This is a genomic window from Pseudomonas sp. FSL R10-1339 (assembly GCF_009600545.1).
In the GTDB taxonomy this organism is placed as follows: domain Bacteria; phylum Pseudomonadota; class Gammaproteobacteria; order Pseudomonadales; family Pseudomonadaceae; genus Aquipseudomonas; species Aquipseudomonas bubulae.
Genome location: NZ_WIVQ01000035.1, coordinates 1 through 43,652 on the forward strand (window position 1 = coordinate 1; position 43,652 = coordinate 43,652).

Sequence of the window (43,652 nt, forward strand, 5' to 3'; positions counted from 1 at the left end):
ACGCAGCAGGGCGCTGGCATCGAAACGCCGATTGGCAAAGCGGGTGGCAGACAACGCCACGGCCACGCCCGCCAGCAGCACCGCCACCAGGCTGGCCATGTTCAGGTAACGCTCGGCCTTGCCCAGCGCACCGCCGATCTGCTGGTTGCCGTCACGGCCGTCCAGGAGGCGCTGGTTGGCGTCCAGGCCAGGCTTGATCACCTGGCGATACGATTCCAGCGCCGGTGCTTCACCGCGCCACAGTTCGCGGTAGGTGACACGGCTGCCCGGTTGTACGATGCCGGTGGAGGCAAGGTCGTCCAGATTGATCAGTACTCGTGGGGTCAGGCTGTAAAGGTTGCCGGCCCGGTCGGGTTCGTAAGTCAGCACGCGGGTGATACGCACGGTTTTTGAACCGACATCGATTTCATCGCCGACCTTCAGGTCCAGCGCGGTCAGCAGTCGGGCTTCGGCCCAGGCCTCACCGGATTTGGGACCGCCCGCAGGCTGTTCTTCGGCATAGAGCTGCGGGGCGCTTTTCAGTTCGCCGCGCAACGGGTAGGCATCGTCTGCCGCCTTGATGCTGGAGAGCTGAATGCCATTGTCGGTGGCAATCACGCTGGCGAATTCGACCACCCGGGCGTGTTCGAGGCCCAGGTCGTTGCCGACCTTGATTTGTTCTTCACGGGCCGGGGCCGTGCCATCAAGCACCAGGTCGGCGCCGAGGAACTCGGTGGCACGCAACAACATCGCGCCATTGAGGCGGGCACCGAAGTAGCCGATGGCCGTGCTGGCCGCCACGGCGACCAGCAGGGCGAAGAACAGCACCCGCAGCTCGCCGGCGCGGGCATCGCGCAGTAATTGGCGTACGGCCAGACTCAGCATGCGCAACAGCGGCAGACGTGCCATCAGGGCTCCAGAGGGCCGACCAGATGGCCAGCTTCAAGACGGATCAGGCGCCGGCAACGATGGGCCAGGCGTTCGTCATGGGTCACCAGCACCAGGGTGGTGCCGTTTTCCTTGTTCAGTTCAAAGAGCAGGTCGGTGATGCGCTCGCCAGTGTGGCTGTCCAGGTTGCCGGTGGGTTCATCGGCAAACAGCACGTCGGGATTGGCGGCAAATGCCCGGGCAATGGCAACCCGTTGCTGCTCGCCGCCGGACAGCTGGCGTGGCGAGTGACTCAGGCGCTGGCCCAGGCCGACGCGTTCCAGCAGGTGGCGGGCATGCTCGCGGGCATCCTTGCGACCCTCCAGTTCCAGCGGCAGCATGACGTTTTCCAGGGCATTGAGGCTGTCGAGCAGCTGGAATGACTGGAACACAAAGCCCACGTGTTCGGCCCGCACCCGGGCGCGCTGGTCTTCGTCCAGGGTGCTCAGGGCTCGCCCGGCCAGGATTACTTCGCCCTGGCTGGGCAGGTCGAGGCCGGCGAGCAGGCCCAGCAGCGTCGATTTGCCTGAACCTGAGGCGCCGACAATCGCCAGGCTGTCGCCCTTGCTCAGTTCGAGGCTCAAGGAGTGCAGGATGGTTAACTCGCCTTCCGCGCTGGGAACCACTTTGCTAAGGTTCTGCGCGGTGAGAATACTTTCGCCCATGGAGAATCCAATGCGTGTGTGGTTTTTAAGTGTTGCTCTGGCCCTGATGTGCGTGGCACAGACGGCAACGGCGGGAACTGTCTTGATCGTCGGCGATAGTATCAGCGCGGCTTTCGGCCTGGATACCCGTCAGGGATGGGTGTCTTTGCTCGAACAGCGGCTCAGGGAGCAAGGCTACGACGACAAGGTGGTCAATGCTTCGATCAGTGGCGACACCAGCGCCGGAGGGCTGGCGCGGCTTCCTGCGCTGCTTGCAGAGCATAAACCGGATGTAGTGATTGTCGAGCTGGGTGGCAACGATGGCCTGCGCGGGCAGCTCCCTGCGCAATTGAAACAAAATCTTGCAGGAATGATCGATGCCTCGCAGCAGGCGGGTGCCAAGGTGTTGCTGTTGGGGATGCAATTGCCGCCCAATTATGGCGCGCGTTACACCCGGGCTTTTGCTGCGGTGTACAGCGAGCTGGGCAAGGAAAAAAACGTTGCCCTGGTGCCGTTTTTGCTTGAGGGCGTGGGCGGCAAGCCCGAACTGATGCAGGCCGATCGCATCCACCCGGCAGTCGGTGCGCAGGGGCTTTTGCTGGATAATGTGTGGCCGGCGTTAAAACCCCTGCTTTGATGCTTTTCTAGTGGCAGTGTTTCGGCTAAGGTGGCGCCCCCCCGATTTGGAGCCCTCGATGTCGCGTCCTGCCTGGTCTTTATATGCCTATCAACTGATCGAGCCCGATGAGCAGCTCGATCTGTTCGCCTGCCAGGAGGTACGGGTGCATCTGGTGACACGTCAACTGGAGCTGGGAGGCACCATTGACCGCACCTTGTGTGGCTCATTGCTGCCGGCGCAACCGCGTTGGTCGGATGTCACCCGCAAGGTGTTTCAGGACCACCGGTTATGCCCGCTGTGCCGGGCAATCATCGAGTCGCAGCGCCGGGGCACGGAGCCCATCTGGCCAGAGTTGCGCTTTGAACTATGATCTTACCTGTTTGATGCCCTGACCGGCTCACGCTCCCCGTGGGCGCGGTGTACACTCCCTTTTTTTGTCCCCCGTTGATTATGCGAAGGATGTTCCGGATGTTGTCGCGCCTACCTGCAGTTACCCGCTACCTGTCCGTTGCCGCACTTTGTGTTGCGGGTCCCGCGGTCGCGCTTGAATTCCCGCTGCCACCGCCTGGCGAAGATGTCGTTGGCGAAGTGCAGGTGATCAAAGGCAAGTACGAAGACTCCTTTGCCGACCTAGGTAACCAGTACGAGCTGGGCTATTCGGAAATGATCGCTGCCAACCCCGGGGTAGACGCCTGGCTGCCGGTCAAAAAGAACCCGGACGGCACCCTCGTCGATACCGATATCGTGTTGCCGACCCAGTTCATCCTGCCGCCGGGTAAGCGTGAGGGGATCGTGATCAACCTCGCCGAATACCGCCTGTATTATTATCCCAAGGACCAGAACAAGGTTTACACCTTCCCGCTGGGGATTGGCCGCGAAGGTTGGGGATCGCCCCTGGGGCAAACCAAAATCACCGCCAAGACGCCCAATCCGACCTGGACACCGCCGGCTTCGATCAAGGCCGAGCACGCCAAAAATGGTGACCCGCTGCCTAACGTGGTGCCCGCAGGCCCCGATAACCCGCTGGGTCCGTTCAAGTTCACCCTCGGCATGCCGGGCTACCTGATCCACGGCTCCAACGCCAAGTTCGGCATTGGCACGGGCACCAGCCACGGCTGCTTCCGCATGCTTAACCAGAACGTGCTGCAAATGGCGCAGATGGTGCCGGTGGGTACGCCGGTGCGGATCATCAACGAGCCGTACAAAATTGGCGTCAGTGGCGGCAAGGTGTTCCTTGAAGTTCACGAGCCGTTGAACGTGAAGGATGGTTCGTTGCTGGCCGTGAGCGACAAGTCGCACTTGACCCCTGAAGACTTGCAGAACAAGTACGCAGGCTTCATGAACTTCCTGCTCAAGCATCAGGACCTTGAAAACAGCATCCAGATAGACAAGGATCTGGCATTCCCGGTAGTGGGAGCAGAAACCGGCATACCTGCAGTAATAGGCACAACCAATACCGGTATGGCTACTGGCCAGTCGCTGGATTATGTGCAGTAAGCCGTACTGAACAAGCGCAATAAAAAGCCGCCCCGGTTAATACCCCTGGCGGCTTTTTTATTGCCTGTTTAGTGACCGGCAGGCAATAAAAAAGCCGACCTATAAATAGGTCGGCTTGATAACAGTCCCGAAGGACTATTACTTGCGGCTTGCTTTTTCAAGCATGCGCAGAGCGCGCTCGTTAGCTTCGTCAGCAGTCTGTTGTGCTTTTTGAGCAGCAGCCAGAGCTTCATCAGCTTTACGGTAGGCTTCGTCAGCACGAGCCTGGGAGCGAGCTGCTGCATCTTCAGTTGCAGTCAGACGGGCTTCAGTTTCTTTAGATACGCTGCTGCAACCGGTAGCCAGAACTGCGGCCAATGCCAGAGCAGAGAATTTCAGAACGTTGTTCATCGTGTTCCCCTTCAAGGATTTTCTAATTGAAGCTGTTCCTTCAAAGTGAGGAAACAGCCGGCGTACATAGTACCCATTACTTGTAGTAAGTAAAATGACCTAGCGCAAGAACCAAAAAAAATAATTGGCTGGCAATCTCGGTAGGCTAGCTTTAACAGATTGTGTTTGTAAAACAGTCAGTTTGGAGTGCCCTAAGTGGCATCAGAGTGATGGCGCAGCGTGACTTTAAGTGCGGTTGAACGTCATAGCCTCCACCTTCCGGAAAATGTTCAGGGCCGGGTCAAGGATGTCGGGCCGGCGAAACGTTGGTGCGGGCCTGATCTGCTGACAACTGGCTGCCCCGGGAAGTGAACATTTGCACTAGAGTGGCTACTCTCTAATCAGGCCTGCCGGCACATCCCGGGCTGGCAGCGCGTGCGTGATGGCGTAGTAGTTCCCTCGGCGGAAAAACATCAGTAAGGTAGGGGTCACACTACAAGACCCGCGAGGAGCAATGATGAGCGAGGCGTTGTCTATCCACCATGACCAGGCAGGTCACCAGTTTGAGACCACTGTCGACGGTCATCGTGCTTACCTGACCTACATGGATCTGGGTAAGCAGACTCTGGATATCTATCGCACGTTTGTGCCTAACGCCCTGCGTGGTCGGGGTATTGCGGCAGCCTTGACGGAGCAGGCGCTCGATTACGCAGACAAGATGGGCTATGAGGTGATTCCCTCATGTTCATACGTTGAGCGCTATATGGAACGCCACAAGCGCCCTCAGGCCAATACCTGAAGAACACGCACACAAAAACGCCGGGCATGCCCGGCGTTTTTGTGTGCGTCTGCAACCGTGCGGAACTGGCGCCAAACTATTGTGGGAGCGAGCAAGCCCGCTCCCACATGGGCTGTTAGCCGCGGGTGCGCTTTGGCAACACATCCTTGAGCTTGGCATGCATGCTGCGCAAGGTGGTCTCGGTAGCCGACCAGTCGATGCAGGCATCAGTGATCGACACGCCGTACTGCAAGTCTTCAAGGTTTTTAGGAATTGCCTGGCAGCCCCAGTTCAAGTGACTCTCAACCATCAGGCCGATAATCGACTGGTTGCCCTCGACGATCTGGTTGGCCACGTTTTCCATGACCAGCGGCTGCAGGGCCGGGTCCTTGTTGGAATTGGCGTGGCTGCAATCGACCATGATGTTCGGGGTGATCCTGGCCTTGGTCAGTGCCTGCTCGCAGAGCGCAACGCTGACGGAGTCATAGTTCGGTTTGCCGTTGCCGCCGCGCAATACCACATGACCGTAGGCATTGCCCTTGGTGGTGACGATCGACACGCCGCCTTCCTGGTTGATACCCAGGAAACGATGCGGGCTTGAAACCGACTGCAAGGCATTGATCGCAACCGTCAGGCCGCCATCGGTGCCGTTCTTGAAGCCTACGGCCGAAGACAGGCCGGACGCCATTTCACGGTGAGTCTGGGACTCAGTGGTGCGTGCGCCGATGGCCGACCAGCTGATGAGGTCCTGCAAGTACTGCGGGGAAATCGGGTCGAGGGCTTCAGTTGCGGTTGGCAGGCCCATTTCGGCCAGGTCCAGCAGCAGCTTGCGACCAATATGCAGACCGTCCTGGATCTTGAACGAGTCGTCCAGATACGGGTCGTTGATAAGGCCTTTCCAGCCCACGGTGGTACGGGGCTTTTCGAAATAAACCCGCATGACCAGATACAGCGTGTCGCTGACTTCAGCCGCAAGCACCTTCAGGCGCTCGGCGTATTCATGGGCAGCCTTGAGATCGTGAATCGAGCAAGGCCCGATGACAACGAACAGTCGATGGTCAGTGCCATCCAGGATGTTGCGAATCACCTCGCGCCCTTTGGTCACGGTCCGCAGCGCTGTTTCGCTGAGAGGAATCTCGCGTTTGAGCTGTTCAGGGGTGATCAGGGTTTCGTTGGAGGCAACGTTTAGGTCGTCGATCGGTAAATCAGCCATCGTGTTACTCGTCAGGTCACGGGTGCCGGCCGCCAGCGATCCCCGTGCGGCGGAGCACAGCTTGATTGAGCGCATCGGGGAGCCGAACCTTAACGCGTTATCCGGTAGGTCGACAATGGGCAGGTACAGCTTTAATCCAGCACGGCCTGCGCCATTGCGTGGTCCATGGTGGCTTGCGAGAACTCCACGGCGTGATGAGTGACCCATTCCAGAGCCAGGGCTTGCAGGTCCTGGGGGCAGGGGCTTTGTTGCTGCTGCAGGCGTGAGAAGTGTTCGATCTGACAGACCTGTTCGCCCATTCGCGCACCAAACAGGGTTTGTTCATCAATCAAGGCAACGCCGATGCGGTAACCCTCCTTGCGCTTTTCGCACCAGGCTATATAGCCCGGATAACGTGCGTTTTCCCCCAGGGTAGGCATGGACATATCAACGGCGGTGCCGCATCGCCAGCTTCTGTCGCTGTTGCATGCCACGCCGCCGAGGCTGATAGAGTGCAGCTTCTGGCGCGGCAGTGAAGGTTGGTTGCGTAGCGTTATCTCAACGGGAATATCATCTGGGTGAGGTAAAAAACGACCCATGAATTCGGACTCCAGGTGCCATTAAATTAGTATTGTCTTATGAGTATAGTGACTGCGATGGAACTGACTGACTTTGATGCCGACCAGCTACTGCTGGCACTTCCCGGCACCTCGCTGGTCATCTTTACCGGTGCGGGCTGTTCGGCGTGCCGAGTGGCCCGGCGCATGCTGCCCGACATGCAATTGCCCGTTGAACGGTTGTGCTGGATTGATGCCGGCAACAACGGCGGGTTGGTCGAGCGCTACGAAATTTTCCATCTGCCTAGCCTGTTTGTGGTGCACAACGGGGCCTTTTACGGTGAGTTGAAATCGCGCCTGAGCGAAGGTGAGCTGGCACATCATGTTCGGCTGGCCTTGATGCTTGAGCCTGACGAGCTACCGTGAAGCAACGTTTGAACCCGCTTTAGTGCTGTGGAGGCGATATGAGCAAAGGCTTAAAGGGCAAGCTGGTGCTGGCCATTTCTTCTCGGGCCCTGTTCGACTTGAGCGATAGCCATCAGGTGTACCTGGCCCAGGGGATCGAGGCGTACCGGCAATACCAGATCGAACATGAAGATGAAGTACTGGCCCCGGGGGATGCCTTTGCGCTGGTCAAGAAGCTCCTGAGCTTTAATGCCAGCCTTGGCCGGGAGCGGGTCGAGGTGGTGCTGGTCTCGCGTAACAGCGCCGATACCGGGCTGCGGGTGTTCAATTCGATCCAGCATTACGGCCTGAATATTTCCCGGGCAGCGTTCTCGGGCGGGCGCAACCCCCATCCCTATCTCAATGCTTTTGGTTGTGATCTGTTTTTGTCGACCCATGCCGAGGATGTGCGCAGTGCCCTGGATGCGGGTTTTGCAGCCGCAACCATTCTCTCGGGTGGCTCACTGCGTGCCGAAAGCAATGAACTGCGGATTGCCTTTGACGGTGATGCGGTGCTGTTTTCCGACGAGTCGGAGCGGGTTTTCCAGTCCGGAGGCCTGGAGGCATTTCAGTCCCTTGAGCGCGAATCTGCGCGCAATCCGCTGCGGGGCGGGCCCTTCAAGGGCTTTCTGGAGGCTTTAAACCTGTTGCAACGCGAGTTCCCCGATGACAACTGCCCGATTCGCACTGCGCTGGTCACTGCCCGTTCGGCTCCTGCCCATGAACGGGTGATCCGCACGTTGCGTGACTGGGACATTCGTCTGGATGAATCGCTTTTTCTGGGCGGGCTGGATAAATCGGCCTTTCTCGAAGCCTTTGCTGCGGATGTATTTTTTGATGACCAGGCCGGTCATTGCGAGAGGGCGCGCCAGGTGGTGGCGACCGGCCATGTGCCTCACGGCATCAGCAATGAATCCAGGGATTTCGCCCCCGAATAAGCATTGCCGGCGAGTTGCCGAGCGGAGCATCGCACTTGTCCCGACGCTGCTAAGCTCAACTTACTTCGTATATTGACGCTGTCGGGAAGGTCGCATGATTCGCTCAATCCTGTACGCCACTGACCTCGGCATTTACGCGCCCGTTGTGATGCAGCATGCGCTTGGAATGGCCCGCAGTTTCAGCGCCGATCTGTTTGTGTTGCATGTGGTTGAGCCCATGGGCCTGTTTGCCGAGTCGGTACTGCAGAGCTATCTCGATGAGCAGGCGTTGAGCGAGCTGCACCAGCAGGGCATGAGCACAATGCTTTCCAATATCGAGTTGCGGGTATTGGAGAGTCTTCGCGAAGAGTTGGCGGGGTGGGAACAGGAACTGGCCTTGATCCGATCGGTCAAGGTTATTCAAGGGGAGCCTTCACACGTCATTCTGGAGCAGTCGCAAAAGCTTTCAGTAGACCTGCTCATACTGGGCAGTCATGCCCAGCCCTCGGGGGGCGAATCGCATTTGGGGCGTACGGCCGCCCGAGTTATCGAGCTGGCCAAGATACCGGTGTATCTGGTGCCCCTGATGCAGCGCCGGCGCAGTGCTGATGTGTAAGGCTGATGAATCAATAAAAATGATAAAAAAGTTCTAGATTTCTTATTCCAACCTTCCATATAGTTATATATCGCCGCCGATGCCTTGGCGCCTATCAGCTTTGAGGGATGCATATGAAGCTTCAACAATTGCGCTACATCTGGGAAGTGGCGCACCACGACCTCAACGTTTCGGCCACCGCGCAGAGTCTTTACACCTCACAGCCGGGTATCAGCAAACAGATCCGCCTGCTTGAAGACGAACTGGGCGTCGAGGTATTTGCCCGCAGCGGCAAACATCTGACTCGCGTCACTCCGGCTGGCGAGCGCATCATCACGACCGCTGGCGAGATCCTGCGCAAGGTCGAAAGCATCAAGCAGATCGCCCAGGAATTCTCCAACGAGAAAAAGGGTACGCTGTCGATTGCCACCACCCACACCCAGGCGCGTTATGCATTGCCGCCGGTGATCAGCAACTTTATCAAGCAGTATCCGGACGTAGCCCTGCATATGCACCAGGGTTCGCCCATGCAGATCGCCGAGATGGCCGCCGATGGCACTGTCGATTTTGCCATTGCCACTGAAGCCCTTGAGCTGTTCGGCGACCTGGTGATGATGCCGTGCTACCGCTGGAATCGCTGCGTCGTGGTGCCTCAGGGTCACCCGCTGACCAAACTGCCAAAGCTGACCCTCGAAGCGCTGGCCGAATACCCGATCGTGACCTATGTGTTCGGCTTTACCGGTCGCTCCAAGCTCGACGAGGCGTTCAGCCATCGTGGCCTGACCCCTAAAGTGGTATTTACCGCTGCCGACGCCGACGTGATCAAAACCTATGTGCGTTTGGGCCTGGGTGTTGGCATCGTGGCCAAAATGGCCGTCGACACCAATCTGGATAAAGATCTGGTGGTCCTTGATGCCAGCGAGCTGTTCGAGTCCAGCATCACCAAAATCGGTTTCCGTCGTGGCACTTTCCTGCGCGGATTCATGTGCGACTTTATCGAGAAATTTGCCCCGCACCTCACCCGTGAAGTGATGGCCAAAGCGATTGCCTGCCACAACAAGCAAGAGCTGGAAGAGCTGTTTGAAGGCGTGGAATTGCCGGTTCACTGATTCGCCGGCCCTGTACTACCCCTGTGGGAGCGGGCTTGCCCGCGATGGCATCGACGCGATCTGATTCAAGGATCGCGCCGTCTGCATCGCGAGCAAGCCCGCTCCCACATTTGGTTCGCAGGGCTGTAATTGCTGCACACTGGCCAGGCGCTGGCTGAGCGCTTTATGGATATTTATTTAGTGCCCGCCAGAAACGCACTTATTTGAAACTAAGGGCTCCACTGACTTCCAGGAGCCCGGACATGAATCACCCCATCCATAGCACTTGCCCCGCCAGGCGCGCGTTGCGCACAGGGGGGATGAATGACGATACGCAAGGAAACGGTCCCGAAACACAGGCGTTGCTTAGACCAAGACCGGAGCTAAGCCCCAGATTTATCAGCGCCGATGACGCTGCGGTCTATGCCCATGACCTGATCGGCAACCGTCGTGACAAAGAGTACGGTGGTTTTATCCTGAGCAAGGACGGCCGGTTTTACGCGACATTGCCGGTGTGCAGCGACGGGAACCTGTTTCGTCCGTCCGATGTGCTTTCGCGAGCCTCTAATGGCGATATGGTGCCGCCGCAAGGCTACGTGCTTGAAGGCCTCTATCACTCACATGCAGCGTTCCAGCGAACAATTTTGGCAGGTGATCCCGAAAGCGAGTTGCAGGACAATTTTTTCTCGTTGATGGACTTGCGCATGGCCATAGCCTTTCGCCATAACTATCCGCGTTTGTACTTGTCCAGCGTGGATCAAAGCCTGATCTGCTATGCGGCCAGCGGCTCGGCCCAGGAGCTGGCGCTGGAACCGTTGCTGATGCTGGTACACCCGCAAACGCCTGATCACCTTGAGCAGTCGTATCCGCCTAGCATTTTTCTGCCCAGCCACCTGCTGTCGATGGTGCATGTCGCCGGGGAGCTGACTGTGGTGCTTGCGGGCTCGTTCTGGCGCAGGCGCGGCAGGATTTCCGCGGGGTGGCGGGAATGGCAGGCGCAAATCCTCTGGGAGGCCGACGTGCCGCCCATTTATGGGCCCGCTCTTGCCAGTGCCGATGCCGCTGCATTGTTTGCCCACAGCCAACTGAGCCAAGGTCGCCAGACCCAGCAGGCGGGCTTTATCCTCAAACATTCGCAAACTTCATCGTTTATTTGCACCCGGCCCCTGTCAACGGTCTACCGCACGTTCGACCGACCTGAGGTTTTTCCCAGGAACAGCGGCTGCATACCGCAATTGCCAGAGGGCTATCAGATGAACGCGGTGTATCACACGGCGGATGTCCATCGCTATACCGTGCCTGTGGCGCAGGCTCGCGTGTTGAGCGACTTTTTGAGCCCGGACAACCTGTGGGTCGATTTCTTATTGATGCAGGCGACCCCCGGCACACGTGCCTATTTTTCTGCACCGGAGGGGGCGTTATTGTCCTGTAGGCGCTTTTCGGAAGACGCCGAGCGCGAGTTGATCGCCAGCGTTACCCACCCGGATGACTTCACCAGCCCATTGGACAGGCAGTTGGCCCGGGGCCAAGTGGACGCAACGGCTTATGTGCGACGTGTCGCGGCTGCGTTTGTCCTCCAGGTGGTAAAGACAGACGCAGTCTGGACTCAGGCGGGCCAGGTCATGGACAACTGGGTGCCGTTTGCACCCGTTGTCGAATAAGCGGGTTATTGCTGCTCGACGTTGCGTGCGTGGCGATAGTCGCTGACCGCGTCATACACCGCCTTGCGCAGGCGGTTGATCCCGCCAATCGGCCGGTGTTCCTCAATGCCATGCCATGGGCTGAACGACAGGTTGTCACAAGCCAGATTCTGGCCTGGCGTGTCAAAGTCCTGAGCTGGCACCTTGACCCGTGCGACGGTTTCAAAGGGCGCGTCCGATTCTTTCCACTCGATGCTGGTGTCTTCGATCGGCATAAAACGATTGGCGTCCTGACGCTGGATCTGCAGCACAAAGCAGGCGGGCACCCGATCCGTTGACAGTTGCTGGTTCAAGGCGTTACGCAAAAAATTGGGCAGCGCCTCATTCTGCTTGGGCAGGCTGTAAGCCGGGCAACTGTCGGGGTCAGGGGCTACGCGGTACTTGGCATTGGCTGTGCCGAACTTGTAGGGCGACACAGAAAAATATGTCGTTTGTGTCGGGCTGGTCGGGGCAGGCGCCAGGGTAGCCAGGGCGATAAACAGATGGCGCACTTGCCAGCTGCGCGGGTCCCAGGACGGGAAAAACGCCAGGACCTTTTTGCCATCGGCTTGCGCGCCGATGTTCTGGCGGTATTCAGCGACATCGCTGACAAAGAAATTGGGATGGTTGAACATCACAAAGTCCTGCTCGGTGCGCCCTTGCTGGCCTGGCATCAGTTGAGTACCGGGCACGTCCTGCAACTTGATGGCCATGCCGCGGGCATCGCGAATGCTGTCGAACTGCGGGTAGGCGTTGCCATTGGACAGGCGCATCACCGCTTGCCAGGTTTTGCCCGGCGTGGCAAACACACCCTGGCGCAGCGCCGGGTCGAGGTCGGCGAGCACCTCGACTTCGGCCTTGACGCAGCCGTGGGCCTTGGCATGGGCATCGCGCAAGTAGCGGGTGTTTTCGCGGTGCTGGTCGACGATGCGGATTGCGGTCTGGATGGTGTCCCGGGTCATGGCGGCTTCACCGTCCGGGATCTGCTCGCGCGCCGAAACCGGCCCGCGATGTTGCCAGGCGTACCAGCCGGAGGCCAGCGCCCAACCGAGCAAGCCCAGGGCAACGAGCAGTAAAAGCAGCTTGCCCAGCCATTTGCCGAGTCGAAGCCAGAAAGTGGTCAGCATGCAAACATCCTTTTAGCGATTTTTTTCAGATGACGGAGATCTTTCATGGCTGTGGCAATTCCTGCTCAAGAGGACCGCCGAGCACTTTCAGGTACTCCAGCAATGCCCAGCGTTCTTCGGGTTGCAGCAGCCGCCCGATGACCCCGTTGCCGCGAGGGCCGGCGCGGAACTCGTGACCGCTGTTGTGGTTGCCGCTGATGCGGGTGTCGAGTACAAAACCGCCGTCAAAGGCCTCGGTGCGATAGCCCAGGTGGCGCGGGTCATATTCAAAACTGCCGCGATAAAAGGTCTGATCACGCTCGGCCTGAGGCGAGAGCAATTGGTACACCGTAGGCACCGAACCATTGTGCAGGAAGGGTGCTGTGGCCCAGATCCCGTCCAGCGGCCGCGCCTTGTAGGCACGCACCTCCAATACGCCGATCGGCAAGCCAAAGCCGTTGAGGCGATCCTGTTCTTCGGGGCCGATATTGGCATCGTGATAGGCACGCTTTTCAACAAAGGCGGTGACATAGGCCAGGCCCTTGGCCACAGACAGCTTGCTCATGTCCAGAGGTGCGTCGGTCCTGGGGTACAGGTCGACGTTCATCCTGGCCAGCTCCTCTGCGTCCCATTGCAGCGCACTGAGGTCGTAGCGGTTGTCGGCGATATTATTGGCGGTATTGGGGTCGGTACCGATCACTTCCACAGGCAGCAACTTGAGTTGCTTGACCATCCGCCCGTTTTCTTCAACTTCAGGCGGCACATGGCAACCGGCGCAGTTTTCGCTGAACAGGGTTCGACCCTTGGCCGCCAGTGGGCGGTCAATTTTACCGAACAGCGCTTCAGGCCAGACCGGTGGTTTGAGCTTTTGCAGGGTTTCTTCGATCAGGTGCAGATCGTTGACGCGAACACTGGACGGATAACGGGCATCGCCCTGCAGGGGTTGGCCATGTTTGTCGAAAAAGTTCAGGGTCGCGCCCACGCCAAGCGCCTCACCGATGTTGCGTGCCATCGGCTGCTTGGCTGACCCGTTCCACTGCACCCAGTCGAAGGTCCACATGTCCCACAGGTGCGGATAGTCTACCGGGGCATTGGCCACGCGATAGTTGTCGGGGGAAATCGCGTCGCCGAAACTGGCGTTGGCGATCCGGCCGAAGGCATCGGTACGGCCCGGGCCTTCGAGTGTCGGATAAAGGCCGCGATGGGTATCGTTCCAGGCCACGCCAAGGAAGGTGTCCAGCGATGCCTTGAAGTCCTTGCGCAGTTGCTGGTGCTGCGCATCATATTGATCGCCCAGTACGGTGCGGGCGAATCGTTCGAATTTCCACGGGTTGTAGTAGGTCGCTGCGAGGCTGGCGACCAGCGCCTGGCCGAAGCTGCCGCCGCGCAGGGTTGGCACGCTCGATGGCAGCACATGCTGTGCCGGAGCCCCGTCAATGCGCACCGCCTGGCCTTTGAAACGCAATTCGCCGGTGTGGCAGGCCGCGCAGGTGATATCCAGATACTCCACGTTGCTGCCGGGGTTCTGGTGGCGGGTAAAGCCTACTGGCAGGTTACCCGGGTTGGCAGCACTGGCCTGCTGCTTGGGGTCCACCAGAAAGCCGAAGCGCGCCAGGTACTCGGGGGCCGCGAAGGGTTGTTTGGAAAACGGCAGCTCCAGGGCGCTGAACCAGTCGTAATGCAGGCCTTTAACCTGAGTGCCCTGGGGGGTGTAGTAGTAGGTCTGGCGCTCAGCAGGACTCCACTGATCCAGGTAGTGCAGTTGCTGCACAGGCTGGTAGGCTGGCAGTTTTGGATTGGCAACAAAATAGATCACCAGGCCAAGGCCCATGGCTACAGCCACCAGCAGCCCCAGCAGAACACGGTAAAACAGACGCACAGTAACGCTCCTTGTAAAAATAATTACAGCCTTATGCCTCAGCTGCGGTCAGGCATCAAGAGAGCAGGGGGGTGCATTGCCGGGTTTACCGATGTGTTAACAAAAGTTGCGGCTAAAATGAATTGTTATTAATGCATGAACTTATCCACCAATTGCCTCTCTTATGCCGGTAGCCATTGGTCGCGGCCGCCTGATAAGCTCGCGGCTTTATTCGATTGCCCATTTGGCGCATGAACAAGGAAATAGCATGAAACAGCATCGGTTGGCGGCAGCTGTGGCCCTGGTAAGCCTGGTACTGGCGGGTTGTGATTCGCAGACCAGCGTAGAGCTGAAAACTCCGGCGCAAAAAGCCTCGTACGGCATTGGCCTGAACATGGGCAAGAGCCTGGCTCAAGAAGGCATGGATGATCTGGATTCCAAGGCCGTAGCCCAGGGCATCGAAGATGCCGTCGGCAAAAAAGAGCAAAAGCTTAAGGATGACGAACTGATCGAAGCGTTCGCAGCCCTGCAAAAACGTGCCGAAGAACGTCTGACCAAAATGAGTGAAGAAGCCTCTGCGGCAGGCAAAAAATTCCTCGAAGAAAATGGCAAGAAGGCCGGTGTTGTCACTACCGCTTCCGGCTTGCAGTACGAAGTTATCAAGAAAGCCGATGGCCCTCAGCCAAAAGCTACCGACGTAGTCACTGTTCACTATGAAGGCAAACTGATCGACGGCAAGGTGTTCGACAGCTCGGTTGAGCGCGGCAGCCCGATTGATTTGCCGGTTAGCGGCGTGATCCCGGGTTGGGTTGAAGGCCTGCAACTGATGCACGTTGGCGAGAAGTACAAGCTGTATATCCCTAGCGAACTGGCTTACGGCGCGCAAAGCCCGAGCCCGGCTATCCCGGCCAATTCGGTGCTGGTATTCGACCTGGAGCTGCTGGGCATCAAAGACCCTGCAAAACCGGCACAAGACGCTGCCCAGTAAGCAGCTTCTGGTACAGGCAACGCCCCGTCTCGACGGGGCGTTGTCGTTTATGTAGTCCACCTTTTGTTTCTGTAGGCTTTGTCCTGCAGTATTTTCAATACCCATAAGTTCTCTTGGCTAGTAGTTGCTGACTGCCAAGTCAATGAATTTATGGGTTTTTTTATGTGTGTAAAAAATGCCCGATCTGAGTACAGCCCTTATGGGACGGGCCTTTCAGGGTTGAAAAACAGCTCTGTTCACAAGGTTATCCACAATTTGTGTGGATAACATTTTCAGCAAATGACGGCTTTTTCGGTTGTTTTCACAAATTATTCACTTTTGAGTGAAAACCCCAGAGACCTTCGCGGCTGATAGGATTAAGCTCAAAGGGAAAGTTCTGACTCGATTTACGAAAAAAGTCTGACGGGGTTTAGTAATGGATCTTCAAATCATCAAGCGTAATGGTGAGCCTGAATACGCCGTTCTTTCATGGGAGAGTTATCAGGCACTGCTCAAGGCTGCTGGAGTCCAGGAGCCAGTTGCCGAGCCTGACAAGGATCTGCAGCCACCGGCACCCGAGCAGGTGCACCCCGGACTCGATCAGTTGCGTCACTTGCGCGAGAACAAGGGCCTGGCCCTTGAGGTGCTGGCACGCACGGTAGGCATTAGTCCGTCATATCTGGGAATGATCGAAACCGGCGAGCGTCTGCCAGACCTCGCTATCCGTCGCAGCTTGGCCTGGGAGCTTGGTATCGCAGGCTGGAGGGAAGCATCATGAACGTGCGCATCAGTCGTCAACACTGGGATGGGTTGTTGGCTGAACTCGATCAGGCGCGTCGACAGCGCCACTTGCTGACTTACCGTGCATTACTGGAACGGTTGCAATTGCCGAGCCCCGCCATGTTGACCCTCACCGCCGCACTTGAACATCTGGCGGCGATGGATGCCAAGGCCGATCAGCCATTGCGCAGTTCGTTGGTGATCAGCCAGGGTGCAAGCCGTCTGCCACGTACCGGTTTTTTCGAATGCGTGGAGCGCCTCGGGCGTTTCCCCGGCCCGCCGGACGGGATTGCCGCTGCGTCCTGGCATGCCTCTGAGGTGGTGCGGGTGTTCGAGTATGTTTACGAGCACGAGGAGGCTTGAGTGCTCTGGCGGCTCAAGGCGCGCCTGAGTTACTGGCTGGCGCGCAAGTTGTTTCACTGGCCATGGTGTGTCCGTCAGCCGCGTATCTGGCGCTGGATGGAGGGCCAGTTCGCACGCATGGCCAACCTCGGCAGCACCAGTGCCCAAAGTTTCTACGGCCATATCCTGGCCTTTCGCGGTCAAGGGATGGGCGCCAGGGAGGAGGGGGTGCGTTTGTTGCGTCTGGCGGCACTCAGTGGTGACGCCAAGGCAGCCTACCAGGTAGGCGTTTTCAGCCTGGCAGGGACGCTGAGCAAGACGCCTGACGCTGCCGAGGCTGCACGCTGGTGGACGATGGCGGCAAAAGCCGGGCACCCGCTGGCAGGGCACAAGCTGGCGGTGCTGTATCAACAGGGTGGCCCGGGGTTGATGGCTGACCCGCAGATGGCCAGGCTTTACCGTTAGCCAATAAAAAGGGCGGCCCGCATCATGCGGGCCGCCCTGTTTTTACCGATCTGACTTACTTCTTGGCCACCTGTGAGGTGAGCTTGAGGTAGTCCAGCAGAATCCGCCCGGTTTCACTCAGATAGGCGTCATCTTCCGGCTTGGTCTTTTCAGGCTCGACCGGCAGTGCATCTTCGTCTTCTTTCTTCATTTCCTTGAGCGGCGCTTCGCCCTTGGCCTGGCGGCGGGCGTTTTCCATCACCAACTGCTTGGCATCGATATCGGCGTGCTGGGCGCGACGCTCGGCTTCGTTGAGGCTGACGGTCTTTTCGGCCATCAGCTTCTCGGCCAGGGCCAGTTTGTCACGGATAAAGATGAACTCGGCATCCTTGGCCACCCGGGCTTCGTGCTCGGCCTTGAGCTTGTCGATATAAGGCTTGAACGGGTCGACGGCGGGCTTGATCGCAGGACGGATAGTGTCCCACGGCATGGCTTCGGGCAGTGCGCTTTCGCCGATTTCCTTGGTGTCGATAATCGACGGGAAGGCGACGTCAGGCAGAACGCCCTGATGCTGGGTGCTCTGGCCGGAAACCCGGTAGAACTTGGCCAGGGTCAGTTTCAGCTCACCGTGATTCAGCGGCTGGATGGTTTGCACCGTGCCCTTGCCGAACGTCTGGCCGCCGATAATCAGCGCGCGGTGGTAGTCCTGCATGGCACCGGCGAAGATCTCCGAAGCCGAAGCCGACAGGCGGTTGACCAGCAATGCCATCGGGCCTTTGTAGAACGCCCCCGGGTTTTCGTCTTCAAGCACGTCGACCTTGCCGTCTGCATTACGCACCAGCACGGTCGGGCCCTTGTCGATAAACAGACTGGTCAGTTCGGTGGCTTCCTGCAACGAGCCGCCACCGTTGTTGCGCAGGTCGATAATCACGCCATCGACTTTTTCTTTCTGCAACTCGGTCAGCAGTTTTTTAACGTCACGGGTGGTGCTCTTGTAGTTCGGGTCGCCAGCACGGAACGCCTTGAAGTCCAGGTAGAACGCCGGAATTTCAATCACGCCCAGCTTGTAGTTCTTGCCATCCTGCTTGAGGTTGAGGATCGACTTTTTCGCCGCCTGCTCTTCAAGCTTCACCGCTTCACGGGTGATGGACACGATCTTGCTGGTCTGGTCATTGGGTGCGTTGCTCGCCGGAATCACTTCCAGGCGCACCACGGAGCCTTTAGGGCCACGAATCAGCTTGACCACTTCATCCAGACGCCAGCCGATCACGTCGACCATCTCTTTGTCGCCCTGGGCAACGCCGATGATCTTGTCTGCCGGTGCGACCTGCTTGGTTTTATCGGCCGGGCCTGCCGGCACCAGACGGACAATTTTTACCTGGTCGTTATCGCTCTGCAACACGGCGCCTATGCCTTCCAGCGACAGGCTCATATTGATATCGAAGTTTTCCGCGTTATCTGGCGACAGATAGTTGGTGTGCGGATCGTAAGACATGGCGAAGGTGTTGATATACGCCTGGAAGATGTCTTCGCTGCGGGTCTGGTCAAGGCGCGACAATTGATTCTTGTAGCGCTTGGTCAACAGTTCCTGGATTTTCGCAGGCTCTTTGCCGGCGATTTTCAGACGCAGGACTTCATCCTTGATGCGTTTGCGCCACAGGTTGTTGAGTTCGGCTTCGGTCTTGAGCCATGGAGCGTCCTTGCGGTCGATCTCCAGGGTTTCCTTGGCATTGAAGTCCAGCGAGTCAACGCCCTTGTTCAACTCGGCAAGCGCAAAGTCCAGGCGCGATTTGACGCGATCCAGATAGCGTTTGTAGATAATGAAACCGGGGTTCAGATCGCCGCTTTTGAGGAAGTCGTCAAACTGGAATTTCCATTTGTCGAATTCGGCAATATCGCTCGCCAGAAAGTAACTGCGCGAAGGGTCGAGCAGCTTCAGATAGCTGTCATAGATGATTGCCGAGCGGGCATCATCCAGTGGCGGCTTGCTGTAATGATGGCGCTTGAGCAGCTCAACAACGTTAAGACTGGCAATTACCTCATCACGATCGGGCTGAAGGTTATCCCAACTGTTAGCGGCGAACGTATTGGCCGAAAACGGCAAAACGCCTAGGCCAATGAATAGGGCAAGTGCGGTGCTAGGGAATAAATGCTTCATGCTGATTCGACGCGGGGGCAATTGATAACGCATATTAGGCCGTCTTTGAAGTCGCCGGTTCCATCAAGGACCGGTCGCATAATGCAAAAAGCCCGGTGCAACAGCTCCGGGCTCAGTCCAGACTCACTATGGAGGCACTGTGAAAGCATTGCAAGGCGTTGAAGGTCAAGTGAAGTGGGTTGAAGAGCCAAGCCCCACCTGTGATGTAGGGCAAATCCGTATTCGTGTGGCGGCAGCCGGACTCAATCGGGCCGATCTGTTGCAAAGCGCCGGCTTGTATCCGCCGCCGCCGGGGGCCAGTGAGGTATTGGGCCTGGAGTGTTCAGGTGTGGTCAGCGAAGTAGGGCCAGGGTCGTTCTGGCAAGTGGGTGATCGCGTCTGTGCCTTGCTGGCCGGGGGTGGCATGGCCGAGGAAGTGGTGGTTGATGCCCGTCATGCACTGCCGGTGCCTGAAGGTTTGTCGCTGCTGGAGGCTGCGGCATTGCCCGAGGTGTACAGCACGGCATGGCTGAACCTGTTTCAACTGGCCGCGCTCAAGCCGGGCGAAAAAGTATTGCTGCACGCGGGGGCAAGTGGTGTTGGTTCAGCGGCCATTCAGCTGTGCAAAGCCTTTGGTAGCCCGTGCTGGGTGAGCGTGGGCTCGGCCGAGCGCCTGGCTTACTGCCAGGCGCTGGGTGCCCAGGGTGGCGTGGTGCGTACCGAGGGGCTGGACAGTCTCAAGGCGCTGGGGCCTTTCGACGTGGTGCTGGACCCTGTGGGGGCCAACTATGCCGAATCCAACCTCAAACTGCTGGCCCAGGACGGGCGCTGGGTGTTGATTGGCCTGATGGGCGGGCGCAAGGCCGAGCTGGATCTGGCGCTGGTCCTGGGCAAGCGTATTCAGTTGCTGGGCTCGACCCTGCGCAGCCGCAGCGATCAGTTCAAGGCGGATTTGCTCAGTGATCTGGGGCAGCAGGTATGGCCATTGTTTACCGAAGGCCGCCTGAGTCCGCAACTGGCCAAGACCTTCCCGATTGAGGACGACGCGCAGGCAGCGTTTGCCGAACTGGCCAGCAACCAGGTGTCGGGCAAGCTGGTGCTGGTGATCGACAGCAGCTTAACCTGATCCTCTGTGGGAGCTGGCTTGCCTGCGATACAGGCGATAGGGTCTGGCAGGCAAATCGCGGTGATGCCATCGCAAGCAAGCCCGCTCCCACAGTTTCAGGGGGTCATTTCCAGTGATGAATCGGCCACCCGGCCTTTTCAGCCTGTTCGCGCAGCACCGGGTCCGGGTTTACCACATGGGGGTGATCGACCTTGAGCAGCAGCGGCAAGTCGTTGCGCGAATCGGAGTAAAAGCTCGCGCCTTCCAGGTTTTCTTCCTGCTCATCCAGCCACTCCAGCAGGCGCGTAATCTTGCCTTCGCGGTAAGTCAAAGTGCCCACCGTGTGCCCGGTATAAAAGCCGTGAGCCACTTCCAGCTCAATGCCCAGCACTTCATCGATACCCAGGCGCTCGGCAATGGGTTTGACCAGGTGGGTGCCCGAGGCCGAAATGACCAGGATCCGGTCGCCCGCCTTGCGGTGCGCGGCAATGGTTCTGGTTGCGTCACTGAAGATGATCGGTTCGATATAGTCCTCAACCCAGGGCTCGACCAGGTGCGCGACTTCTTCGGGGCTGCGGCCGATCAGCGGCTCCAGGCTGAAAGCCATATAGTCTTCCATGGCCAGCTCGCCCCGGCTGTAGGCGGCCATCAGTTCGTTGTTGCGCTGCATGAACGACACCGGGTCGACCCAGCCCAGGCGGCCCATCTGCTCGCTCCAGAGGGTGGCGCAGTCGCCATGAATCAGGGTTTCGTCCAGATCAAAAATTGCCAGGGCCATCAGCGCAACTCTCTCTTCAGTGAATTCAGGAACATCAGGCTACCTCACAAAGGGTGCTCGAATCGATGGATAGCGCAACGGCTTGGCCGTCCGGGTACAAATCGCCGGGCGCACGGTTGAGTACGTCGACGATCAATTGCACGCCACGCACCTCGACGCGATAGCGGATCACGTTACCCAACAAGCTGTGGCTGAGAATCACCCCGTCCGGCTCACCCTGCACACTCAACCCCAGGGTTTCCGGGCGAATGGCGATGCGGCTGCTGACCGGGCGCTGCAACAGGCGGCTGGCAGTTTGCGCGTCCAGCAGGTTGTAGTTGCCGATAAAACCTGCGGCGAAGGCATCTGCCGGGGCCGCATAGAGGGTCTGAGCATTGCCGCTCTGCACGATATGACCCTTGTTCATCAGAAAAATGCGGTCGCTCATCACCAGTGCTTCTTCCTGATCGTGGGTCACGAAGATAGTGGTCAGGCCCAGCTCGCGCTGGATGGTGCGGATCTGCTCGCGCAAGTGCTTGCGAATTCGCGCATCCAGCGCCGACAGCGGCTCATCCAGCAGCAGCAGGCGCGGACGCGTCACCAGTGAGCGGGCCAGGGCCACACGCTGGCACTGACCACCTGACAACTGGTGCGGATAGCGCTTGGCGAAGTCATTCAGCTCCACCAGTTGCAAGGCTTCGGCCACGCGTTTGTGGCTGTCATCGGCCTTGACCTTCTGCATGCGCAGGCCGAAGGCCACGTTTTGTTCGACAGTCATGTTGGGGAACAGCGCATAACTCTGAAACACCATGCCGATGCCACGTTTTTGCGGGCTCACTGGCACGATGTCCTGGCCATCGAGCAGGATCTTACCGCCATCTACCGGCGTCAACCCGGCGATACAGCGCAGCAGCGTGGACTTGCCGCAACCGGACGGACCGAGCAGGGTGACGAATTCACCCTTGGCGATGCTGCAGTTGATATCACTGAATACCGGGGTGCCGGAATAGGATTTTTGCAGGTGTTCAACGCTGACGAAGCTCATTGGCTTTTGTCCTTGTTCAGGAAGGTGGCAACCCAGGTCAGCACCAGTACAAAGAGGAAATAGGATATGACCAGCGCGCTGGTGAAGTGGCCGCTGCTGTTGCGCATATTGTTCAGGAATACCTGCAAGGTCTCGTAGCGGGTGCCGACCAGGATATTGGCGAACACAAACTCGCCAAACAGGAACGAGAATGACAGCAGCAGGGCTACCATCAGGCCTTTACGCAAATTGGGCAGCACCACCAAAAATGCCGCCTGCCAGGTGCTGGCACCCAGCAGTTGGGCCGCGTCCATCAAGTCGCGCAGGTTGATCGCCTGCAAGTTGTTGGTGATCGCGCGGTACATGAACGGCAGTGCGACGGTGAAATAACAGCCGATCAGGATCCACGGCGTACCGACCATTTGCAGCGGGCCGGAACCATAGAGTTGCAGCAAGCCTACCGATGACACCACCGGCGGCACGGCGAAGGGCAGCAGGATCAGGATGTTCATCAGCGCATCCAGCTTGGGGAAGTGGTAATGCACCACAAACAGCAGCGGCAGGATCAGCACTACGGACAGCACCAGCGCCGCGACGCAGACCAGCAGCGACTGGCCGAAGGCCTTGAGGAAGCGCGGGTCGCTCCACAGCTGGTCATACCACTTGAAGGTAAAGCCGCTGGGCAACACCGTGGCTGACCAACTGCTGGCGATGGAGTAGATAAACGTGCCCAGCAGCGGTAGCAACAAAATCAGAAACAGCAGCCAGACCACACTGCGGTGGTACAGGCTGGCGGAAGTGGTTTCAGCGCGCGACATGGTAGCTCCTCTTTAACAGCCACTGATGCACCAGGGTTACCAGGGTCATCAGCCCCACTAGGATCACCGCCAAGGCGCTGGCCATGTTCGGATCCAGGCTGATATCGCCTGACACCATCGCGGCAATGCGGATGGGCAGTACGTTGAAGTTGCCGGTGGTCAAGGCATACACCGTGGCATAGGCCCCCAGGGCGTTGGCCAGCAGGATAACGAAGGTGCCGAGCAGTGCCGGGGTCAGTACCGGCAGGCCGATAAACCGCCAGAACTGCCAGCTGTTGGCGCCCAGCAGGGAGGCCGATTCGCGCCAGTCCTCGCGCAGGGCATCGAAGGCAGGGTAAAGCAGCAGCACGCCGAGGGGGATCTGGAAGTAGGTGTACAGGATGATCAGGCCGGTTTTCGAGTAGAGGTTAAAATCCTCGATGATCCCTGCCTGTTTGAGCATGATCGTGATACTGCCGTTAAACCCCAGCAAAATGATGAAGGCGAAGGCCAGCGGTACGCCGGAGAAGTTGCTGGTCATGTTGGCGAATGCGTTGACGAAATTGCGCAGCCGCGAATCCACCTTGCGCAGCGAATAGCTGCCCAGTATGGCAATGATGATGCCGAACAGGCTGGACCAGAAACTGATCTCCAGGCTGTGTTGGATGGCCTGCAGATAGAATTTGGAGTTGAAGATCTTGATGAAGTTGGCCAGGCCCCAGCCACTTTCTTCCGATTGCACACTGTGGATCAGCACCCACACCAGCGGGGCGATCTGAAACACGATAAAAAATACCGCGAAGGGCACCAGGCACAGGACTGCAAGCCATTTGCCCCGGGTCATGGCGCGGGCCTCAGCAGCTCGCGGCACAGCGGTTTGTCGTGAGCTACGCCAAGCAACTCGCAGATCGTGCCGCACAACTCGAGCTGTTTTGGCATGACATCCGGGTTCAGGCTGAACGCATCGCCCAGCACAAACAGTGGCACTTCACGCTCTTCGGGCAGCAAGCCGTTATGGGAGCGATCGTTGTTCATGCCGTGGTCAGCAGTGACCAGTACTTGGTAGCCGGCCTGCAGCCAGCCTTGCAGATAGTCGGCCAGGATAATGTCGGCCGAACGCGCACTGTTGCGGTATTGCGCGGTATCGAGGCCGTGTTTGTGTCCGGCATCGTCGATATTCATGGGGTGGGCCAGTAAAAAATTCGGCTTGTGCGCCAACCGCAGGCTTTCTGCGTCGGCGAACAGGTGGGAGTCAGGGTAATGATCACTCCAGTAGAAATGCCCGTATTGGATTGGCAAGTCCCCAGCCAGGGTATGGCGATCCCGGGCAATCACGAATGGCGAGCGGTTATAGAGCTCACTGACCCAGTGATAGGCCGCTGCCGCTGTGATCAATCCGGCATCACGAGCGTAATGGAACACGCTGCGCTGGTTGGACAGGCGCGAGACATTATTGTGGACAATGCCGCTTTCAATCGGCGGCACGCCGGTGAGGATGCACTCGTAGAGCGGGCGCGACAGGGCTGGCAACTCGCAGGTGAGCTTGTACAGTGCGGCCCGTTCTGCACTGACATAGGCCTGCAAATGGCCCATGGCAAGGCGGGCGACCTCAAAGTTCAAGCCGTCGAGCACTACCAGAATGACGTTGTGTTTCATGTAAGACTCCGCTGGCGCAGCGCAAAAGCTGTTGTCGGAGCGGGCTTGCTCGCGATGGGTACAACCCGGCACATCAGATGGATCGAGTCGATGGCATCGCGAGCAAGCCCGCTCCCACGCAGATCAAGGCGCAGGGTTACTGCATATTGATGATGACTTCTTCCTGCCACAGCTGCGGCAAGGCCTTGGAGGTCTTTTCCCAGGCGTCGGCGTCTTTGATCGGGGTGACATTTTTGTACTGGTCGTTGGACAGCAGCTTGGCCTGCACGTCAGCCGGCAGCTTCAGGTGCTCGGCACGAATCGGCCGTGCATTGCCCCGCGCCAGGTTGGTTTGCCCGGCATCGCTGAAGATGAATTCACGGGTCAGCTTGGCGGCGTTCGGGTGTTTGGCGTATTTGTTGATGATGGTGGTGTAGCCCGAGATCACCGAACCGTCGGACGGGATCAGCACCACATAGTCATCCGGGTTGGCCATTTTGGCTTTGTAGCTCAAGCCGTTGAAATCCCAGACCACGCCGACTTCCACTTCACCTTTCTCCATCGTGGCGATGGTCGGGTTGGCCAGTGACAGGCGGCCTTGCTTGGCGATGTCGGCAAACATCAACAGGGCCGGTTGCACGTTCTTTTCATCGCCGCCATTGGCAATGGCTGCAGCCAGCACGCCATTGGTGGCCTGTGCCGCGGTGCTGACATCACCGATCGAGACCTTGTATTTACCCGACTTCAGGTCAGCCCATTTGGTCGGCACTTCAGAGCCGTGCAGCAGCTTCTTGTTGACGATAAACGCAATGGTGCCGGTGTAGGCCAGGGCCCAGTTGCCGTCTTTATCCTTGGCCCAGTCCGGGATCTGTTCCCAGGTGGTTGGCTTGTACGGCTGGGTTACGCCTTTGGCCACGGCAATCGGGCCAAAGGCGGCGCCCACGTCACCGATGTCGGCACTGGCGTTGTCTTTTTCCGCGGCAAACTTGGCCACTTCCTGGGCCGAACTCATATCAGTGTCGATGTGCTTGAGGCCGTAGAGCTTGTTCAGATCGGCCCAAGTGCCTTTCCAGTTGGCCCAGTCATCGGGCATGCCGACGCTGTTGACCGTGCCTTCAGCCTTTGCTGCGGCTTCCAGGGCTTTTAAATCGACATCGGCGGCCATGGCCGATGTGCACAGGGCAATGCTTGAACCTAACAGTGATGCGAGGAAAAACTGTTTCATCCGAAGCTCCTTGGGCGTTTTCAACGCTGGGTTTTATTGCTCTTTTGCGGTGGGTTGGTCTAGGTCAGCAATACCTGAGCCAATTTAAGCCCGGCAGATGACACTTTAATGTCGGCATTGGTTGTGCAAGGCATATCGCCAGCCAGCGTGTGTGTTCCGGCTAAGCGTAGACCATCGGGAAGGCCCCGGCTGGCAAGGGGTTTGGCGCATTTTGACGGGTATATGAGCGCCCTCTTGTCATCGAACAGTCATATGTTCTGCCTAGGCTGACAGGTTCAGGGAGTGACCGTTTGACGGCCATGTTTGCCCACTTTTGGTGCTGGACTAGTCCAGCCAGGTAACGTTGATGCGAGAAGGTGCACCCAAGGCGGTAACAGCGATAAGTCGCACGCTGCAAGAGCAGATTGAGCACGGTCTACTGGCGGGAGGCAGTCAGCTGCCGGCCGAGCGCAAACTCAGCGAGTTATTCGCCACCACCCGCGTCACCGTGCGCGAAGCGTTGTTACAGCTTGAATCCCTGGGGCTGGTGTATCGGGAGGAGCGGCGCGGCTGGTTTATTTCGCCGCCGCGTCTGGCGTACAACCTGATGCAGCGCAGCCACTTTCATGCCATGGTCACGGCCCAGGGGCGAGTGCCAACCACCGAGGTGATATCGGCGCGCCTGCTGCCGGCCACGGCTGCGGTGTGTGAGCGCTTGCAGCTACCAGCGTTATCCAGCGTGATCCAGATCTGCCGGGGCCGGCGGATTGACGGGCGGCTGGTGCTGTATGTGGAGCACTACCTGAATCCGCAGTACTTCCCGCAGATCCTTGACCTTGATCTGACGCAGTCGATTACTGAGCTGTATGCCCGGCATTACGATTTGCATTACGGCCGGGTGCGTTTTGAGATTGTGCCTACGGCGCTGCCGGTAGAGGCTGCAGCGACGCTCAAGGTATCAACCGGCAGCCCGGGTTTGCGCATTGCGCGGGTCAATTACGACCAGCACGAACGGCTGATCGACTGTGATCTGGAGTATTGGCGACATGATGCGATTCATGTCGGGGTGGATGTGCAGGAGCGTTGAACAAACCTGCTTTTGTGGGAGCGAGCCTGCTCGCGATGCATACTGCGCGGTCTGTCAGGAGAACCTGGCCGATATCATCGCGAGCAGGCTCGCTCCCACAAGTTATTGGCTCAATCCTTTTGCAGGATACCGCTGCCCGCCGTCACCACCTGCACACTCAAGCGCGGGGTGGCCAGGTCCAGCCCGGCCTCATCCAGGTGACGCTTGAGCGACAGGTTGAACGCCCGCGACACTTCCCATTGCTTGATCGGTGCCGTCTTGAAACGGGCACGCAAAATGGCGCTGCCGGACTCGAAACTCTCGACCCCCTGAATCTCCAGCGGCGACCAGATATTGCGCCGCTGCAGCGGGTCGGTACGCATCTTTTGCCCGACTTCACGCATCAGCTTGATGGCGTCGTCGATTTCCATGTTGTAGGGGATGGCGACGCGGAAGATGGCGTAGCCAAATTCCCGGGAGTAGTTTTTGATGCTTTTGATTTCACTGAACGGGATGGTATGCACGATGCCGTCGATATCGCGCAGGCGCACGGTACGAATGGTCAGCCCTTCAACCGTGCCCAGATGCCCGCCGACATCGACGTAGTCGTCGATGGCCAGGGAATCTTCGATAATGATAAACAGGCCCGTGATCAGGTCGGCAACCAGTGACTGAGCACCAAAACCGATGGCCAGACCGATTACGCCGGCACCCGCAAGCAGGGGGGTGACGTTCATGCCCATATTGGCCAGGGCGACGATCAGCGCAATGATGAAGATCGCGGCAAACAGGATGTTGCGAATCAGCGGCATCATGGTTTGCGCGCGGGCATTGGCCAGGCCCTTGCGCGATCGGGTCAGGGCATGGTGGATGGCGGTGTCGGCGAGAATCCAGATCAGCCAGGCAAACAGCAGCGTACCGCCAAGGCCGAACAGTTTGACGCTGATCTCGTGGCCTTCGCCCTCGGTAAAACCGATCAGCGACATACCCCACACCCGTAGCCCCAGCTCGATGAATACCAGCCACACAATCAGGTGGGCCAGGGTGTAGACGAAACTTTTCAGACGCTCGGAATACAGCGCATGGCGCTTGTGGCCACGTTGCGGCTTTTGCGCATGACGGCGCACCAGCCCGTTGATCACCATGCACAGCACCACCAGCACGGTACAGATCAGCGACTGGCGCAGCGCGGTGCTGGTGTCGCCTGCCGAGATAAACGTGGCGGCCAGCGAGATGCCCACCAGAATCAGCGCCGCGACATACCAGTAAGTGCCGAGGATCTCGATGCTGTCGCTCAGGGCGCGACGGGTCAGGCGGCGCGACAGGGGTTGATTGCGGATCAAGTGGGCGATAGGGCGGCGGAAACGGATGATAAACAGGCCGGTGGACAGCGCCGCCATCACATTGGCAAAGGTCGCCGCGGTATGCGCCAAGTGCACGCCCAGGGTGGCCACCAGTCGCGGATCGCTCAGTGCTTCGCCAAAGGCTGCGAAGCTGCCGATCCACCACAGCGGGCGAAATGCCTGGTGCCGCAGGATATGCAAGGCGCGGTGCCGGTGGGGGCCATCGAGCAGCGAGAAAAGGATCACGCAGATGGCCGAGAAACAGGTGCCAATAACCAGCGCGTACGCCAGCACCATTGCCAGGTCCTTGCCCAGCGAAGACGGCAGGGAGTAACTCATGTACACCGTGATCATCAGCGCGACCATCCACGGCCCCAGCTTGCGCAAGGCAAAGCGCAGCATGTCGACGGCCTTGGGGTGTTGCGGCAATTCCTCGCTCAGGCCAAATCGCAATCGCACCCGGTGGCTGACCCAGATCAGCAGGGCGGCCAGCAGGCTCCAGATCATGATGACCAGGGCAAAGCCAAAAATGATCGGCAGCCATTCATTGGCTGGCAGCATCAATGCAGAAAGTTCTTCCTTGGCCTGGGAGATTTCCTTGGTCCAGCGATAGGTTGGACTGTCATCGCCGGAAAACTGCTTTTCGAGATCGGCCAGGGTGCTGCCGATCAACCCCAGAACGCCTATCTCGGCTTCGGGCTGGGCTTTTTTGGTGGCATCGCGAAGTTTTTTCAGGTCGGCCAACAGCTTGCTGCGCTGCTGATCGTTTTCGAGGTTCTTGATCACCTCGTCCAGCGATTGGCCCAGTGGCTCGGTAGGTTGTGCCTGGGTTTTGTCCGAACTGCCCAGCATGCCCGGCAAACCGACGGCCTGCGCAGAGGTCATGGGCAAGAGCGTCAGCAGGCAAACCAGCAGGAAACAAGGCAGGGCGACAAGACGGGAAAACACTGGGCGATCAACCTCGAGGGGGAGCGAATTGGCCGAGTGTACGCTAGGCCCCGTGATCATTCATTTCTTGTCACATAAATAAATGATCGCGGGCCCGGGGCGGGAAAATGTCGGGGCTACTCATTCAGTTTGGCGAGGATTTTGAAGATGATGGTGCCGAATATCAGCAGCATGCCAGCCCAGATCATCAGCACGCCGATGCCACTACTGCGTTCGCGAAAGTTGAAGCCAATGGTCAGCAGCAGCATGCCGCAGATAATTGGAATCATCATGGAGTGGAAGGCAGTGGTTTCAAACATGGTGAGAGGGACCTGTGCAAGTGAGTGCCCCAAGTCTAGGTCGGTTTGCGCAGATGTGTGGTGATGTGTATCAAAAATGAATCAGCCAGACGCAGAACCTTGAAGCCGCTGCCGCAGTCTGCGACGGGTTGCGCAGCGACCCTGCTTTATCGAAGGTCCTGCGGCCCTTATCGCAGCCTGCGGCAGCGGCTTCAAGGAATATGCCTTACGGCAACTGGTTGCTGGCGTAGAACGCGCTCAGCACTTTGACCAGATGAGCCAGGTCATGGCTGCCGGCCAGTTCGCGGATCGAGTGCATGGCGAAGGTCGGCAGGCCGATATCCACGGTGCGCACGCCCAGGTGGCTGGCAGTGATCGGGCCAATGGTCGAACCGCAACCCATGTCGCTGCGCACCACAAAACTTTGCACGGGTACTTCCACGGCCATGCACAGGTGGCGGAAGAATCCGGCGGTTTCGCTGTTGGTGGCGTAGCGCTGGTTGCTGTTGACCTTGATCACCGGCCCGGCATTGAGCTTGGGCCCGTGATTGGCATCGTGCTTGTCAGCATAGTTGGGGTGAACGCCGTGGGCGTTGTCTGCCGAGACCAGCAGAGATTTCTGGATCGTGCGTACGTACTCGTCGCCCTCAGGCAACAGGCGTTGCAGGATTTGCTCCAGCATCGGGCCATCGGCGCCGCAGGCCGAGCACGAGCCGACTTCTTCGTGGTCGTTGGCCACGAACAGACAGGTTTCTTCGGTCTCGGTGGTGAGCAGGGCTTGCAGGCCTGCGTAGCAGGACAGCAGGTTATCCAGGCGCGCACCGGCGATAAAGTCGCCGTTGAGGCCGATCACCGCAGCGCTTTGGGTGTCGTAGAAACTCAGCTCGTAGTCCAGCACCACGTCGGCATTGAGGCCGTGCTCGCGGGCCAACTGGTCGGTGAGCAGCGCGCGGAAGTCAACGCGCTCATCACCGGCCACCTGGGCCAGGATCGGCGGCAGTTCGGTCTGCGGGTTGATCGCCCAACCTTCGTTGGCAGTGCGGTTGAGGTGGATCGCCAGGTTGGGGATAGTCGCAATCGGCGCCTTGAAATCGATCAGCTGGCTTTCGACCTGGCCATCGCGGCGGAAAGTGACGCGCCCGGCCAGGGACAGGTCACGGTCGAACCAGGGCGCGAGCAATGCACCGCCGTAGACCTCGACGCCCAATTGCCAGAAGCCCTGGCGTTGCAGTTCGGGTTGTGGCTTAACCCGCAGGCAGGGGCTGTCTGTGTGGGCGCCAACCATGCGGATACCGCCGTGCAGGGGCGAATGGCGACCCAGCTTGAAGGCGACGATGGAAGAGTCATTACGGGTGACGTAATAGCGGCCATTGGCTTCGGTGAACCAGGTTTCGCGCTCGTCGAGGCGCTGGTAGCCGGCGGCCTCAAGGCGCTGAACAAGACTGGCAGTGGCATGAAAGGGGGTAGGGGAGGCCTTGAGGAAGTCGATCAGGCCTTGGTTCAACTCTTCGCGCATAAGTTACTCCAGACAGCAAGGCCGCGAGTTTAGCGCATTGATCGCAAGATTTGGCTCTCTAATGCAGCTCTTGTGGGAGCGGGCTTGCTCGCGATGGCATCAGTGCGATGTTCCTGCAAAACCGCGTCGCCTGTATCGCGAGCAAGCCCGCTCCCACAAGGGGTGGTAGGTATTTAGAACGGTGCCGGGCACTCAAAGCGCAGGCGTTCACCGGTTTGCGGGTGGGTGAAGCTCAGCATGCTCGCGTGCAGGCACAAACGCGGCCATGCGGCCAGGGCTTGCGGGTGCGCATACAGGCCATCACCGAGCAGCGGGTGGCCGATTGACAGCATGTGCACGCGCAACTGGTGCGAACGGCCGGTAATCGGTGTCAGCTCAACGCGGCAGTAATCGCCACACCGCTCCAGGATCTTCCAGAAGGTCAGTGCGTTTTTACCGAATTCATGGTCAACCACGTGCCGGGGTTTGGTCGGCGGGTCGTAGCGCAGGGGCAGATCGATGCTGCCGCTGTCCAGCTCGGGCTGGCCCCAGGCTAGTGCGGTGTAGGCCTTTTCGGTTTCGCGGTCGTGAAACTGGCGGGAAAGCTCACGGTGAGTGTCAGCGTCCCGCGCCAGCAAAATAATACCGGACGTTTCCCAATCCAGACGGTGGACAATGCGCGCCTCGGGGTAGCCGTTTTCTTGCAGGCGGGTAATCAAACAGTCCTTGTTGTCATCGGCCCGACCCGGCACCGAAAGCAGCAAGGTCGGCTTGTTGACCACCAGAACGCCAGCGTCCTCATGGATAATGTGAATATTGGACAACGGCATTAAAACAGCCTCTTGAAAAACGCCAACGGCGACAAAGGAGCCTCCCCTGCAGGGAAGGCACCGAGGTCGCCGTGGTGCCCGCCGGATCGATTAACGATCTGGCAGTGTGATGTTGAGTTCCAGAATCGAGCAGCTACCTTCGTTTTCAAGGGCGATCTGTACAGAATCGTCGCCGATGTTGACGTATTTGCGGATCACCTCGACCAGCTCTTTTTGCAGGGCAGGCAGGTAGTCCGGGGTGCTGCGTTGGCCACGCTCGTGCGCCACGATGATCTGTAGACGCTCTTTCGCCACCGACGCGGTTGTTGGCGTTTTGCGGGTACGAAAGAAGTCAAAAATGTTCATTGTTTAGTTGCCTCCAAACAGGCGCTCGAAGAATCCCTTCTTCTGTACATCAAGGAACCGGTGCTCCACGGTTTTGCCCAGCAGGCGATCAACGGCATCGCTGTAGGCCTGACCGGCGTCGCTTTGATCGTCAAGGATCACTGGCACGCCCTGGTTGGATGCCTTGAGAACAGCCTGGGACTCCGGGATCACGCCCAGCAGGGCCACGGCCAGAATCTCTTTGACGTCTTCAACGCCGAGCATTTCGCCTTTGGAAACGCGATCAGGGTTGTAGCGGGTCAGCAGCAGGTGTTCCTTGATCGGATCCTGGCCCAGTTCGGCGCGGCGCGACTTGCTGGCCAGCAGGCCCAGCATGCGGTCCGAGTCACGTACCGAGGACACTTCCGGGTTGGTCACGACTACCGCTTCGTCAGCGAAGTACATGGCCAGGTGGGCACCGGTTTCGATACCGGCCGGGGAGTCGCAGACCACGTATTCGAAGGTTTCCTTAAGCTCCATAAGAACTTTTTCGACGCCTTCCTTGGTCAGCGCGTCCTTGTCACGGGTCTGGCTGGCGGCCAGCACGTAGAGGTTTTCCAGGCGCTTGTCTTTGATCAGCGCCTGCTGCAGGTTGGCTTCACCGTTGACCACGTTGACGAAGTCATACACCACGCGGCGCTCGCAACCCATGATCAGGTCGAGGTTACGCAAGCCGACGTCAAAGTCGACGATCACTGTTTTGTGGCCGCGCAGAGCGAGGCCGGTACCGATAGCGGCGCTGGTGGTGGTCTTACCCACACCACCCTTGCCGGATGTAACCACTAGAATCTTGGCCAAGGTGTTTCACCCCTAAGGAAAAAGGACTTTTTAGCCCCTGAATAACATCTCTATGAACGACTGCAGGTGAACAGCCTTGGCGGGTCATTGTTCAAGTCGCGTTTACGCTGTGTAAACGCTGCCTGATTGCTTGTCCCTACAAGGAAAAGTCTGTTTTCACTACGATTTTGAGATGCTTGGAAAATGGCGAGAGTATCCGTTAAAGCCGGGTGATGTTCAACATGTCACTTGACAGACTGATCTGAACACCTGTTCCCCACAGAGGATCCCGACGCAGGTCTTCGGATACCTTGTACTTGCCCGCAATTGACACTAGCTCGGCGCTCAGCTGCTGGCAAAAAATCCGTGCCTTGGTGTTGCCCTTGTGCCCGGCCAGTGCGCGGCCCCGCATAGGCCCGTACACATGGATGTTGCCATCGGCCATAAGTTCCGCACCGGGGCTGACTGAAGCGATCACCACCAGATCACAGCCTTCGGCATACACCGTCTGGCCGCCGCGTACCGGGCTGGTGATGATCCTGGTCGGCTTGATCGCCGGCTCTGGCGGTTTTTCCGGTTTTTTTGCCTCGACCACCACTTCAACCGGATCAATCGGCCGCTCACGGGCGCCGGAGGGTGGCAGTACAGGCAGGTCGATGGCAATGGCGGCAGCGATGTCCTCGATGCGGTTGGCGCGAATGGCCAGGGTGCGCAGGCCATGTTGGCGGCAGACGCGCATCAGCCCCGGCAAATCGATGGCGCCTTCACTGGCGGGCAGCTTGTCCAGCGCCAGTACCAGCGGGGTATTGCTGAAAAAATTCGGGGCCTGGGCCACTTTGGCGGCCAGTTGGCGGTCCAGGGCTTCAAGGTTGTTGTGCGCAAGTTCCAGCACCGTGATGGCGAGCATACTGCCCTTAAGCTGGAACACGGGGGCTTGGTCTAGCGATTCGGTTTGGCTCATGGTTGCTTAACGCGACTTGTCACTTAAAGTGCTGAGACTTATAACGAGAACGCCGGCAGGCCGCAAGCCGGGTCTAACGATGTAGAATGGCCGACCCTTGTGTCTGTCCGGAATCATTAATGGATCGCCCGCGTTTTCGTGCCGCTTTTTTTCATCCGCGTTTCTGGCTGCTATGGCTGGGTCTCGGCGTGCTGTGGCTGGTCGTGCAACTGCCTTATAAAGTACAACTGTGTATCGGCCGTGGTCTCGGCGCCCTGATGTATCGGGTGGCCGGTGATCGCCGACGTATTGCCACGCGCAACCTTGAATTGTGTTTCCCTGAAAAGACCCGCGCCGAGCGCAAGCAGTTGCTCAAGGACAACTTCGCCTCGACCGGTATCGCCTTCTTTGAAATGGCCATGAGCTGGTGGTGGTCAAAACCGCGTCTGGCCAAGCTGGCCCATGTCGAGGGGCTGGAGCACCTGAAGCAGGCTCAGCTTGAAGGCAAGGGGGTAATCCTGATGGCACTTCACTTTACCACCCTGGAAATCGGCGCTGCCTTGCTGGGTCAGCAACACACCATCGACGGCATGTACCGCGAACATAAAAACCCGCTGTTCGACTTTATCCAGCGTCGTGGCCGTGAGCGGCACAATGTAGATTCGCTGGCTGTCGAACGTGATGACGTGCGCGGAATGCTCAAGCTGCTGCGCTCAGGGCGGGCGATCTGGTATGCGCCCGACCAGGACTACGGCGCCAAGCAGAGCATCTTTGTGCCTTTGTTCGGTATCCAGGCGGCCACTGTTACCGCCACCAGCAAGTTCGCCAAACTGGGCAAAGCGCAGGTTGTGCCCTTTACTCAACAAAGACTGGCCGACGGCAGTGGTTACAAGCTGGTCATTCATCCGCCACTGAGGGATTTCCCCGGAGAAAGCGATGAGGCTGATTGCCTGCGAATCAATCAATGGGTTGAGCGGGCGGTGCGTGAATGCCCCGAGCAGTATCTGTGGGCCCATCGCCGCTTCAAGACCCGCCCGCCCGGCGAGCCGAAACAGTACGACAAACGCGGCTGAGGCGGCCGCACTGGCGTGACTGCGGTTGCGCCGGTGACGGGCCTGATACTGTCTGGTGGTGGTGCGCGGGCGGCCTATCAAGTCGGCGTGCTGGCGGCGATTGCCGAGTTGCTGCCTGCCGGTGCCATCAACCCGTTCCCGGTGATTGTCGGGACGTCAGCGGGCGCGATCAATGCGGTCAGCCTGGCTAGCGGGGCGATGGATTTCACCCGCGCGGTCGAGCACCTGACCCTGTTCTGGCAGGGCTTTGAAAGCAGGCGCGTGCTACGCAGCGACTGGTCGGGGGTTTTGCACCAGGCCACGCGTTTTTTTGCTCACAGTCTGCTCGGGCTAGGCTCGCATGTGCCGGTGGCGCTGCTCGACAGTTCGCCCTTGCGCGATCTGCTCCAGGACCGGATCAACTTCCCCGGTGTTGAACAGGCGATTGCCGGGCATCACCTACGGGCTGTCGCGGTTACTGCATTTGGCTATTCTTCCAGTCAGGCGGTGACCTTTTATCAAGGCAAGGGCACCATCAATGGCTGGTTGCGCCATCGGCGCATCGGCATGCCCACCGCTTTGACGGTTGAACATCTGCTGGCCAGTTCGGCCATCCCTCTTCTGTTTGCTCCGGTCAAAATCGGCGAAGAGTATTTTGGCGATGGCGCAGTGCGGCAGTCGGCGCCAATCAGTCCGGCGCTGCATCTGGGAGCCAACCGGGTGCTGGTGGTGGGGGTGAGCGGCAACCCGCGCGGGCCGGACCTTCAGGCCGGCCAGTCGCACTACTACAACGCTCAACAACCGACGCTGGCGCAAATTGGCGGGCATATGCTCAACAGTACGTTTATCGACAGCCTGGAAAGCGATATCGAGCTGCTTGAGCGGCTCAATCACTTCAGTCGCCTGCTGCCCAGGCAATCCGACAACCTCGGTTTGTCCCCCGTGGAGGTGCTGGTGATTGCGCCGAGCCAGCCTATAGACGAAATCGCGGCCCGCCATCGGCATGAGCTGCCGGCCGCGCTGCGCATGTTCCTGCGTGGCCCCGGTGCGACCAAAACCAGTGGTGCAGGGGTGCTCAGCTACCTGCTGTTCGAGGCGGGTTATTGTCGGGAGTTGATCGAGTTGGGGCGACGCGATGCGATGGCCAAGCGCGATGCGCTGTGCCAGTTTTTGCGGGTTTGAACTACTCGCTTTTGTAGCCGCTGCCGCAGGCTGCGATAAGGGCCGCCGGCCCTTCCTCGGGGTCGCTGCGCAACCCATCGCAATCTGTTGCAGCGGCTACAGGTTTACTCGGCAATCTGCAATTTGCGCGCTTCAGTGTAGATGTAACGCAGCTTGTCGTATTCGAATGGCGAGTCGAACTGACCATAACGGAAGCTGGTGGTATAGCGTTTGTCGACAGCGCCCAGCACCCAGATCTCGGGATGGCGAGTGCTCTCGTGCGGCACGTTCAGGAAGTTGATCTCCTGGTTGACGCCATAGTCGACCACCAGGCCCGTGGTGTCGCGCAGGTTCGACGGGCCAAGGATCGGCAGCATCAGGTATGCACCGCCGGGTACGCCATAAAAGCCCAGGGTCTGGCCGAAGTCTTCACTTTGACGGGGCAGGCCCATGGCTGTGGCCGGATCCCACAGCCCGCCGATGCCGATGGTCGTATTCAGCAACAAGCGCCCTGTGGTTTCCATCGAGCGATGGCCCTTGAGCTGCAGCAGGCTGTTGAACAGGTTGGGGACATCCCCCAGGTTGTTGAAGAAGTTGCTCACACCCGTGCGCAAAAAACTGGGCGTGACATAGCGATAGCCATTGACCACCGGGAGGAACACCCACTGGTCGAAGCGGTAGTTGAAATGGTAGATCCTGCGGTTGATCGGCTCCAGCGGGTCATAGATGCTCAGAGCGTTCATGGTGGCGCGCTCGAACTCACGCTGATCCAGGCCCGGATTGAACTTCAACAGTTTCAACGGCTGGGTAAACCCGTCGACATCGGGGGTCAGTTCCGTGTGAGCTTTGCTGTTGTCGGCTTGGGCGAAGCCGGCGCCGAGCAGGGCGGCGAGAAGCAATAATTGTTTAGCCACGGAAGAACTCCAGCATATCGTCAGCGTTGACTCGGTAATTGATGTTGCCGCAATGGCCGCCATAGGGGTAAACCGTCAGGCGATTACCGAAGGTTTTACGCAGGAATCCGAGGTCGCCAGGGCCCAGGATGATGTCGTCGGCGTTATGCATGACGGCAATCTTCGGGCTGTTTTTCAGGTAGTCCTGCAGGGCGTACAGGCTGACCTGATCGATCAACTGCAGCAGGCTGCCGCCATCGGTCTTGGCGCGCCACATGGGGATCACCTGCTCGGTCAGGTAGCAGTCAAAGTCACACTGCAGCGAACGCTTGAGGAAAGGTGTCAGGCTGGTGCCCTCGGTGATCGGGTAGTTCGGCGGGGTGATCAGGCCACGGCGGTTGATCAGGTCCGAGGTGAACACGATATCGGCTGACGAGAAACGAAACACCGTGCCGATCAGCATGGCCATTTGCTCGTTGGTCAGGCGCTCCTTGGAGTTTTGCAGGTCATACACCAGTGCCGCATTGAGGTCGACCCGGCCTTTATCCTGGAAGTAGCGGGTCAGCTTGCCCAGCACCAGTTCATAGAACGTGGTGGAGTTGTTGATGCCTTTGACCTCGGTCTGCACCAGCTTGTCGAGGTTGCTGATGGAGGTAAAGAGATTGACCGGCGGGTTGAGCATCAACACTTTTTTGAAGTTGAAGCTTTTGCGTGTTTCATCCAGGTGGCTGACAAAGGCAGCATCCAGCGCACCCAGGCTATAACCCGCGAGGTAGTAGTCGGTAACGGGCAATTTGGCCTGTTGGGCGCGTACAGCCTGCATCACATGATACAAATCCTCGGCGTCGTACTGGCTGATGCCGGGTGTGGCCAGGCGCGAGGCCGAACTCATGAAGTCATAGCTGGTGGGCGATGACAGCTGAACGACGTGATAGCCTTCCTGATAGAAGAGCTTTTTAAGGTATTCGTTGAGGCTGCTGTCGTAGGCAGCACCGGTGCCGGCAATCAGGAACATCAAGGGCGCCGGGTGATCCTGTTTGGCCATGCGGTAAGTGAGCTTTTTCACCGCCCAGAAATTGGCCGGCAGTATGTGCTCACGTTCAGGGCGCAGGTTGAGGGTGTAGTCCGACTGGTTGATATCATCTTCGTCGGGCAGCAGCGGGCGCATTTGCGGCGGAGTGGTGGCAATCGTAGCTTCAAACGGATTGGTTATCGGGTAGCCATACGTTGCGGGGTCGACATCGACCGCCTGCGCGGACGCACTCAAGATAAGGCCGCCCAGTAAGGCAGCGAAGGGCAGAGAACGGAGCATGGAGGCTATCCCTAAATAAGATGCGCAAAAGTTTCGCAGGCTATGACCACAGGGCTCGTACTGAAGTGCCATTCAATGGCACTAAATAATTCCCCAAACAGTCCCGAACAGGCAAAAAGTCACTCAAGATACACGCTGAATGACTTTAGTTAACAGATATCTGATTGCAAGGCTTGTATAGCTGTAGATGGGGATTAAGCTGGGCGCCGTTTTTGCCTATCGGAGTTTGTTATGCGACCTCGTTTGCCGTGGATCTTGCTGCTTATCGCTCTGCCTGTATGGTTGCTCGCCAGTTATGGGCTGCGATACGGCTTGATGGAGGACTCGCAGTGGGTGGGGACCTGTGTGGCAGAGGCTGCGCGCTGGGAATGCCAGTTGCGGGCAAACCTGGGCTTGTTGATTCATTTCCGGGTATTGGGCTGGGTCGCGCTGGTGCTGTCGATTATTGCTTTTTGCGTGCGTGGTCGTGTCGGCTGCGCACTGGCGGTGCTGGCCCTGCTGTTCGGCCTGCCCGCACTGGCGTTGTATAACGCCAGCCTCGCAGTGTTTGCCGTGGTGATCGCCGGGTTGCGCCTGGTGCGGGCCGCGAAGTAAGAGTTTGAAACATTTGTGGGAGCGAGCCTGCTCGCGAAAGGTCTTTGAGGCCTTCGCGAGCAGGCTCGCTCCCACAGGGGGATTGCACTAGAAAGGTGTCATGCGCGCTTGCGCACACTGCGCCACAGCGCCATCACCATCAGTACGCTGACCAGCGCCCACATCCAGGCCTGTTCATTGTGCAAGCCTTCGCGGTACAGCTGCACCGGTATGCCTGCCCCGATGATCAAGGCCAGCAGGCCGAACTCACGGCGCGGGCCGCCCACCGGGCGTAGCAGATAAACCAGTGCAGGCAGGAGCAGGGCGGCACTCGGGAAACTTCGATAGCGCGGTTCAAACACCAGCCCAAGCATCATCACCGCTGCGGCAAACCCGGCGGCTGCCAGCCACCAGCCCGCACGGCGCTCCAGTGCGTTGAACAGGCGTTCTCGCCAGCCGTCTTTCTGGCCCAGGGCCAATGCACCATGGGTCAGTACGATCAGGTTCAGGCCAACCAGCAAGCCAGCCCATAGCCACTCGCCAGCAAAGCGGCTGGTGACTGACGCCAGCTCGGCCCATGCCACGATGCTGCATCCCGCCACCGCACCCAGTGCTGGCAGTGTCAGAGCGGCGCGTTTTGTACGGACCCGGCCGCCAATCAGCAGTGTGCCCACAAACAGGACGGCGCCAAAGCCCAGCCAGACCGGCCAGTGCGGCAGGTTGGATACCGGGCCGGCGAGGATACCCTTGTCCTGGCGATCGGCATCAAACAAACCCCAGTAGCCGCCTACCGCCCCCTCGCTGCCACGCTTCCAGGGTTGGTCGAAGGCTTCGATCAGGTTGTACTTCCAGCCGTTTTGTTCGGCCAGGGTGACAAATCCACGAATGAATTTTGCTTCGTTTACCCGGTTTGGCTGGGCAGTTTCCCGCTGGCGACCTTCGCTCGGCCAGCCGGTCTCGCCGATCAGGATATCTTTGGGGGCGAACTTGTTGCCGAATACCTGACGAACCTGCGCTACATGTTGTACCGCCTGGTCAATGCCGGCAGGGTCATCTTCCCAGTAAGGCAGCAGGTGGATGGTCAGAAAGTCCACGGCCGGGGCAATTTCCGGGTGTTGCAGCCAGAACTCCCAAACGTCTGCATACGTCACCGGTTGCTTGACCTGGCTTTTCACCTTGTCGATCAGCCGGACCAGCTGCGGGGCAGTGACCTCCTTGCGCAGCAAGGCTTCGTTACCGACTATCACTGCGCTGACCACATCCGGGTTGGCATTGGCTGAAGCGATCAGGGCTTGCACTTCCTGCTCCGTGGCCACGGGGTCGCGGCTGACCCAGGCGCCTGCCATCAGCTTGAGCCCGTGTTTGCGTGCCAGCTCGGGCAGAGCTTCAAGGCCCGCCTGGGAATAGGTGCGGATGCATTGAAAGCGCGTGGCCAGCAACGCCAGATCGGCATCCAGACGCTCTGCCCGTGGCACAAAAGGCTGGTCGAACGGCGACTGGTCCTTATCGAACGGCGTATAGGATGCACATTGCAGTTTATGGGTCGGTGTTGCTGCATCGGGCAATATCACCGGTTGGCCCAGGCCGTACCAGAAGCCGGCAATGGCAAATGCGCCCAGCAGGCAGGCAAGGAGATAAGGCAGCACGGGGAAGCGGACAGTCGCAGACATGGTCGGGCCGTATGGGAGCAAAGCCGCGCATCTTACCTGCAATTGAGCAGGCGCAGCGCCTGTGTATGATTTTGACATCTAATGTTTGTCAGTCTGGCCGTCCAGCGTCCGCACGCATCAATTTGGCTGTGATCGCCATGTCGCTGCTGGTTGTATGGGGGTCGTCGTCAGAGCAGGACGCTAAACAGGCGCGGTTGATTATCCGGAGCAAGTGATACGAGGCTGTAAAGCCTTGCAGGAATCTTGAAGTGGCCCGGCACTCGTCGGGCCCGGCACTGTGGGGAATCAAAGATGAAGATGCGACGAATTTTGAGCGCAGGAGCAGTCTTGGTGCTGGCGATGAGTGCGGGTTTGGCGAGCGCGCAGAACAAACCGACCCTGAATATAGGTTATGTGGATGGCTGGTCCGACAGCGTGGCCACCACCCATGTCGCGGCAGAGGTGATTAAACAGAAGCTGGGTTATGACGTGAAATTGATGCCGGTAGCCACCGGCATCATGTGGCAGGGGGTGGCCACGGGCAAACTCGATGCCATGTTGTCCGCCTGGTTGCCGGTGACCCACGGCGAATATTGGACCAAGAACAAGGACAAGGTGGTCGATTACGGGCCCAACTTCAAAGATGCAAAAATTGGCCTGATCGTGCCTGAATACGTAAAGGCACAGTCGATTGCTGACTTGAAGGGCAGCGATGAGTTTAAAAACAAAATTGTCGGTATCGATGCCGGGTCGGGTGTCATGCTTAAAACCGATGAGGCCATCAAGGATTACGACCTCAAGGGTTACAAGTTGCAGGCAAGTTCCGGGGCGGCCATGACCTCGGAGCTTGGGCGTGCCTATGCCAAGAACGAACCGATTGCCGTCACCGGCTGGGTGCCGCACTGGATGTTTGCCAAGTGGAAACTGCGTTTTCTTGAAGATCCCAAAGGCGTTTATGGTGCCGCAGAAACCGTTAACAGCATCGGCAGCAAGGAGCTGAATAAAAAAGCGCCGGAAGTTGCGGCATTTCTGGAGAAGTTTTCCTGGAATTCAAAAGACGAAATTGGTGAGGTGATGCTGGCCATTCAAGAAGGTGCCAAGCCTGAAGTGGCGGCCAAAGAGTGGGTTGCCAAACACCCGGAGCGTGTTGCCCAGTGGACCGATAAATAATCGCGAAGCGTCTAGCTCGCAGTACACAAGACCGCCTGGTGTTTTCGCCAGGCGGTTTTTGCATTTTCGGGCGGGGCAATGGTTGTCATCGTCCTTGCAGGCTAGGTAAACCGGGGGCTGCAGCAAATCAGAGGCTCTACTACTAAAGTCGTCTGGAATAGAATTTGCGCCGCCCTAATAGTGAAAACGTTCCATCTCATCTGTGCTGCGAGGACAAAAATAATGAACGACAGCATTTATATCTCGATTCAAAACAGCCCGCGCTTCAAGGAGCTGGTAAAAAAGAGAGAGCGTTTTGCCTGGCTTCTTTCGGCAATCATGCTCGGGTTATATGCCGCTTTTATCCTGTTAATTGCTTATGGGTCGCACATCATGGGGACCAAACTGAGTCCCGGTTCGTCCATTACCTGGGGTATTCCGATTGGTGTGGGGCTGATTGTTTCGGCCTTTATCCTGACCGGTATCTATGTACGCAGGGCCAATGGCGAGTTTGATGAGCTGAACAATGCAATTCTCAAGGAGGCTGGGCAATGATCGGGCGCTTATTGGCAACGCTGGGCGCTACAGCCCTTGCACCGGCAGTTTGGGCGGGGGAGGCCCTGACTGGGGAAGTGCAAAAACAACCGCTCAATATTTCGGCGATCATCATGTTCGTCGTCTTTGTGGGTGCGACCCTGTGCATTACTTACTGGGCATCGAAACGCAACAAGTCGGCAGCCGATTACTATGCAGCTGGCGGCAAGATTACCGGTTTCCAGAACGGTCTGGCGATTGCCGGCGACTATATGTCGGCAGCCTCCTTTCTGGGTATTTCCGCGCTGGTGTACACGTCCGGCTATGACGGCCTGATCTATTCGATCGGCTTTCTGGTGGGCTGGCCCATCATTCTGTTCCTGATTGCAGAGCGTCTGCGCAACCTGGGCAAATACACCTTTGCCGATGTGGCCTCGTACCGCTTGGGGCAAACCCAGATTCGCTCGTTGTCAGCCTGTGGTTCGCTGGTGGTGGTAGCGTTCTACCTGATTGCGCAAATGGTCGGTGCCGGCAAGCTGATCCAGTTGTTGTTTGGTCTGGATTACCACGTTGCGGTGATCCTGGTAGGTATCCTGATGTGCATGTATGTGTTGTTCGGCGGCATGCTGGCAACTACCTGGGTGCAAATCATCAAGGCGGTCATGTTGCTGTCGGGTGCCACGTTCATGGCCGTGATGGTCATGAAGCATGTGAACTTTGACTTCAACGCACTGTTCGCCGAAGCAGTGAAGATTCACCCTAAAGGTGAAGCAATCATGAGCCCGGGCGGGTTGGTCAAAGATCCTATCTCTGCATTCTCCCTCGGTTTGGCCCTGATGTTCGGTACTGCTGGCCTGCCACATATCCTGATGCGCTTCTTTACCGTGAGCGATGCCAAGGAAGCGCGCAAGAGCGTGTTCTACGCAACGGGCTTTATTGGCTACTTCTATATCCTGACCTTTATCATCGGTTTTGGCGCAATCATCCTGGTCAGTACCAACCCGGACTTCAAGGACGCGGCTGGCGCCTTGCTGGGTGGTAACAACATGGCGGCTGTGCACCTTGCGGACGCGGTTGGCGGCAGCATGTTCCTGGGCTTTATTTCGGCAGTGGCTTTCGCCACCATTCTGGCGGTTGTTGCGGGGCTGACCCTGGCGGGCGCTTCTGCGGTGTCCCATGACCTGTATGCCAGCGTGATCAAAAAGGGCAAGGCCAACGACAAGGAAGAGATTCGGGTCTCGAAGATCACCACTATTGCATTGGCGGTACTGGCAATTGGCTTGGGTATCTTGTTTGAAAGCCAGAACATCGCGTTTATGGTGGGCCTGGCGTTCTCCATTGCTGCGAGCTGCAACTTCCCGGTCTTGCTGCTATCCATGTACTGGAAAAACCTGACCACCCGTGGCGCCATGATAGGCGGCTGGATGGGGCTGGTAAGCGCGGTTGGCCTGATGATCCTGGGCCCGACCATCTGGGTGCAGATCCTGCATCATGAAAAGGCCATCTTCCCTTACGAGTACCCGGCGCTGTTCTCCATGATCATCGCGTTTGCGGGTATCTGGTTCTTCTCCATTACGGACAAGTCCAAATCGGCAGAGAAGGAGCGTGCGTTGTTCTTCCCGCAGTTTGTGCGTTCGCAGACGGGGTTGGGGGCGAGCGGTGCGGTGGATCATTAATCCGTAATAGACAGTATGTTTAATCGAATCCCCCTGTCGCAAGGCAGGGGGATTTTTTTGTGCCTATTCTCGCTGTGCAAGTGCGAAGTTCCGTAGCAGCTTGTGTCTAAAGAAAGGAATAAAGTCTGGGGTGAGAGCGGTGAATGGCAGGTTGTTCGGCAGCAGTGTTAGT

General features: G+C 58.4%; 45 protein-coding genes. 21 read left to right on the forward strand and 24 right to left on the reverse strand.

Features of this window, described 5'->3' with window-relative positions:
• Together GHO03_RS12580 and GHO03_RS12585 are read right to left on the reverse strand one after the other, a co-directional pair.
• The coding region (locus GHO03_RS12580; RefSeq protein ID WP_372241735.1) for an ABC transporter permease at positions 1-888 on the reverse strand (888 nt) is incomplete at its 3' end.
• Positions 888-1,571, reverse strand: coding sequence for an ABC transporter ATP-binding protein (locus GHO03_RS12585; protein WP_095002151.1), 684 nt, complete (start codon positions 1,569-1,571; stop codon positions 888-890). The genes GHO03_RS12580 and GHO03_RS12585, both read right to left, overlap by 1 nt.
• A 10-nt stretch (positions 1,572-1,581) precedes the next feature.
• Between GHO03_RS12585 and GHO03_RS12590 the strand changes: the two genes are divergently transcribed.
• The 3 genes from GHO03_RS12590 (at position 1,582) to GHO03_RS12600 (ending at position 3,666) form a co-directional block, all read left to right on the forward strand.
• A complete protein-coding gene (locus tag GHO03_RS12590; RefSeq protein ID WP_095002150.1) occupies positions 1,582-2,187 on the forward strand; it encodes an arylesterase in 606 nt (201 codons plus the stop codon).
• A 58-nt stretch (positions 2,188-2,245) separates the two neighbouring features.
• Complete coding sequence (locus GHO03_RS12595) at positions 2,246-2,539, forward strand: hypothetical protein (protein WP_003446817.1); 294 nt, start codon at positions 2,246-2,248, stop codon at positions 2,537-2,539.
• A 98-nt stretch (positions 2,540-2,637) separates the two neighbouring features.
• A complete protein-coding gene (locus tag GHO03_RS12600; RefSeq protein ID WP_095002149.1) occupies positions 2,638-3,666 on the forward strand; it encodes a L,D-transpeptidase family protein in 1,029 nt (342 codons plus the stop codon).
• 138 nt (positions 3,667-3,804) lie between these two features.
• Here GHO03_RS12600 and oprI read toward each other — a convergent pair whose 3' ends face one another.
• Positions 3,805-4,056 carry an outer membrane lipoprotei OprI gene (gene oprI, locus GHO03_RS12605; protein WP_003172710.1) on the reverse strand — a complete coding sequence of 84 codons (252 nt, stop codon included), beginning with the start codon at positions 4,054-4,056 and terminating at the stop codon, positions 3,805-3,807.
• A 496-nt stretch (positions 4,057-4,552) separates the two neighbouring features.
• Between oprI and GHO03_RS12610 the strand changes: the two genes are divergently transcribed.
• Positions 4,553-4,834: a GNAT family N-acetyltransferase gene (locus GHO03_RS12610; protein ID WP_019827604.1), complete on the forward strand. Its 282-nt coding sequence runs from the start codon at positions 4,553-4,555 to the stop codon at positions 4,832-4,834.
• A gap of 115 nt (positions 4,835-4,949) precedes the next feature.
• On the opposite strand, the gene GHO03_RS12615 is transcribed toward GHO03_RS12610, so the two are convergent.
• On the reverse strand, positions 4,950-6,026 hold the full coding sequence (locus GHO03_RS12615) for a 3-deoxy-7-phosphoheptulonate synthase (protein WP_095002271.1): 1,077 nt from the start codon (positions 6,024-6,026) through the stop codon (positions 4,950-4,952).
• Between the two features lie 131 nt (positions 6,027-6,157).
• Positions 6,158-6,604 (reverse strand): PilZ domain-containing protein, encoded by a 447-nt coding sequence (locus GHO03_RS12620; RefSeq protein WP_095002147.1) that lies wholly within the window; start codon positions 6,602-6,604, stop codon positions 6,158-6,160.
• Positions 6,605-6,661: 57 nt separating this feature from the next.
• Here GHO03_RS12620 and GHO03_RS12625 point away from each other — a divergent pair, with 57 nt between their 5' ends.
• From GHO03_RS12625 to GHO03_RS12645, 5 genes are all read left to right on the forward strand, one after another.
• Positions 6,662-6,988 (forward strand): thioredoxin family protein, encoded by a 327-nt coding sequence (locus GHO03_RS12625; RefSeq protein ID WP_095020265.1) that lies wholly within the window; start codon positions 6,662-6,664, stop codon positions 6,986-6,988.
• A gap of 38 nt (positions 6,989-7,026) precedes the next feature.
• Positions 7,027-7,944 carry a 5'-nucleotidase gene (locus GHO03_RS12630; RefSeq protein ID WP_095002145.1) on the forward strand — a complete coding sequence of 306 codons (918 nt, stop codon included), beginning with the start codon at positions 7,027-7,029 and terminating at the stop codon, positions 7,942-7,944.
• A 94-nt stretch (positions 7,945-8,038) separates the two neighbouring features.
• Positions 8,039-8,539 carry a universal stress protein gene (locus GHO03_RS12635; protein ID WP_095002144.1) on the forward strand — a complete coding sequence of 167 codons (501 nt, stop codon included), beginning with the start codon at positions 8,039-8,041 and terminating at the stop codon, positions 8,537-8,539.
• A gap of 113 nt (positions 8,540-8,652) precedes the next feature.
• Positions 8,653-9,627: an HTH-type transcriptional regulator CysB gene (gene cysB / locus GHO03_RS12640; protein ID WP_016780131.1), complete on the forward strand. Its 975-nt coding sequence runs from the start codon at positions 8,653-8,655 to the stop codon at positions 9,625-9,627.
• Positions 9,628-9,869: 242 nt separating this feature from the next.
• Complete coding sequence (locus GHO03_RS12645) at positions 9,870-11,267, forward strand: DUF4329 domain-containing protein (RefSeq protein WP_153399916.1); 1,398 nt, start codon at positions 9,870-9,872, stop codon at positions 11,265-11,267.
• 5 nt (positions 11,268-11,272) lie between these two features.
• Here the strand turns inward: GHO03_RS12645 and GHO03_RS12650 are convergent, their stop codons facing one another.
• Together GHO03_RS12650 and GHO03_RS12655 are read right to left on the reverse strand one after the other, a co-directional pair.
• Positions 11,273-12,412, reverse strand: coding sequence for a catalase family protein (locus GHO03_RS12650; protein ID WP_133144920.1), 1,140 nt, complete (start codon positions 12,410-12,412; stop codon positions 11,273-11,275).
• A gap of 43 nt (positions 12,413-12,455) precedes the next feature.
• On the reverse strand, positions 12,456-14,270 hold the full coding sequence (locus GHO03_RS12655; RefSeq protein ID WP_095002142.1) for a di-heme-cytochrome C peroxidase: 1,815 nt from the start codon (positions 14,268-14,270) through the stop codon (positions 12,456-12,458).
• 247 nt (positions 14,271-14,517) lie between these two features.
• Between GHO03_RS12655 and GHO03_RS12660 the strand changes: the two genes are divergently transcribed.
• From GHO03_RS12660 to GHO03_RS12675, 4 genes are all read left to right on the forward strand, one after another.
• On the forward strand, positions 14,518-15,237 hold the full coding sequence (locus GHO03_RS12660) for an FKBP-type peptidyl-prolyl cis-trans isomerase (RefSeq protein WP_095002141.1): 720 nt from the start codon (positions 14,518-14,520) through the stop codon (positions 15,235-15,237).
• Between the two features lie 415 nt (positions 15,238-15,652).
• A complete protein-coding gene (locus GHO03_RS12665) occupies positions 15,653-15,994 on the forward strand; it encodes a helix-turn-helix transcriptional regulator (protein WP_095019103.1) in 342 nt (113 codons plus the stop codon).
• Positions 15,991-16,359 carry a hypothetical protein gene (locus GHO03_RS12670; RefSeq protein WP_095002139.1) on the forward strand — a complete coding sequence of 123 codons (369 nt, stop codon included), beginning with the start codon at positions 15,991-15,993 and terminating at the stop codon, positions 16,357-16,359. Before GHO03_RS12665 ends, GHO03_RS12670 begins: the two co-directional genes overlap by 4 nt.
• Positions 16,360-16,803 carry a tetratricopeptide repeat protein gene (locus GHO03_RS12675; RefSeq protein WP_095019105.1) on the forward strand — a complete coding sequence of 148 codons (444 nt, stop codon included), beginning with the start codon at positions 16,360-16,362 and terminating at the stop codon, positions 16,801-16,803.
• 55 nt (positions 16,804-16,858) lie between these two features.
• Here GHO03_RS12675 and GHO03_RS12680 read toward each other — a convergent pair whose 3' ends face one another.
• Entirely contained in the window at positions 16,859-18,940 is a 2,082-nt protein-coding gene (locus tag GHO03_RS12680; protein ID WP_169916690.1) for a carboxy terminal-processing peptidase, read from the reverse strand.
• A 139-nt stretch (positions 18,941-19,079) separates the two neighbouring features.
• On the opposite strand from GHO03_RS12680, the gene GHO03_RS12685 reads away from it, so the two are divergent.
• Positions 19,080-20,045, forward strand: coding sequence for an NAD(P)H-quinone oxidoreductase (locus tag GHO03_RS12685; protein ID WP_372241736.1), 966 nt, complete (start codon positions 19,080-19,082; stop codon positions 20,043-20,045).
• A gap of 103 nt (positions 20,046-20,148) precedes the next feature.
• Here the strand turns inward: GHO03_RS12685 and GHO03_RS12690 are convergent, their stop codons facing one another.
• The 6 genes from GHO03_RS12690 to GHO03_RS12715 form a co-directional block, all read right to left on the reverse strand.
• Positions 20,149-20,802, reverse strand: a complete 654-nt coding sequence (locus tag GHO03_RS12690; protein WP_095002135.1) for an HAD family phosphatase — start codon at positions 20,800-20,802, stop codon at positions 20,149-20,151.
• A gap of 34 nt (positions 20,803-20,836) precedes the next feature.
• Entirely contained in the window at positions 20,837-21,826 is a 990-nt protein-coding gene (locus GHO03_RS12695) for an ABC transporter ATP-binding protein (RefSeq protein ID WP_095002134.1), read from the reverse strand.
• Positions 21,823-22,623 carry an ABC transporter permease gene (locus tag GHO03_RS12700; RefSeq protein WP_095002133.1) on the reverse strand — a complete coding sequence of 267 codons (801 nt, stop codon included), beginning with the start codon at positions 22,621-22,623 and terminating at the stop codon, positions 21,823-21,825. Before GHO03_RS12700 ends, GHO03_RS12695 begins: the two co-directional genes overlap by 4 nt.
• Positions 22,610-23,446, reverse strand: a complete 837-nt coding sequence (locus GHO03_RS12705) for an ABC transporter permease subunit (protein WP_095019107.1) — start codon at positions 23,444-23,446, stop codon at positions 22,610-22,612. Before GHO03_RS12705 ends, GHO03_RS12700 begins: the two co-directional genes overlap by 14 nt.
• Complete coding sequence (locus tag GHO03_RS12710; protein WP_153399918.1) at positions 23,443-24,258, reverse strand: alkaline phosphatase family protein; 816 nt, start codon at positions 24,256-24,258, stop codon at positions 23,443-23,445. The genes GHO03_RS12705 and GHO03_RS12710 overlap by 4 nt, the downstream gene beginning before the upstream one ends.
• Positions 24,259-24,394: 136 nt before the next feature.
• Positions 24,395-25,462: an ABC transporter substrate-binding protein gene (locus GHO03_RS12715; protein ID WP_095002130.1), complete on the reverse strand. Its 1,068-nt coding sequence runs from the start codon at positions 25,460-25,462 to the stop codon at positions 24,395-24,397.
• A gap of 346 nt (positions 25,463-25,808) precedes the next feature.
• On the opposite strand from GHO03_RS12715, the gene GHO03_RS12720 reads away from it, so the two are divergent.
• Entirely contained in the window at positions 25,809-26,528 is a 720-nt protein-coding gene (locus tag GHO03_RS12720) for a UTRA domain-containing protein (RefSeq protein WP_095002129.1), read from the forward strand.
• Between the two features lie 110 nt (positions 26,529-26,638).
• Here the strand turns inward: GHO03_RS12720 and GHO03_RS12725 are convergent, their stop codons facing one another.
• The 7 genes from GHO03_RS12725 to minC all read right to left on the reverse strand — a co-directional run bounded on the left by GHO03_RS12725 (position 26,639) and on the right by minC (position 33,502).
• Complete coding sequence (locus GHO03_RS12725; RefSeq protein WP_095002270.1) at positions 26,639-28,798, reverse strand: mechanosensitive ion channel domain-containing protein; 2,160 nt, start codon at positions 28,796-28,798, stop codon at positions 26,639-26,641.
• Between the two features lie 116 nt (positions 28,799-28,914).
• A complete protein-coding gene (locus GHO03_RS12730; protein ID WP_095002128.1) occupies positions 28,915-29,097 on the reverse strand; it encodes a hypothetical protein in 183 nt (60 codons plus the stop codon).
• Positions 29,098-29,302: 205 nt separating this feature from the next.
• Positions 29,303-30,592, reverse strand: a complete 1,290-nt coding sequence (locus tag GHO03_RS12735; RefSeq protein ID WP_095002127.1) for a M18 family aminopeptidase — start codon at positions 30,590-30,592, stop codon at positions 29,303-29,305.
• A gap of 173 nt (positions 30,593-30,765) precedes the next feature.
• A complete protein-coding gene (locus tag GHO03_RS12740) occupies positions 30,766-31,401 on the reverse strand; it encodes an RluA family pseudouridine synthase (protein WP_095002126.1) in 636 nt (211 codons plus the stop codon).
• Positions 31,402-31,491: 90 nt separating this feature from the next.
• Positions 31,492-31,746 carry a cell division topological specificity factor MinE gene (gene minE, locus GHO03_RS12745; RefSeq protein WP_016780154.1) on the reverse strand — a complete coding sequence of 85 codons (255 nt, stop codon included), beginning with the start codon at positions 31,744-31,746 and terminating at the stop codon, positions 31,492-31,494.
• A gap of 3 nt (positions 31,747-31,749) precedes the next feature.
• Complete coding sequence (gene minD / locus GHO03_RS12750) at positions 31,750-32,562, reverse strand: septum site-determining protein MinD (RefSeq protein WP_029611321.1); 813 nt, start codon at positions 32,560-32,562, stop codon at positions 31,750-31,752.
• A gap of 199 nt (positions 32,563-32,761) precedes the next feature.
• Positions 32,762-33,502, reverse strand: coding sequence for a septum site-determining protein MinC (gene minC, locus GHO03_RS12755; RefSeq protein WP_095002125.1), 741 nt, complete (start codon positions 33,500-33,502; stop codon positions 32,762-32,764).
• A 119-nt stretch (positions 33,503-33,621) separates the two neighbouring features.
• On the opposite strand from minC, the gene GHO03_RS12760 reads away from it, so the two are divergent.
• Together GHO03_RS12760 and GHO03_RS12765 are read left to right on the forward strand one after the other, a co-directional pair.
• Positions 33,622-34,554, forward strand: coding sequence for a lipid A biosynthesis lauroyl acyltransferase (locus GHO03_RS12760; protein ID WP_153399920.1), 933 nt, complete (start codon positions 33,622-33,624; stop codon positions 34,552-34,554).
• A gap of 15 nt (positions 34,555-34,569) precedes the next feature.
• Positions 34,570-35,715, forward strand: coding sequence for a patatin-like phospholipase family protein (locus GHO03_RS12765; RefSeq protein WP_095002123.1), 1,146 nt, complete (start codon positions 34,570-34,572; stop codon positions 35,713-35,715).
• Between the two features lie 104 nt (positions 35,716-35,819).
• Here GHO03_RS12765 and GHO03_RS12770 read toward each other — a convergent pair whose 3' ends face one another.
• The gene (locus GHO03_RS12770; protein WP_095002122.1) at positions 35,820-36,608 is read right to left on the reverse strand and encodes a VacJ family lipoprotein; all 789 of its coding nucleotides are present in this window, start codon (positions 36,606-36,608) and stop codon (positions 35,820-35,822) included.
• The gene (locus tag GHO03_RS12775) at positions 36,601-37,899 is read right to left on the reverse strand and encodes a serine/threonine protein kinase (protein ID WP_095002121.1); all 1,299 of its coding nucleotides are present in this window, start codon (positions 37,897-37,899) and stop codon (positions 36,601-36,603) included. The genes GHO03_RS12770 and GHO03_RS12775 overlap by 8 nt, the downstream gene beginning before the upstream one ends.
• Positions 37,900-38,130: 231 nt before the next feature.
• Between GHO03_RS12775 and GHO03_RS12780 the strand changes: the two genes are divergently transcribed.
• Positions 38,131-38,493: a hypothetical protein gene (locus tag GHO03_RS12780; RefSeq protein WP_095002120.1), complete on the forward strand. Its 363-nt coding sequence runs from the start codon at positions 38,131-38,133 to the stop codon at positions 38,491-38,493.
• A 98-nt stretch (positions 38,494-38,591) separates the two neighbouring features.
• Here GHO03_RS12780 and GHO03_RS12785 read toward each other — a convergent pair whose 3' ends face one another.
• Positions 38,592-40,142, reverse strand: coding sequence for a beta (1-6) glucans synthase (locus GHO03_RS12785; RefSeq protein ID WP_153379985.1), 1,551 nt, complete (start codon positions 40,140-40,142; stop codon positions 38,592-38,594).
• A 291-nt stretch (positions 40,143-40,433) separates the two neighbouring features.
• On the opposite strand from GHO03_RS12785, the gene GHO03_RS12790 reads away from it, so the two are divergent.
• From GHO03_RS12790 to GHO03_RS12800, 3 genes are all read left to right on the forward strand, one after another.
• Complete coding sequence (locus GHO03_RS12790) at positions 40,434-41,291, forward strand: glycine betaine ABC transporter substrate-binding protein (protein ID WP_095019110.1); 858 nt, start codon at positions 40,434-40,436, stop codon at positions 41,289-41,291.
• A gap of 222 nt (positions 41,292-41,513) precedes the next feature.
• Entirely contained in the window at positions 41,514-41,825 is a 312-nt protein-coding gene (locus tag GHO03_RS12795) for a DUF485 domain-containing protein (protein WP_153399923.1), read from the forward strand.
• On the forward strand, positions 41,822-43,480 hold the full coding sequence (locus tag GHO03_RS12800) for a cation acetate symporter (RefSeq protein WP_095002116.1): 1,659 nt from the start codon (positions 41,822-41,824) through the stop codon (positions 43,478-43,480). The genes GHO03_RS12795 and GHO03_RS12800 overlap by 4 nt, the downstream gene beginning before the upstream one ends.
• The last annotated feature ends 172 nt before the right edge of the window (positions 43,481-43,652 follow it).

Bases quoted from the DNA above. Each gene is read 5' to 3' on its own strand.
- GHO03_RS12635 (WP_095002144.1), top strand. From the start codon at position 8,039: ATGATTCGCTCAATCCTGTACGCCACTGACCTCGGCATTTACGCGCCC.
- GHO03_RS12710 (WP_153399918.1), bottom strand. From the start codon at position 24,258: ATGAAACACAACGTCATTCTGGTAGTGCTCGACGGCTTGAACTTTGAG.
- GHO03_RS12690 (WP_095002135.1), bottom strand. From the start codon at position 20,802: ATGGCCCTGGCAATTTTTGATCTGGACGAAACCCTGATTCATGGCGAC.
- oprI (WP_003172710.1), bottom strand. From the start codon at position 4,056: ATGAACAACGTTCTGAAATTCTCTGCTCTGGCATTGGCCGCAGTTCTG.
- GHO03_RS12795 (WP_153399923.1), top strand. From the start codon at position 41,514: ATGAACGACAGCATTTATATCTCGATTCAAAACAGCCCGCGCTTCAAG.
- GHO03_RS12600 (WP_095002149.1), top strand. From the start codon at position 2,638: ATGTTGTCGCGCCTACCTGCAGTTACCCGCTACCTGTCCGTTGCCGCA.
- GHO03_RS12790 (WP_095019110.1), top strand. From the start codon at position 40,434: ATGAAGATGCGACGAATTTTGAGCGCAGGAGCAGTCTTGGTGCTGGCG.
- minE (WP_016780154.1), bottom strand. From the start codon at position 31,746: ATGAACATTTTTGACTTCTTTCGTACCCGCAAAACGCCAACAACCGCG.
- GHO03_RS12740 (WP_095002126.1), bottom strand. From the start codon at position 31,401: ATGCCGTTGTCCAATATTCACATTATCCATGAGGACGCTGGCGTTCTG.
- GHO03_RS12695 (WP_095002134.1), bottom strand. From the start codon at position 21,826: ATGAGCTTCGTCAGCGTTGAACACCTGCAAAAATCCTATTCCGGCACC.
- GHO03_RS12760 (WP_153399920.1), top strand. From the start codon at position 33,622: ATGGATCGCCCGCGTTTTCGTGCCGCTTTTTTTCATCCGCGTTTCTGG.
- GHO03_RS12680 (WP_169916690.1), bottom strand. From the start codon at position 18,940: ATGAAGCATTTATTCCCTAGCACCGCACTTGCCCTATTCATTGGCCTA.
- GHO03_RS12595 (WP_003446817.1), top strand. From the start codon at position 2,246: ATGTCGCGTCCTGCCTGGTCTTTATATGCCTATCAACTGATCGAGCCC.
- GHO03_RS12610 (WP_019827604.1), top strand. From the start codon at position 4,553: ATGAGCGAGGCGTTGTCTATCCACCATGACCAGGCAGGTCACCAGTTT.
- GHO03_RS12645 (WP_153399916.1), top strand. From the start codon at position 9,870: ATGAATCACCCCATCCATAGCACTTGCCCCGCCAGGCGCGCGTTGCGC.
- GHO03_RS12785 (WP_153379985.1), bottom strand. From the start codon at position 40,142: ATGTCTGCGACTGTCCGCTTCCCCGTGCTGCCTTATCTCCTTGCCTGC.
- GHO03_RS12730 (WP_095002128.1), bottom strand. From the start codon at position 29,097: ATGTTTGAAACCACTGCCTTCCACTCCATGATGATTCCAATTATCTGC.
- GHO03_RS12735 (WP_095002127.1), bottom strand. From the start codon at position 30,592: ATGCGCGAAGAGTTGAACCAAGGCCTGATCGACTTCCTCAAGGCCTCC.
- GHO03_RS12615 (WP_095002271.1), bottom strand. From the start codon at position 6,026: ATGGCTGATTTACCGATCGACGACCTAAACGTTGCCTCCAACGAAACC.
- GHO03_RS12665 (WP_095019103.1), top strand. From the start codon at position 15,653: ATGGATCTTCAAATCATCAAGCGTAATGGTGAGCCTGAATACGCCGTT.
- GHO03_RS12715 (WP_095002130.1), bottom strand. From the start codon at position 25,462: ATGAAACAGTTTTTCCTCGCATCACTGTTAGGTTCAAGCATTGCCCTG.
- GHO03_RS12780 (WP_095002120.1), top strand. From the start codon at position 38,131: ATGCGACCTCGTTTGCCGTGGATCTTGCTGCTTATCGCTCTGCCTGTA.
- GHO03_RS12650 (WP_133144920.1), bottom strand. From the start codon at position 12,412: ATGCTGACCACTTTCTGGCTTCGACTCGGCAAATGGCTGGGCAAGCTG.
- GHO03_RS12585 (WP_095002151.1), bottom strand. From the start codon at position 1,571: ATGGGCGAAAGTATTCTCACCGCGCAGAACCTTAGCAAAGTGGTTCCC.
- GHO03_RS12800 (WP_095002116.1), top strand. From the start codon at position 41,822: ATGATCGGGCGCTTATTGGCAACGCTGGGCGCTACAGCCCTTGCACCG.
- minC (WP_095002125.1), bottom strand. From the start codon at position 33,502: ATGAGCCAAACCGAATCGCTAGACCAAGCCCCCGTGTTCCAGCTTAAG.
- GHO03_RS12660 (WP_095002141.1), top strand. From the start codon at position 14,518: ATGAAACAGCATCGGTTGGCGGCAGCTGTGGCCCTGGTAAGCCTGGTA.
- GHO03_RS12625 (WP_095020265.1), top strand. From the start codon at position 6,662: ATGGAACTGACTGACTTTGATGCCGACCAGCTACTGCTGGCACTTCCC.
- GHO03_RS12720 (WP_095002129.1), top strand. From the start codon at position 25,809: ATGCGAGAAGGTGCACCCAAGGCGGTAACAGCGATAAGTCGCACGCTG.
- GHO03_RS12630 (WP_095002145.1), top strand. From the start codon at position 7,027: ATGAGCAAAGGCTTAAAGGGCAAGCTGGTGCTGGCCATTTCTTCTCGG.
- GHO03_RS12775 (WP_095002121.1), bottom strand. From the start codon at position 37,899: ATGCTCCGTTCTCTGCCCTTCGCTGCCTTACTGGGCGGCCTTATCTTG.
- cysB (WP_016780131.1), top strand. From the start codon at position 8,653: ATGAAGCTTCAACAATTGCGCTACATCTGGGAAGTGGCGCACCACGAC.
- GHO03_RS12670 (WP_095002139.1), top strand. From the start codon at position 15,991: ATGAACGTGCGCATCAGTCGTCAACACTGGGATGGGTTGTTGGCTGAA.
- GHO03_RS12620 (WP_095002147.1), bottom strand. From the start codon at position 6,604: ATGGGTCGTTTTTTACCTCACCCAGATGATATTCCCGTTGAGATAACG.
- GHO03_RS12590 (WP_095002150.1), top strand. From the start codon at position 1,582: ATGCGTGTGTGGTTTTTAAGTGTTGCTCTGGCCCTGATGTGCGTGGCA.
- GHO03_RS12700 (WP_095002133.1), bottom strand. From the start codon at position 22,623: ATGTCGCGCGCTGAAACCACTTCCGCCAGCCTGTACCACCGCAGTGTG.
- GHO03_RS12705 (WP_095019107.1), bottom strand. From the start codon at position 23,446: ATGACCCGGGGCAAATGGCTTGCAGTCCTGTGCCTGGTGCCCTTCGCG.